The organism is Streptomyces sp. NPDC005402 (genome assembly GCF_040606575.1).
Taxonomy (GTDB): domain Bacteria; phylum Actinomycetota; class Actinomycetes; order Streptomycetales; family Streptomycetaceae; genus Streptomyces.
The window spans coordinates 1-57,671 of sequence record NZ_JBEXFB010000021.1; the positions used below are offsets into that span (position 1 = coordinate 1).

Sequence of the window (57,671 nt, forward strand, 5' to 3'; positions counted from 1 at the left end):
CCTCCAACAACGCGCGCAGGGCAAAAGCGTGTGCGGCAAAGGCGGCCCTGCGCTGCGGAGCGCTCCGCAGCCACGGCGCCTGTCGTTCCCTATGGGGTGGTACGAGCCCGAGCCGTCTCCCCGAGTGGACGGCGCCGGGCGGCTCTGTGCGTTGTCGCCCCTAACTTTCCGCCAGGATGTGGGAGAGCTCCTGGTCCAGGTCGAAGTGGCGGTGCTCCGTGCCCCGGGGCACGGCGGCGTCCGTCCGCTTCAGGAACGACTCCAGGGCCCGCGCCGGGGCCTCGAGCAGTGCCTCGCCCTCCGGGGAGCTCAGGGCGATACAGACGACGCCCTGACCATGACTGCGCGACGGCCAGACTCGGACGTCGCCGGTTCCGGTGGGCCGGTGGAGGCCCTCCGCGAGGAGGTCGCGGGCGAACACCCACTCGACGGTCTCCTCGGCTCCGGTGTGGAAGGTGGCGTGCACGGCGTAGGGGTCGGCCGTGTCGTACCGCAGGCCTGCGGGGACAGGCAGGGAGGACTCGCTCGACACAACGAGGCGCAGGTGCAGCTCGCAGCTGACCGTGGTGTTCATAAGCGCCAGGGCCTTTCGCTCAGTGTGCGCTCGGGGATTCGCACGTCGGCGAAATCGACATGCCACCTACGGTGCCGTTGTAAACCCCTCTGGGTGTTTTGCGTGCCTTTACGTAACTCTTCCGGCCTAGGACCTCTTGGGGAGGTACGACCATTCCGGTGACCGGTTTCTCTCCGGTAGGGTTCGGCTGTATGAATACGGGGAGTGACGAGCCGCGCGAGGTCGCTGTGGCACCTGACGAGCAGACCGGCAAGAAGTCGGACGAAGCGCAGGACGAGCAGGGGCTCGGTTCCAAGGCGCCGGAATTCATCAGGTCGCGGCGGTTGCTGCACCTGAGCTGGCAGGTCCTGATCTTCGTCATCGGCCTGGCGGTCGTGGTGGCCGGCATCATCATGCTGCCGCTGCCCGGGCCCGGCTGGGTCGTGATCTTCGGCGGTATGGCGATCTGGGCGACCGAGTTCGTCTGGGCCCAGCTCGTGCTGCGCTGGACCAAACGCAAGGTGACCGAGGCGGCCCACCGTGCCCTCGATCCCCGGGTGCGTCGACGCAACATCATCCTGACCTCGGTCGGCCTGGTGATCATCGGCGCGATCCTCGGCGTCTACCTCTGGAAGTTCGGCTTCGAGATGCCCTGGAACATCAAGGACCAGTGAGCCGCGCGGGGGGTGCCGAGGCTGTCGCCGCTGGTCACAGGCACTCCCTGACATGGGGTAATGTTCTTCCTGCGTCCGGGCGATTAGCTCAGTGGGAGAGCGCTTCGTTCACACCGAAGAGGTCACTGGTTCGAACCCAGTATCGCCCACCCGGACCGACGGCCCGTCTGCGAAATCGCGGACGGGCCGTCGGCGTGTGCGCGGACCAAAGGGGTGGCCGAGGGATGCCGGCTCCGCCTCGGGTGACGCCTCCGCGGCGGCCCTGCCGTCACCCGCCCTTTTTCGGCCGCCCGTCGATCTCCGGCGACGCCCTGTGTGATGTTCGACCGGTCGATCCCGCGTCTCTCACCTGGGGCGTCGTCAGTTCGCCCGTGCGGCGCACCGGTTGGAGACGCTCCGATCTCTCACCACAGTCACAATAAATTCCTGTCCGAATCATTGACGCACCTCCGGGGTCTCCGTAACTTGTGCCAGCAAGCGCTTACTTGAAACGATTCATGCAGGCGACGACGCTGCGGGGAGGGGCCCGACTGTGGGAACCAACAGGAATGTCGAGAGGCGAACGATCCTGAAGGCGGCCGGGGCTACGGCGGCGACGCTGGGGCTGGCCGCGACGACCGGGTGCGGTGGTGACAGCGGCAGTTCCGGAGACGGAACGGTGACACTGCGTTACGCGTGGTGGGGTGGCGAGCCGCGCACCATCGCCATCAAGAAGACGATCGCGCTCTTCGAGAAGAAGTACCCGAAGATCAAGATCAAGCCTGAATTCACCGACTACGAGGCGTTCTGGGAGAAGTTCCAGACCCAGGCCTCCGGCGGGAATCCGCCGGACGTTTTCCAGAATGCGGTCGGTTTCCTGCGCAAGTACGACAAGCGCGGTGTTCTGCTGGATCTCAAGTCGCAGGCGGACTCCGGGAATCTGAACCTGGACAACTTCCGCAACGGCGTTCTGGCGAACGGTCAGGTCGACGGCAAGCAGATCGCCGTTCCGGTCGGCGCCAACACCATGTCGCTCGTCATCGACCTCAAGGCATTCAAGAAGGCGGGCGTCGAGGCGAAGTTCGGCTGGACCTGGGACGAGTACTTCGCCGCGCTCCAGACGATCCAGGACAAGCTGAAGATCGCCGGAGACACCGGTTACTTCAGCATCATGTACCTCTACGACCTGTATCTGCGTCAGAACGGCAAGGCGTTCTTCACCGACTCCGATCTCGGCTTCACCGAGGACGACCTGACGCAGTGGTGGACGGACGGCTACAAGCGCGTCAAGTCCGGACTGGTCGCCGACCCGAAGAAGATCGAGCAGGTCAAGCCCAAGTCCGGTCTCTCGGCGGGCCTCGCCGCGTCCGAGTTCACCTGGGACAACTTTTCCATCCGCTACGAGGGAGAGGGCGAGTCGGACTACGGACTCGCGCCGATCCCCACCACGGACGGCAAGCAGACCGGCCAGTACCTCGGCTCGCTGATGCTCAGCGCCTTCTCCGGGACCAAGCACCCCAAGGAGGCGGCGCAGTTCATCTCCTTTATGGTCCACGACCCCGAGGTCGGCAAGATCATGGGCTACGACCGCGGCATCCTCGCCACGACCGAGCAGTACGACGCGTTCACGCCCACCGACGCCCAGAACAAGGGTGTCAAGGCGTACGAGGAAGAGGTCGCCAAGGCCGGCGTGCTCGGGAAGATCACCCCGCACCCGTCGGGCGCCGATGTCATCGAGGCGGCGTTCCTGCGGATCGGCGGCGAGGTCTCCCAGGGCAAGACCAAGCCGGCCGACGCCGCCAAGGCGCTGTTCAGCGAGGCCAAGGCCGCGTTCGCGGGCTGAGGGGACGTACCACCATGACGCTCGTCAAGGAAGCGCCCGTGCGCCCGGCGAAGAAGCGGCCCGCCGCTCCCGCCGCCGGGCGGCGCGGGCGGCGCCGCGAGAACCTCGCCGGCTATCTCTTCATGTCGCCTTGGATCGCGGGGTTCCTGGTCCTCACGGCGGGGCCGATGATCGCGTCGCTGTACTACGCGTTCACCCGGTACAACCTGTTCACCCCGCCCGAGTGGGTGGGTTTCGACAACTTCACGACGATGTTCCAGGACCCGCGCTGGCAGAAGTCGGTGGAGGTCACGCTCAAGTACGTCGTCGTGGCCACTCCGCTGAAGCTGCTGCTCGCGCTCGGCGTCGCGCTGCTGCTCGCGCAGAGCCGGCGCGGGCAGGGCCTGTACCGGGCCGCGTTCTACATGCCCTCCCTCATCGGCGCCAGCGTCTCCGTCGGCTTCGTATGGCGGGCGCTGTTCTCCGACGACGCGATCGTGGACCGTACCCAGAAGATCTTCGGCGTCGACGCGGGCGGCTGGATCGGCAACCCGGACTACGTCCTCTACTCCCTGGTGGCGCTGAGCATCTGGCAGTTCGGTGCGCCGATGGTCATCTTCCTGGCCGGTCTCAAGCAGGTCCCCAGGGAGCTGTACGAGGCCGCCGAGATGGACGGGGCCGGCCCCCTCCGGCGGTTCTGGAACATCACGCTGCCGATGATCTCCCCGGTGCTGTTCTTCAACGTGCTGCTGGAGTCGATCCACGCGTTCCAGGTGTTCGGGTCCGCCTATGTGGTCTCCAACACCCAGTGCGGGCCCGCCGACGCCACCCTCGTCTACACCTGTTACCTCTACCAGAAGGGCTTCAAGGAGGCCCAGATGGGCTTCGCCTCCGCGATGGCCTGGTCGCTGGTGGTCGCGGTGGCGCTGGTCACGGCGGTCCTGTTCTGGTCGCAGAAGAAGTGGGTGCACTACGAGGAGGCCGCCAAGTGACCACTGTCACGACCCCTGTTGTCCACACCGCGAGTGAGCGGCGGCGCTTTGGATCGATCGCCTGGCACATCGGCGCGCTCGGCATCCTCGCGGTCATCCTGTACCCGGTGATCTGGGTCCTCGGTGCCTCGTTCAAGCCGAGCAAGGACATCATCGCCAGCATCGACCTGCTGCCCACCAAGCCGGTCTGGGCGAACTTCTCCGGGCTCGCCGACGGCATCTCGGGCATCTCCATCAGCAGCTTCTTTCTGAACTCGCTGACGTACGCGGGCCTCGCCGTGGCCGGTGTCGTGATCTCCAGCTCGCTGACCGCGTACGCCTTCGCCAAGATCCGGTTCGCCGGGCGGAACCTGTTGTTCACGATGATGATCGGCACGCTGCTGCTGCCGTACCACGTGCTGCTCATCCCGCAGTACGTGATGTTCCGCAAGCTGGAACTCGTGGACACGCTGGTGCCGCTCGTGGCCGGCAAGTTCCTGGCGACGGAGGCGTTCTTCGTCTTCCTGATGGTGCAGTTCATGCGTGGGCTGCCGCGCGAGCTGGACGAGGCCGCCAAGCTCGACGGCTGCGGGCACCTGAGGACCTACTGGTCGATCGTGCTGCCGCTGTGCCGCCCCGCCCTCATCACCAGCGCGATCTTCACCTTCATCAACGCGTGGAACGACTTCATGGGGCCGTTGATCTACCTCAACACCCCCGAGAAGTACACCGTCTCGCTCGGCCTGATGATGTTCCGCGACCAGGAGGGCATCTCCAACTACGGCAGCATGATCGCGATGTCGCTGGTGGCTCTGGTGCCGGTGATCGCCTTCTTCATGGCCTTCCAGCGCTACCTCATCGACGGCATGGCCACGTCCGGACTGAAGTGAGGTGGTCAGCATGGCGCAAGCGCGTGTGAAGGCCCGCAGGGCGTCCGTGTTCGGAGGGGAGCGCTTCGCGCTCTTCGCCGAGACACTCCTGACCGGCGTGTGGATCGCGGTCGCCTGTCTCGGGCTTGTCACCTACCCGGCGGCCTTCGCCGCCGGGGCACGGCATCTGCGCCGCCGTACGGGCCATGAGGGCGGCGGCTGGCGGGAGTTCGTCACGGACTTCCGTACGGCCGTGCGCCGCGGATGGCTCGTCGGGGTCGCCGGATGGGTCGCGGCGGCCGCGGTCTGGGTGGACGTCCAGGCCGCGCGGGCCGGGATCCCCGGCGGACCCCTCGTCGGGGCCGTCGGACTGTTCGCGCTGATCGGTCTCGCGGTGGCCGGGCTGCGCGCGGCGGCGGTCTGGGCTCCGGGCGCCTCCTGGCGCGCGCTGCTCGCGGATGCCGTACGCCGGACCCTGCGCGATCCCGCCGGGTCCTTCCTGATCGTCGCCGGCCTGGCTGTCGTCGCCCTGTCCGCGGGGTTCGTCGCACCGCTGGCGGTCCCGGTCCTCGGGGCCGTCGCGGCGGCGGCCGTGGCCGTGGAGGAGCGCTACCGGCGCCGCTGACGGGCGGTGCCCCCGTAACAAGGTCGGCGCCTCGGCGTCGCACCTCTCTCTGTCATGCCCCTGACCAGCCTGTTCCATGGAAAGGAATGGCCATGTCCCCCATCCCCCGCAGGTCCATCCTCAAAGCGGCCGCCGTCGCCGGTGCCGCCGCGCAGTTCAGCTGGGCGCTGGGAACCAAGGACGCGCAGGCCGCGCCCAGAGCCGCCGAGGCCGACGACTCTCCCGTGACCCTGGACTGGCTGGAGGACGGCGGCCTCGGCGCCGCACCCGGCTCCACCGTCGGTGTCCCCTGGCCGAAGGGCACGTATCAGGAGGGCCAGAAGTTCGCGGTCACGGACGCCGACGGCAAGGCCGTGCCGGTGCAGTCCTGGCCGATCGCCTACTGGCCCGACGGCTCGCTCAAGTGGACCGCCCACGCGGTCAGTTCGGGCAACGGCAAGCTGTCGCTGAGCACCGGTGACGCCGCCGTACCCGACAAGAAGGTCACCGTCGACAAGAGCGGCGGCACGATCACCGTCTCCACCGGCGTCATCACCGCCAAGATCGGCAAGTCGGGCGCCACCCTCATCAAGTCGGTCACCCGCGGGTCGACGGAGATCGCCAAGAACGGGCGGCTCGTGCTGATCCGCCAGCCCGAGATCGAGGACGAGGACCAGGGCACGGTCAAGACCGAGCGCTTTGAGGGGGCCATCTCCGAGGTCACCGTCGAGCAGTCGGGTCCGGTCCGCGCGGTCGTCAAGATCGACGGCAAGCACCGCAAGGGCAACCGGAGTTGGCTGCCGTTCTCGATCCGCCTCTACTTCTACGCGGGCGCCGACTCCTTCCGCATGGTGCACACCATCACCTACGACGGCACCCAGGAGCCCGGCAAGGCGAGCGGCGACTTCATCCGCGGCCTCGGCGTCCGCTTCACCGTGCCGATGCGCGACCAGTCCTACGACCGCCACATCCGCATCGGCGGCGAGGGCACCGGTCTGCTGCGGGAGGCCGTCAAGGGCATCACCGGACTGCGCCGCGACCCCGGCATCACCGTGCAGGAGGCCCAGTACGCGGGCAAGAAGCTGCCCGACCCCGCCACCTGGGACCAGCGGGTCACCACCCGGCTCCAGTACATCCCCGAGTGGGGCGACTACACCCTCTCCCAGCTCTCCGCCGACGGCTTCACCCTGCGCAAGCGCACCAAGAAGGGGCACGGCTGGGTCGGCGCCGGCGGTGGTGGGCGGGCCTCCGGGTTCGGGTACGTCGGTGGCGCGAGCGGCGGATTCTCCTTCGGCCTGCGGGACTTCTGGGAGCGGCACCCCTCCCAGCTCGACATCCGCGACGCCCAGACCGACGAGGCCGAGGTCACCCTCTGGCTGTGGTCGCCCGAGGCGCAGCCCATGGACCTGCGCTTCTACCACGACGGCATGGGCCAGGACACCTTCGCCGAGCAGCTCGAAGGCCTCAACATCACCTACGAGGACTACGAGCCGGAGTTCGGCACGCCCTACGGCATCGCCCGCACCTCGGAGCTGCTGTTCTGGGCCAACGAGTCCACGCCGTCACCGGAGGCCCTGGCCGAACAGGTCGAGGCCGTACGGGTGTTGCCGCAGCTCGCCGCCCCGCCCAAGCAGCTCATCAAGGCGAATGTCTTCGGTCCTGGCCTCTACTCCGAGCCCGACCGCTCCACCCCGGCCAAGGCGAAGATCGAGGACCACCTCGACTTCCTCTTCACCTACTACAAGGACCAGGTGGAGCAGCGCCGTTGGTACGGCTTCTGGGACTACGGCGACATCATGCACACCTATGACACCGTCAGGCACCAGTGGCGGTACGACATCGGCGGCTACGCCTGGGACAACTCGGAGCTCTCGCCGGACCTCTGGCTGTGGTTCGCGTACATCCGCAGCGGCCGCGCCGACATCTTCCGGTTCGCCGAGGCGATGACCCGGCACACCGGCGAGGTCGACGTGTACCACCTCGGGCAGTGGGCCGGACTCGGCACCCGGCACGGCGTGCAGCACTACGCCGACAGCGCCAAGCAGCAGCGCATCGCCAACACGACGTATCGCCGCTACTACTACTTCCTCACCGCGGACGAGCGCGTCGGCGACCTCATGCACGCCAACGTCGACTCCGACGAGACGTTCCTCGTGCTCGACCCGCTGCGCAAGGTCCGCACCGACACGTACACGCCCGACCGGCACGCCCTGTCCGTCGGCTTCGGCACGGACTGGAGCGGGCTGGTCTCGGCCTGGCTGACCGAGTGGGAGCGCAAGGGCCCCAAGTGGGAGAAGGCCAAGGCGCGCGTGCTGTCGACCATGGAGGGCATCGCCGCCCAGCCCAACGGGTTCGTACAGGGCAGTGGTCTGTACGACCTCGACACCGGCAAGTTCGCCGTGGCCTCGGCGCCGGTCGTCGGGGTCTCGCACCTGTCCGCCGTCTTCGGGCTCAACGAACTGTGCGCCGAGCTCATCGACCTCGTCGACATGCCGAAGTTCAACGAGGCGTACTTCGACTACTGCCGGTACTTCAACGCGACCAAGGCCGAGCAGGCGGCGCGTTACGGGTCCAACTTCGGCTCGCTGCTGCTGTTCCAGGGGCACTCGCGGCTGGACGCGTACGCGGCCGTGAAGACCGGGGACGCGAAGTTGGCCGCTCGGGCGTGGGACAAGTTCTACAACTCCGACGGGTACAAGGAGTCCGCGCCCTGGAAGACGGAGGCCTTGAGCGGGCCGGTCTCGTTGGTGGCGGGTAGTGAGGCGGCCTGGGTGGCGACCAATGACACCGCGCTGTACGGACTGGCCGCCATCGAGAACCTGGCGCTTCTCGGGGACAAGATGCCGTAACGGTCCGGGGGAACTGCGGGGCCGGCGTGGCCGGTCCCGCAGTTCCCCGCGCCCCCGAGTCAGTTCATCCGACCCAGGTTCTCCCGTATCCGTCGGACGTCCCTGAGGCGCTGTTCGTAGGTCGCTCCCAGGGCCAGCAGCATGAGGCCGGCCAGGGCGGGCGGTACCCAGCGGGGCAGGGCGTCCGCCACCTGGACGAGATACGGGGCGAGTTCGTGCAGGGCATCCAGGATCAGCACACCGCCGCCCAGGAGCAGGGGGGCCTGGAGACGGTGGCCGGCGCCTGCCAGGGTGACCGACAGGGCCGCCATGCCCAGCAGCAGAGGGCGCTCCCAGTGGGGATCGCTCCATGCCGCGACGAGGCTCGGCACGAGGGTGACGGCCAGTCCAGGGGCGTACGCCGTCCAGGACGAGATCCGCGGGTCACGGCGGTGACGCAGGACGCCGACCAGCAGCGCGGGAATCGTCACCGGAAGCGTGTACGCCTCCGGGGTGCCCACGTCCCAGGCCGCGAGGCGGACCCAGGTGGCCGCCAGGAACAGGGCGGCGGCCGCGTACCCGACCGGGCGGCGGTCCGTGCGGATCGCCGTGCCCGCGGTGATGACCCCGCACAGGGCCAGGACCGTGGCGAGCAGGGGGACGTCGGTCGCCGCCAGCGCGATGGCGAGCAGTCCGGCCGCCGCCCCGGCCGCCTCGACCGGCACGATGGCCTTCGGGTCAGCGAGTCGCGGGGCCAGCAGGGCCGCGGCCGCCGGGATCACCAGCACCAGGAGGGCGGTGTGCGCCGGTGACCAGTTGGCGGCGGCACCGGTCGCACCGGCGAGCGCGGTGCCGTAGGCCAGTGCGGTCGGGGCCGTGAACGGGGCGAGGCGCCAGGAGGCCGCTGCGAACAGTGCGACCAGGCCGGACAGCACGATGAGGGTCGCGGTCTGGGACGCGAGGGCGAGCAGAGCAAGGCTCGCGGAGGTCACCAGTGCGAGGACGAGGGCTGTGCGGTGCCGGCGCAGGAACACGGCTGCCGTGAGGGCCCCGATCGTCACGGCGCCTTGGACCAACAGGCCTGCGGTGTAGGAGAGTTCGAGCTCGGCCGGGAGCGTGAGTGCGGTGGCCCCGATCAGGCCCAGGGCCCCGGCCAGGGCCCGCGGACGCCAGGTCGTGTCCCGTACCGCCAGGGCGAGCACGCCCGCGACGGCGGCCAGGACGACCGGCACGGCCTCCGCGTGCGGCGGCCAGGTCATGCCGACGGTCACGGCGGCGCGGGCGTCCGACGGGGCGCCGGTCCAGGCCTGTGAGGCCCAGGCGAGCGGACCCACCACGACGGCACCGACGACCGGCAGGGCCCACAGCAGGGCCAGTGCCTGTACGGCGGCGGAGGCCCAGATGAGACCTCGTCGTACCGCGTCCGGCAGGCGATCGAGGCGGAGTGCCGCCAACAGGGCGATGCCGAAGGCCAGATGGACCGGGACCGTCCACAGCTCGGGCAGTGCGGATCGGGCGGCGCCACCGAGGGCTGCCACCGTCAGCAGCCCGGAGGCGACGGCCAGGCCGAGCCACCGCTTCTGCCAGGCCGCCCCCAGGGCGATCGCCGCCGCGAGGAGAAGGAGCGCCGCCGCACGGGCGGCGGCGCCCGGACCGGAGGCTGTCCAGGTCAGCCAGCCGGCCGCCAGTACGCCCAAGGCGCCCACTCCGTACGCGCCGATCGCGGCGACCACGCGTACGGACCTGGGCGTCACCCGGAGCGCCACAACCGTGTCGAATCCGGCCGTCACCAGGAGCGCGGCCGTGAGGCCGTAGGAGCCAGCGTCGGCCGCGATCGCCCAGAAGAAGAGCGGGAGTTGCGCCGCGACCAGGGCGGCCGGGTGGGGCAGGCGCAGCTCGGAGACGCGTGGCAGGAGACCGTACGCCGCCCAGAGTCCCGCCAGCAGCGCGGAGGAGACCGCCGTGTACGGCGCGCCGGGGCTCTCCTGGAACACGGCCCCGTGCAGCGCGACCGCGTCCAGGACCGTCAGAGCCAGTCCCAGGCCGGCCACCGACTCGGCCGTCGACCGCAGCCCGCGCTTCAGCAGCGGGAGCGGTGCGGCGAGCGCGGCCACCGTGACGGCGCCGAGTACCAGAGCTCGGCCGGTGATCCCCAGGTGTCCCCAGCTGACCAGCGTGAACACCATCGCCGCGACGGTGAGCAGGACACCGCCGAGCAGCAGGAGCACGTTCTGCACGCTCGGTGCGCTCGTGTCGGGGCGAGGGGGCGCGGCGGGCGTCGGACCGGTCGGCTGCGGCGCCGGCCACTTCGGCTGGAGCGCGGCGACCAGCCAGGCCCGACGGGCCAGCAACTGGGTCCGGCGGGCGTCCAGTTGCCACAGCTCGGCGTCGAGGAGCCGGAGTTCCTCGGCCGGGGGCGGGATGTGCGTCATGCCCTGAAGTGTGGGCCGGGTCACGCTTCGCGACATGAGTACCGGTACTCAGAACGTACTCGGATCCGATGCCAGACTCTTCCCATGGACTGGACCCGATACCGCTTCCGCAGCCTGTGGTCCCTGCCCGCGAAGCCCGCCGTCGTCTACGAGGCGCTGGAGCGAGTCGAGGAGTATCCGCGCTGGTGGCCCCAGGTGCGCGAGGTGCGACGGCTCGACGACACCAGCGGCGTGATCACGATCCGTGCCGTGCTGCCGTACGACCTGGTCTTCACCGCGCGCGAGGTGCGGAGCGACCCGGCTGCCGGGGTGCTGGAGATCGCGATGGACGGCGATCTCGACGGCTGGGCGCGCTGGACGGTCACCGCGGACGGCGACGGCAGCCTCGCCCGCTACGACCAGTTCACCGAGGTGAGAAAACCGCTGCTCCGGCGCTTCGCCGTGCCCGGGCGGCCGGTCTTCCTGGCCAACCACCGGTGGATGATGCGCGCCGGACGGCGGGGGCTCGTCGCCCACTTGGAAGCGGTTTGAAGGAACGCCGCGGGGACCTGTATTGTTCAGTGCGTTCCCGGGCGATTAGCTCAGTGGGAGAGCGCTTCGTTCACACCGAAGAGGTCACTGGTTCGAACCCAGTATCGCCCACCCGGAAAAGGCCGGTCTGCACCCGCAGGCCGGTTTTTTGTGTCCAGTGTGTCCAGTTGTGTGTCTTGTGGGGGGCGGCATGAGTGGTGGGGCGGGCAGACGAAGGTCGCGGAAGGCGGTTTCGGTACGACGGCGCAGGGTGCGGTCCCTGATCGTCATGCTCGTCGTCCTGGCCGTGTTCGGTGGGGTCGCCGCTCTCGCGCAGACCCTCGCGAACACGGAGCGGGTCACCTCGATGTGGGTCGGTGCCCAGATACGCGCCGACGGCAGCGCCCGGATCACCGAGGTCATCGACTACGACTTCGGGCACTCCGGCGACTCGCACGGCATCTTCCGGGATGTGCCGGGTTCGCCGTTCGAGGGGGACGACGTGCGCGTCAGTCTGGACGGCCACAAGGTGCCCTGGAAGGACACGTACGGCGACTACTACCGGGATGTGACTGGTGAGGAGCAGATCGCCGACCGGCTCAAGGTGGGCGACCCCGACCGTCTGGTCAGCGGAGTCCACCGCTACCGCATCCAGTACACGCTCCCCGAGGTGGTGAAGAGCGGCAGGCTCGCGTGGGACGCGGTCGGCACCGGCTGGAAGGTCGACCGCTCGCACGTGGAGATCCATGTCGTGGACGCCCACGGGTTCACCGGTCTGCGCTGCCGCCACGGCAGTTGGGACAAGGGGAAGCCCTGCACGGCCGAGCAGAGCGAGCCGGGCCATCTCGTGATCGCGCTCGACAAGCTCAACGGCAGCGAGGGACTCACGCTGTACGCCACGGCGGCGAAGACCAGACTCGCCGACGTGGCGGCACTGCCCGCGGCACCTTCAGGCAAGGCCGTCGGTACGACCCTTCCGCATCCCCTGCGCAACGGCGGCATCTTCCTCGCCGTCGCGCTCGCCTGCGCCGGGCTGACCGTCTGCGCGTTGCGGTTCCTCGGACGCGACCGGGTCGCGGAGGACGGCGGACGCGAGCGGCGCGTCGAGATCGAGCGGCTCGCCCGGGACGTGACCCCGTCCGCGACCCCGCCCGAGGACCTGACACCGGCCCAGGGCGGCATCCTGCTCACCGACAGAGTCGACGGACGGCACAAGGTGGCCTGGCTGCTCACCGCCGCCGCGGACGGCCACCTCTCCATCCAGGGCGACGAACGGCACCCGGTCCTGCGACGGGCCAACTCAGGGGAGCGGATGGACCCGGAGGCCAAGGGCGTCCTGCGCGCGATGTTCTCCGGACGCAGCAGCCTCGCCCTCGGATCGAGTGACCTCTGGTTCAAGCAGGCCTGGGACGATCTCTCGCGGAATCTGGAGCAGTGGCGCACGACGAGTGGCCTGTGGGACATGTCCGCCAAACAGCGTCTGCTCGGGTGGGGGCTGGTGGACGTGGCCGCGCTGGCGCTGGGCTTCGTCCTCGCGATCACCGGCGGCATCCTGAACGGCCACCGGATCGCGGCCGGAACGCCCGTCCTGCTCGCGGGCGCCGTCGTCGCCGGCCTCGGTATCGCCGTCGCGGCCCGGTCCTGGGAGCTGGACCGGCGCACCCCGCGCGGCACCGAACTCTGGCTCCGGGTCGAGGCGTTCCGGCGTTACCTGGCCGACCCGAGCAGCCGTCCCGACGCCCTGCCCGTCGGTGAGCAGGCGGACCGCTACGCGGCCTGGGCGGTGGCCCTGGGCGTCGAGTCCGCCTGGGAACAAGCGGTCAGGGCCTCGACGACGAGGCCGGCCGGGAGGCGGCGCTTCTCGCTCGACGTCACCGACGTCCTGCTCGCCGCGGTAGTGCTGTCCGTCGCGAGTCCGCCCTCCAGCTCAAGCGGATCCAGCAGCTCGGGAAGCGGGGGTTCCACATCCGGGGACGTCGGTGGTGGCGCCGGCGGCGGAGGTGGCGGCTCCTGGTGAGGTCCGGGGCGTCGGTTGCGGCGCCCCGTTCCGTCACGCCGCCGCGGGCAGATCCGGGCGCAGCGGCCATGCCGGGTCCACCGACTCCTCCGAGCCGCTGCGCGCGAACCAGGCCTGCAGGCCCCGCGCCTGGGCCGCGTGCCACACCGCCTGGAGGTTGTGCAGCTCCGGCGGTTCCAGCCGCTCCAGCCGGGCGGCGAAACGGCGCCCGACCGCTCGTACGACATCCAGCGCGGCCTGTGCGTCGGCCGCGGCGTCGTGGGCGCCGTCCAGGGTGATGCCGTAGTGCTCGCACAGGTCGGTGAGGGTGCGGCGGCCCTTGCGGTAGCGGTCCAGGTGCTTGTCGAGGACCCGGGGGTCCAGCACCAGCAGCGGCGAGGAATCCAGCCAGCGGTCCAGCGACGAGGCGCGATGGCGGCGCAACTCCCGGTCCAGGATCGTCAGATCGAACGGCGCGTTCATCACCACCAGCGGACGGCCCGCGGCGGCCTGCTCCGCCAGCGCCTCGGCTATCTCGAACATCACCGGCGCCGGCCAGCGGCCGTTGCGCTGGAGGTGCTCGTCCGTCAGTCCGTGCACCGCCGTCGCCCCGGCGGGCACCGGCACACCCGGATTGACCAGCCACCGGCTCACCCGTGGCCGGGTGCCCGCCGCGTCCTGCACGACGACGGCGGCCGACACGATCCGGTCGGTCTCGACGTCCACGCCGGTGGTCTCGGTGTCGAAAGCGGCCAGGGGCCCTTCGTACCAGCACGTCATACCTACTCAACCCCTCGTTCACCCACGGCAGCTGACGCACCGTCTTCTGCCCCGTTTGGTGATACCCGGGCTGTTTGCGACGTACGCCGGAAGGACACAACAGGAGTGCGGGTCTTTGCAGTTCAGCGGCCCGGCGTGGGATTCATGTGGCCCGTGTGAGGGCATGTCACTTGGCTTGGAAGGCTGTTGGTCATGGCGATAGCGCAGCCCGAGCGGGGCGGGCTGCTGCCCGAACGCACGGGCCCCCTTCGCGGCACGCTCGCCACCACCGCCTGCATGGAGACACTGCAGGTGGGTTATCTGCACGCCGTCGCGGCGGCGGCCGGCTGTTCGTTGTCGCAGCCCTTCCCGGACAACGGCATCGACTGGCACGTCAGCCACGGCTCGCCCGGACACACCGTCGACGACGAGGTCACCATCAAGGTGCAGCTCAAATGCACCTACCAGGTGGCCCCGAACCCGCCCGGCCGCTTCTTCTCCTTCACGCTCGACAACGACCATCTGCGCAAGCTCGCCCGCACACCGGTGTCCGTGCACAAGATCCTGGTGGTCATGCTCGTGCCGAGAACCCAGGACGACTGGCTGCGCGCCGGCCATGATCGCCTGGACCTCAGACACTGCTGCTACTGGGTCGACCTGGCCGGCCACCCCATCACCGGCCGGACCCGGACCACCGTGCGGATCCCCACCAACCGCATCTTCGACGACCGGGCGCTGTGCGAGATCATGACGCGGGTCGGGACGGGAGGCAGACCATGACCCACCGCCCGCTGGAGGAGCCACTGCGCGCGGTACGCCCCCACCCGGAGGCCCACTGGGACCGTTCGCCGACCCCCGCCGAGGTCGACCCCGCCGTCCTGAGCGCCCTGCTCCAACGGCACGGCTGGCAGCGGCGCGGCGGCGCCCCCGGCCGCTACGGCCGCTGGACCCCACCAGGACCGGGTGCGAGCGGAACCAGCCTGCTCGTGCCCGAGAGCCGCGCCTTCCCCGACAGCGAGGACCTCCTCGGTGAGGCCCTCGTCGCCCTGTCCCGCAGCGGCACGCCCTCCGCGCGCGAAGTGCTCGTCGGCCTCGCCGTGCCCAGCGACGAGATCCGCTGGTGGCGGGACGTGCCCACCGGCCCCGCCGACGCCACGGCCTGGACCGTCGAGGAGCAACTGCGCGCCGCCGCCCGCCAGACCCTCCTCGCCGGCGCGCTCGCCACACGCGCGCGTGCCGGCTACTACGGCGCCCGTTACCGCCGTACGGCAGCGACGTCCCTCGACACCGTCCTGGTCGGCTCGGCCGCCGGTGGCCGCCGGCTCACCGCCTTCGTGCCCGTCGGCACCGGCCGCCCGCTCACCGTCCGCCTCCACCAGGCTCTCTACGCCACCCGCGAGGCCATCGACTACCGGCGGGCCACCGGTGGCATGGACGCCTTCGACGGGGCTGTGGAGGCGGGCGCCAGCCGTGAGCTCACCGAGGCGCTGATCGCCCTCGTGCGCGGTACGGAGGGCGCGCGCATCGCCGTCGAGTGGGCGCCCGCGGCCGGGGTTCCCGAAGGGTGCGCGGCGTCCTCGGAGCCCGTGGAGTTCTCACCCGGCGACCTGCCCGTGCTGCGCGAGGCCGGCGCCCGCTTCCTGCGCGAGGAGCCCTCCGTCGCGGTGCGGATCACCGGCACCGTGGTGCGGATGCGCAGGTCGGGGCCGCGCGGGGACGGGTCGGTACGGCTGCGGGTGATCGCCGGCGCCGAGATACCGCACGTCCGGCTGACCCTGGACGAGGAGGCGTACCGGATCGCCGGGCACGCCCACCTCGTCGGGCTCCCGGTCCGGGTGCACGGCAGGCTGGAGAGCCGCGGCGGCTTCCGCAGGCTCACCGGGGCCACGGGCGTGGTGCCCGTGCAGGTGGACGAGGCCGAGCGGGACCGGCTGATGAAGTCCCTCCAGGAGAATCTCGACTTCTTCGAGGAGGCCTGCGAAGAGTCCTACGAGGAATCCCGCGAGGAAGCTTACGAGGAGTCCTGCGAGGGGGACTGATTTCGCGGAGGTGGGTGGCGGGTCGGTACGATCCCCTATTGCGCGCGCTCCCGGTATGGCGCCGCACCCCCTTCAGTCAGGAGAGACCGGTGTCAGACGTCCGTGTGATCATCCAACGCGATTCCGAGCGGGAAGAGCGCGTGGTGACGACGGGCACTACGGCCGCCGAGCTCTTCGCCGGCGAGCGCTCGATCGTCGCCGCGCGCGTGGGAGGCGAGCTCAAGGACCTCGCGTACGTCCTGTCCGAGGGCGACGCGGTCGAAGGCGTCGAGATCTCCTCCGAGGACGGTCTCAACATCCTGCGCCACTCCACCGCGCACGTGATGGCGCAGGCCGTCCAGGAGCTCTTCCCCGAGGCCAAGCTGGGCATCGGCCCGCCGGTCAAGGACGGCTTCTACTACGACTTCGACGTCGAGAAGCCGTTCACGCCCGAGGATCTCAAGGCCATCGAGAAGAAGATGCAGGAGATCCAGAAGCGGGGGCAGAAGTTCTCCCGCCGCGTGGTGACCGACGAGGCGGCCCGTGAGGAGCTCGCTTCCGAGCCGTACAAGCTCGAACTGATCGGTATCAAGGGCTCTGCCTCCTCCGACGACGGCGCGGACGTCGAGGTCGGCTCCGGTGAGCTGACGATCTACGACAACCTCGACGCCAAGACCGGCGACCTGTGCTGGAAGGACCTCTGCCGCGGTCCTCACCTGCCCTCGACCCGTGCGATTCCCGCGTTCAAGCTGATGCGCAACGCGGCCGCCTACTGGCGCGGCAGCGAGAAGAACCCGATGCTCCAGCGCATCTACGGCACCGCGTGGCCCACCAAGGACGAGCTGAAGGCGCACCTCGACTTCCTCGCCGAGGCCGAGAAGCGCGACCACCGCAAGCTGGGCTCCGAGCTCGACCTGTTCTCCATCCCGGAGCAGATCGGCTCCGGTCTCGCCGTCTTCCACCCCAAGGGCGGCATCATCCGCCGGGTCATGGAGGACTACTCGCGCCGCCGGCACGAGGAGGAGGGCTACGAGTTCGTCTACACCCCGCACGCGACGAAGGGGAAGCTCTTCGAGCAGTCCGGGCACCTGGACTGGTACGCCGACGGCATGTACCCGCCCATGCAGCTCGACGAGGGCGTGGACTACTACCTCAAGCCCATGAACTGCCCGATGCACAACCTGATCTTCGACGCGCGCGGCCGCTCGTACCGCGAACTGCCGCTGCGCCTCTTCGAGTTCGGGACCGTGTACCGGTACGAGAAGTCGGGCGTCGTGCACGGCCTCACCCGCGCACGCGGCTTCACGCAGGACGACGCGCACATCTACTGCACCCGTGAGCAGATGTCGGAGGAGCTCGACAAGACGCTCACCTTCGTCCTCGGTCTGCTGCGCGACTACGGCCTGACCGACTTCTACCTGGAGCTGTCCACCAAGGACCCGGAGAAGTTCGTCGGCTCGGACGAGGCCTGGGAAGAGGCCACGGAGACGCTGCGCCAGGTCGCCGAGAAGCAGGGGCTGCCCCTGGTCCCGGACCCGGGCGGCGCCGCCTTCTACGGTCCGAAGATCTCCGTCCAGACCAAGGACGCGATCGGCCGTACCTGGCAGATGTCGACGATCCAGCTGGACTTCAACCTGCCGGAGCGCTTCGAGCTGGAGTACACCTCGCCCGACGGCTCCAAGCAGCGCCCGGTGATGATCCACCGCGCCCTGTTCGGTTCGATCGAGCGGTTCTTCGCGGTGCTCCTGGAGCACTACGCGGGCGCCTTCCCGGCATGGCTGGCCCCGGTCCAGGCGGTCGGCATCCCGATCGGCGACGCGCACGTCGAGTACCTGGAGAAGTTCGCCGCGGCCGCCAAGAAGCAGGGCCTGCGGGTGGAGGTGGACTCCTCCTCGGACCGGATGCAGAAGAAGATCCGCAACGCTCAGAAGCAGAAGGTGCCCTTCATGGTCATCGCGGGCGACGAGGACATGGCGGGCGGCTCGGTCTCCTTCCGCTACCGCGACGGCTCGCAGGAGAACGGCATCCCCTTCGACGAGGCCCTCGCGAAGATCGCGAAGGTCGTGGAGGAGCGGGCGCAGGTCTGATCCTGGTACGGCGGGGCCCTCGGGGAGTTCAGATCCCCGGGGGCCTTTCGTCGTCCTCCCGGGCGAAGGTCTGGAGCAGCCAGGAGGCGAAGGTCCCGGTCACCGCGCCGAGCAGAGCCAGCCCGACGGCCATCACACCGACCGCGATCAGGCGTCCGAGCGGGGTGACCGGTACGACATCGCCGTAGCCGACGGTGGCGAGAGTGGCGCAGGCCCACCAGACGGCGTCCCCGAAGGTACGGATGGTCGAACCGGGCGCCTGATGTTCCTGCTGGTAGACGGCGAGTGCACCGGTGAAGCCCAGCAGCAGGGCCGACAGACCGGCGTACACGATGACACGCGCGTGCAGGGCGAGCCGGGGGCGTCCGTGCCGTCGCTGCACGGTCTCGTACAGCTGCACGACCCTGAGGGGCCGTAGGAGCGGCAGGAGCAGGACCACCGTGTCCAGCACGTGTGTCCGTACGAAGCGCAGCCGCTGCCCGCTGAGGCGCCGGCGCACCGCGTAGTCGACGGCGAACAGCGCCCAGGCGGCCAGCATCACGGCCAGGCAGAGGTCCAGCACGGCTTCCGGGAGACCGTCGCCCAGGACCCGGAGTGCGTAGGCGGCGAGGAAGGCCAGGGAGGCGACGCCGAGGGGGATCTCGGTGCCCTGCTCCCAGCGGGCTTGGCGGAGGGCGCCGTGGGCGGGCTGGGAGTGGTCGGCCAGGTCGGACCCGGGGTCGGCAGTGGTGTGGGGAGGGAGGTGGGTGGTGTCGCGGGCCGGGGTCTCACCGGCGCCGCGGGGTCGGCGACCTGCTGTGCCGTGGGGGCTGGGCTCGGGCCGGTCATCGGTGGGGTTGTGGCTGCCGGGTTCGCCGGTGGTGTGGACCCGGTGATGCCCGGTGTCGTGGCGCTCGGTTTCGCCGCTGCCTCGACTCCGGTGACCGGCCGTGTCCTGGCCCTCGTGATCGTCGCTGCCGCGGGTCTCATGGGCATCGGGGCCGTGGGCCTCCGGCCCGTCGCTGTCAGGGCGCGTGCCGCTGTCGTCGTCCACCCGCCCAGCTTGACCCGGACCGTTTTTCCCACAACCCGCCGACACGGCGCGAACGGGCGAAGTCATATGCTGCACTGCATGACGAGTGAGCCGGAGCAGCAGTCGGGAGTCGGGACGCAGGACGCGTTCCAGCGTCTGTGGACGCCCCACCGGATGGCCTACATCCAGGGCGAGAACAAGCCGACCGGCCCGGGCGCCGACGACGGCTGCCCCTTCTGCTCGATCCCGGCCAAGTCCGACGAGGACGGCCTGATCGTCCGGCGCGGCCGGCTGGTGTACGCGGTGCTCAACCTCTACCCCTACACCGGCGGCCATCTCATGGTCGTGCCCTACCGTCATGTGGCCGACTACACCGACCTCACCGAGCCGGAGACCGCCGAACTGGCAGCGCTGACCAAGCAGGCGATGACGGCCCTGCGGACGGCCTCCGGGGCGCACGGGTTCAACATCGGCATGAACCAGGGGACGGTCGCCGGGGCCGGTATCGCCGCCCACCTCCACCAGCACATCGTCCCGCGCTGGGGCGGCGACACGAACTTCATGCCGGTCGTCGGCCACACGAAGGTGCTGCCGCAGCTGCTGGGCGACACCCGCAAGATGCTGGCGGAGGCCTGGCCGAGCGAGTGACACAGGGGGCCGCCCATGCGCGGCCCCCTCACCCCTACGCGTCGTAGAGGTCCGCCTTGCGCGGCGACACGTCCTGCACCTGCGTGCTCAGGAAGCCCGCCCGCGTGCCGAACTTCTCGGTGTCCACGCCGTTGTCCTGGAGGACCCGGATCGCCGCCGAGTGCACGACCCGCAGTACCGGAGTCGCGGCGCGCAGCGCGTCGTCGGCCATGAAGCGGTGCCGCCACGGCCTGTCCGCCCAGGCGTGCCGCAGACCGAACGGCTCGGGCAGCGCGAGCGAGCCGCCGAGCCAGTTGAGCAGCGGCGGATACCGGGTCAGGGGCGCCCGGGCGGTGAGGCGGACCACCTCGTCCGCGTCGACCAGCGGAAGCTTGATCTTCTTGGTCTCCCAGAACTTGAGCTGCTTGGCGACCTCCTTCTCCTTGGCCGCCGGCTTCGAGGTGAACAGCCCGTGCACCGGCCCCAGGGCGTGCCCGGTGACCTCGATGCGCAGCGTCTCGTGCAGCACGGTCACCGTGATCAGCATGGTGAGGACCAACTGCCCCTCCCACAGCGTCCATTGCACGCCCAGGTAGTGCCGGTCGCCGCCGCCGAACTGCTGCTTGTTGCAGATGTCCTGTATCGCGTGCGTCTTGACCTGGTACGCGTCGACGTCGGTGCCCCCGGGCCGGGACACCTCCTTGGCGCCCTCCGCGATCGGCGTGACGACCCAGTGACGTACGGACGGCTTCGGGAAGCCGCCGGTGTTGATCGTGTTGCGTTCCAGCATGCGCAGCTGGTCGTGGATGGAGCGGATCACGTCCCAGCTGCGGAAGGGGTGGATCTCGCGGGTGGGGTCGGCGGACACCAAATCCTCGGCCAGCTGCCAGCTGCCCCACCGGGTGCCCATCCCGAGTATCCCCTTGGGACCGGCGTAGAAGACCGAGTTGGACTGCTGTTCGGCGCTGAGCGTGGCCAGGGACTGGCGCAACTGCTCGGCCGCGGTCTCGCCGGGGTTGCTCGGCACCGCCTCGGGCACCTTGGCGCCGACACTGCTGCCCGCCAACAGACTGGCCCAGCGCTCCCGCAGATCCCGCGCGGTGCGCTCGCAGATCTGCTTGGCCCAGAACCAGCCGACCACGGGGAGGACGACGCACGCGCGTGCGTACAGCCCCCAGAACCCGCTGAACGGCATCTTGAGGAGGAACAGGACGGCCAGCGCGCCCACCGCGACGAGGAGCGCTGTGGAGATCGCTCCGGCCTGCTTGTCCTCGCGCCTGGCGACGTTGCTGCGCAGCGTGAAGATCAGCAGCCAGACCAGGAGTCCGGGCAGGAACAGCACACCGCACAGCACCATCACGGCGGTCAGCCAGTTGTCCCGGTCCCGGCGGATGTTGTTCGCCGCGAGACAGTGCTCGACCACGACCTGCGGCTCGGCGCCGAAGGACTGGATGAGGGGCTTGCGGCCCGCGCCGAGCATGCGGGTGACCACGGCCGTGGAGAACGCCTCGCCCAGGTTGGGGCGGAAGATCTTCGCCCACCTGCGGCCGCCCTTGACGGCCGACTCGTGCCACTCGTTGTTGGCCTTGAGGATCTCCTCCACCGGATTGTCCCGATAGGCCGCCGAGGCCAGGGCGAACGTCGCCGTCTGCGCCTCGTCCCCCGTGCGCGGCACTTGCGGACCGAAGATGTCCGCGTAGCCGCTGTCAACGGTCATTCCCGCCCCCGATCGCCGCCGGACTCACCCACTGCGGCTTTCCCGACTTCCTTGCTTCGCACACCTGTTGATCAGGTCATCAGCGTATCGGTACACACAAACATCGATCGGCGGACGGCCGAAGCCGCCCGCCGAACCGGAGGGGAGCGTTCCACAAACGTCACCCGCGGGGCTCCGAACGCCACTTGTGCGGTGTTCCTACCCAACTACGAGGCGACACGTGCCTCTTCACGGATCCTCTCGGCGATCTGCGGCGGCATGGGCTCGTGCCGCGCGTAGGAGCGGCTGAAGCGCGCGGTGCCGTGCGACAGGGACCGGAGGTCCACGGCGTACCGCCCGATCTCGATCTCGGGCACCTCGGCCCTGATCAGGGTGCGTGCGCCGTTGGTCTGCTCGGTGCCGAGCACCCGGCCGCGCCGCCCGGACAGGTCACTCATCACGGCGCCCACGTAGTCGTCGCCGACCAGCACGGACACCTCGGCGACCGGCTCCAGCAGATGGATTTTCGCCTCCGTCGCCGCCTCCCTGAGGGCCAGCGCCCCGGCCGTCTGGAACGCGGCGTCCGAGGAGTCCACGGAGTGCGCCTTGCCGTCCAGCAGCGTGACCCGGACGTCGATGAGCTGATGGCCCGTGGCGACTCCCTTGGCCGCCTGCGCCCGTACGCCCTTCTCGACGGACGGGATGAACTGCCGCGGCACCGCGCCGCCGACGACCTTGTCCACGAACTCGATGCCCGAGCCGCCGGGCAGCGGCTCCACCTCGATCTCGCAGATGGCGAACTGCCCGTGCCCGCCGGACTGCTTCACATGCCGCCCGCGCCCCGCCGACCTGTCGGCGAACGTCTCCCGCAGGGACACCCGGTGCGGTACGAGGTCCACCTGGACACCGTAACGGCTGCGCAGCCGCTCCAGGGCCACGTCGGCGTGCGCCTCGCCCAGGCACCACAGGACGACCTGGTGGGTGTCCTGGTTCTGTTCGAGCCGCATGGTCGGGTCCTCGGCGACCAGTCGGGCCAGGCCCTGGGAGAGCTTGTCCTCGTCCGCCTTGCTGTGCGCCTCGATGGCGAGCGGCAGCAGCGGGTCGGGCATCTCCCACGGCTCCATGAGCAGCGGGTCGTCCTTGGCCGAGAGGGTGTCGCCGGTCTCCGCGCGGCTGAGCTTGGCCACACACGCGAGGTCGCCCGCGATGCAGTGGCTCAGCGAGCGCTGCTGTTTCCCGAAGGGCGCGGACAGCGCGCCGATCCGCTCGTCGACGTCGTGGTCCTCGTGCCCGCGGTCGGCCAGTCCGTGCCCGGAGACATGGACCGTCTCGTCCGGACGCAGGGTGCCGGAGAAGACCCGCACCAGCGAGATCCGGCCGACATACGGGTCGGACGCGGTCTTCACGACCTCCGCCACCAGCGGGCCCTCGGTGTCGCACGCCTTGATCTCGCGCGGCTTGCCGTCGATGGTCGTGACGCCCGGCGTGGGGTGCTCGAACGGCGTCGGGAATCCGCCCGTGATCAGCTCCAGCAGCTCGACCGTGCCGAGCCCCTGCCGGGCGCCGTCGGCCGCGGGGGCGGCGGCCAGGACCGGATGGAACACCCCCCGCGCGACGGCCCGCTCCAGGTCCTCCACGAGCGTCTTGAAGTCGATCTCCTCGCCGCCCAGATAGCGGTCCATGAGGGTCTCGTCCTCGCTCTCGGAGATGATCCCCTCGATGAGCCGGTTGCGGGCCTCCTCGATCCCCGGCAGCAGGTCCTCTCCCGGCTCGGACTCCTTGCGCTCCCCGGACGAGTAGTCGAACAGCTTCTGCGACAGCAGTCCGGTCAGCCCGGTCACGGGCGCGTGCCCGTCGGGCCCCTGCGGGCCGCGCAGCGGGAGGTAGAGCGGGAGTACGGCGTCGGGGTCGTCGCCGCCGAAGGCCTCCGCGCAGATCCGCGTCATCTCCTCGAAGTCCGCCCGCGCGGCCTCCAGATGCGTGACGACGATCGCGCGCGGCATCCCGACCGCCGCGCACTCCTCCCACACCATGCGTGTGGACCCGTCCACCCCGTCCGAGGCCGAGACGACGAAAAGGGCCGCGTCCGCGGCTCGCAGACCGGCCCTGAGTTCCCCGACGAAGTCGGCGTATCCGGGGGTGTCCAGAAGGTTGATCTTGTACCCGTCCCATTCGACGGGCACCAGGGAGAGCTGTACCGAGCGTTGCTGCCGGTGCTCGATCTCGTCGTAGTCCGAGACGGTGCCGCCGTCCTCCACGCGGCCCGCCCGGTTGACTGCTCCCGCGGTGAGCGCGAGAGCTTCCACCAATGTCGTCTTGCCCGATCCGGAGTGGCCGACCAGCACCACATTCCGTACGGACGCGGGGTGGTCGGCCGCTGTTGCCCTGCCGGCGGCTCCGGGGTGTGCGTTCGCCTTGTCGCCCATGGCCTTGCCTCCCGTGCACGGTGAGGTCACATTGGGCGCGGACATGCGGACCCGCGTGCGGTGCGGCTCCGGTGACGCCCGCGGTCCTTCGAGCTTTCCACTCCCGTCACGGCGCGTCCATACGAGTGACGCGATCGCGCCGTGACCCCGATGCGGTGAGCCCGTGACACCGGGCTCCGGGTGCCCGGCCGTCGCCCACGCGCGGGCGTGGCTACGATGGGCCAGCCGGTGGCCAGCAGGGGCCGAGCCGGCCACACCGACCGTCGGGAAGGCCATGCTGAACAAGTACGCGCGTGCATTCTTCACGCGTGTTCTCACTCCGTTCGCCTCGTTTCTGATCAGAAGGGGCGTCAGCCCCGACACGGTCACGCTCCTCGGCACCGCCGGAGTGGTCGCGGGCGCGCTGGTCTTCTACCCCATGGGGGAGTTCTTCTGGGGCACGGTCGTGATCACGCTCTTCGTGTTCTCCGACCTCGTCGACGGCAACATGGCCCGCCAGCTCGGCCGCTCCAGCCGCTGGGGCGCCTTCCTGGACTCCACGCTCGACCGGGTCGCCGACAGCGCGGTCTTCGGCGGCTTCGCCCTCTGGTACGCGGGCGGGGGCGACGACATCGCCCTGTGCGCGGTCTCCATCTTCTGCCTGGCCAGCGGCCAGGTGGTGTCGTACACGAAGGCCCGGGGCGAGTCGATCGGGCTCCCGGTCGCGGTCAACGGCCTCGTCGAGCGGGCCGAGCGCCTGGTGATCTCGCTGGTCGCGGCCGGCTTGGCGGGCCTGCACAAGTTCGGCGTGCCCGGCATCCAGTACCTGCTGCCGGTCGCCCTGTGGATCGTCGCCGTCGGCAGCCTGGTCACGCTGATCCAGCGGGTCGTCACGGTCCGCCGGGAGTCGGCTGAGGCCGAGGAGGCCGCGGCGGAGTCGGGTGCGGTCGAGTCGGGCGCCGGCGAGTCGGCCGCCGCCGAGGAGAAGCCCCAGGAGCGGAAGAACTCCCAGGAGCAGGGGAGCGAGGCCGCGAAGTGAGGGCCCAGGAGCGGCTGACGGACTCGCTGTACGGCCTCGGCTGGGGCGTGGTGAAGAAGCTCCCCGAGCCGGTCGCCGTGCGTCTCGGCCGGAGCATCGCCGACCTGGCCTGGAGGCGGCGCGGCAAGGGCGTGCTCCGACTGGAGAGCAACTACGCGCGCGTGGTGCCCGACGCGAGCCCCGAGCGCCTCGCCGAGCTCTCGCGCGCGGGCATGCGGTCGTACCTGCGCTACTGGATGGAGTCCTTCCGGCTGCCGGCCTGGAGCAAGGACCGCATAAAGGCCGGATTCGACCCCAAGGGCCTGCACCACCTCACCGACGGGCTGGCCGCCGGCAAGGGCGTCATCCTCGCCCTGCCGCACATGGCCAACTGGGACCTCGCCGGCGCCTGGGTCACCACCAAGCTGGAGACACCGTTCACCACGGTCGCCGAACGGCTGAAGCCCGAGACGCTCTACGACCGTTTCGTCGCCTACCGCGAGGGTCTCGGCATGGAGGTGCTCCCGCACAGCGGCGGCACCGCCTTCGGCACCCTGGCCCGGCGGCTGCGGGACGGCGGCCTGGTCTGCCTGGTCGCCGAGCGCGACCTGTCGTCGTCCGGAGTCGAGGTGCAGTTCTTCGGCGAGGCGACCCGCATTCCCGCGGGCCCGGCCCTGCTGGCCCAGCAGACGGGCGCGCTGCTGCTGCCGGTGACACTCTGGTACGACGACTCGCCCGTCATGCAGGGAAGGGTGCACCCTCCGGTCGAGGTGCCCGAGACAGGTACCCGGGCCGAAAAGACGTCTGTCATGGCACAGGCGCTGGCCGATGCCTTCGCCACCGGGATCGCCGACCATCCGGAGGACTGGCACATGCTGCAGCGGTTGTGGCTGAAGGACCTCGAACCCCGACCGTCGGACGGGGCCCGCCCGTGAGAATCGGCATCGTCTGCCCGTACTCCTGGGACGTGCCGGGCGGCGTCCAGTTCCACATCCGGGATCTCGCCGAGTACTTCATCCGCCTCGGCCACGAGGTGTCCGTCCTCGCTCCGGCCGACGACGACACCCCGCTGCCCCCGTACGTCGTCTCGGCCGGCCGCGCGGTCCCGGTGCCGTACAACGGCTCGGTGGCCCGGCTGAGCTTCGGCTTCCTGTCCGCGGCACGGGTGCGCCGCTGGTTGCACGACGGCGGGTTCGACGTGGTCCACATCCATGAGCCGTCCTCGCCGTCGCTCGGCCTGCTGACCTGCTGGGCCGCGCAGGGGCCGATCGTCGCAACCTTCCACACCTCGAACCCGCGCTCCCGGGTCATGGTGGCCGCGTACTCGATCCTCCAGGCCGCCCTGGAGAAGATCAGCGCCCGGATCGCCGTCAGCGAGTACGCCCGCCGCACGCTCGTCGAGCACCTGGGCGGCGACGCGGTGGTGATCCCGAACGGCGTGGACGTCGACTTCTTCGCCAAGGCCGAGCCGAAGCCCGAGTGGCAGGGCGACACGATCGGCTTCATGGGGCGCATCGACGAGCCCCGCAAGGGCCTGCCGGTGCTGATGAAAGCCCTGCCGAAGATCCTCGCCGAGCGCCCGGGGACCCGGCTGCTGGTCGCCGGGCGCGGCGACGAGGAGGAGGCCGTGGAGTCGCTTCCCGAGGAGCTGCGCGCGCGGGTGGAGTTCCTCGGCATGGTGAGCGACAAGGACAAGGCCCGCTTCCTGCGCAGCGTCGACCTGTACGTCGCCCCCAACACCGGCGGCGAGAGCTTCGGGATCATCCTCGTCGAGGCCATGTCGGCGGGGGCCCCGGTACTGGCGTCGGATCTGGACGCCTTCGCCCAGGTCCTCGACCACGGCGCGGCGGGCGAACTCTTCGCCAACGAGGACGCGGACGCGCTGGCGGAAGCGGCGGTACGGCTGCTCGGCGACCCGGCGAGGCTCACCGAACTGCGCGAGCGCGGCAGCGCGCACGTCCGCCGGTTCGACTGGTCGACCGTCGGGGCGGACATCCTGTCGGTCTACGAGACGGTGACATCGGGCGCGGCGGCGGTCGCGGCAGCGGACGACGACCGATGGACCGGGTTGCGGGCACGGCTGGGGCTGGCGCGGGACTGACGGCTGACGGCCGCGCCGGTGACCGGGGGCTTGCGGAGAGCTGTCCGGGGTGGGGTCGGATGTGGGAGCGAATCACGGGCACCTGCACGGCCGACACGGAACCGGCTGACTCGCCCGCACTCGGTCCCCGGCGGCGGCACCCACGACGTCGACGTCGGCCCTGCCGCGCTCCGAACCACCGCGCTGCCGGCAGCCTGGTGCCGGTAAGAGCCTTCCCAGGCGCCCTTCGTGTCGGCCGCGGGACCCACCCCCCTGCCTGACCCACCCCGCCTCAACCCGCCCCGATAGCCTTGCTGCCCGTGACTCCCACCCTCATCTGGATCCTCGTCGCCCTCGTCGCGATCGGCCTTTATCTGAGCTGGACCGCGGGCCGTCTCGACCGGCTGCACGCCAGGATCGACGCCACGCGCGCGGGCTTGGACGCGCAGTTGCTCCGCCGGGCCTCCGTGGCCCAGGAGTTGGCCACCTCGGGCGTACTCGACCCGGCCGCGTCGATCGTCCTGTACGAGGCCGCGCACGCCGCCCGGCAGGCCGAGGAGGAGCAGCGGGAGGTCGCCGAGAGCGAGTTGAGCCAGGCGCTGAGGGCCGTGTTCGCGGAGCCGGCCCAGGTGGAGGCCGTTCGCGTGGCGCCCGGGGGAGAGGCGGCGGCCCACGAGCTCACCGAGGCCGTACGCCGGGTGCCCATGGCCCGCCGCTTCCACAACGACGCCGTCGGCGCCGCCCGCCGACTGCGCCAGCACCGCAAGGTCCGCTGGTTCCGCCTGGCCGGCCACGCCCCCTTCCCGATGGCCTTCGAGATGGACGACGAGCCGCCCGCGGCCCTGGTGGACCGGGCCGCGTAGGACGATGGCGGACGCGCGGCGCCGGGTCCTCCTCGCCACGGCTGCGTTCCGTAGGCGCGGGAGGGCCGTCTGCTCCCCGCGCCGGGACGGGCTCTCGTCGAAGAGCTGGAGGAGATCTTCGTCGGTGAGCTGAAGAGGGCAGGCTCCAGTGGCCTGACCTGGCCGCCCCGCCTGCTCGACCGGCTGAAGCGCCGTCGCACTGCACGCCCCCGGCTCCGCGAACCGCGACGACCTGTGTCCCGCGCTTTCTCGACGAGTCCCGTACGACGGAGGCCGACGAGGCGTGGGTGCCGGTTCTCACGCCCGACGGCCCCCGGCGTGCTGACCTGGGAGGACTCCGGCTGACACGATCCCCGGAGAGGCAAAACGATCCACCGGCTCCCCATTGGCCCTTGCTGTGGCCTGGTCCGGTGACGTTTCCTCGGTGCTGCAGTAATCCCTTTCACTTCAGCGAGGTCAACCCGTGTCCAGCACCGAGAACCAGGCTCCCGAGACCGGCACCGCGCGCGTGAAGCGCGGTATGGCGGAGCAGCTCAAGGGCGGCGTGATCATGGACGTCGTCACGCCGGATCAGGCGAAGATCGCCGAGGACGCGGGCGCCGTCGCCGTCATGGCGCTGGAGCGGGTCCCGGCCGACATCCGCAAGGACGGCGGCGTGGCCCGGATGTCCGACCCGGACATGATCGAGGGCATCATCGAGGCCGTCTCGATCCCGGTCATGGCCAAGTCCCGCATCGGCCACTTCGTCGAGGCCCAGGTCCTGCAGTCCCTCGGCGTCGACTACATCGACGAGTCCGAGGTCCTCACCCCGGCCGACGAGGTCAACCACTCCGACAAGTGGTCCTTCACGACCCCCTTCGTCTGCGGTGCCACCAACCTGGGCGAGGCGCTGCGCCGCATCGCCGAGGGCGCGGCCATGATCCGCTCCAAGGGCGAGGCCGGCACCGGCAACGTCGTCGAGGCCGTCCGCCACCTGCGCCAGATCAAGAACGAGATCGCCCGCCTGCGCGGCTACGACAACCACGAGCTGTACGCCGCCGCCAAGGAGCTGCGCGCCCCGTACGAGCTGGTCAAGGAGGTCGCCGAGCTCGGCAAGCTCCCGGTCGTGCTGTTCTCCGCCGGTGGCGTGGCCACCCCCGCCGACGCCGCGCTGATGCGTCAGCTCGGCGCCGAGGGCGTCTTCGTCGGCTCCGGCATCTTCAAGTCCGGCGACCCGGCCAAGCGCGCCGCCGCCATCGTGAAGGCCACCACCTTCTACGACGACCCGAAGATCATCGCGGACGCGTCCCGCAACCTCGGCGAGGCCATGGTCGGCATCAACTGCGACACCCTCCCCGAGACCGAGCGCTACGCCAACCGCGGCTGGTAACCACTCATGAGCACTCCTGTCATAGGCGTCCTGGCACTCCAGGGCGACGTCCGGGAGCACCTCGTCGCCCTGGCCGCGGCCGACGCCGTGGCCAGGCCGGTGCGGCGCCCCGACGAACTCGCCGAGCTGGACGGCCTCGTCATCCCCGGCGGCGAGTCCACCACCATCTCCAAGCTGGCCGTCCTGTTCGGCGTGATGGAGCCCCTCCGCGCGCGCGTGCGGGACGGCATGCCCGTCTACGGCACTTGCGCGGGGCTGATCATGCTGGCCGACAAGATCCTCGACCCGCGCTCGGGCCAGGAGACCATCGGCGGCATCGACATGATCGTGCGCCGCAACGCCTTCGGACGTCAGAACGAGTCCTTCGAGGCGGCGGTCGACGTCAGGGGAGTCCCGGGCGCCCCGGTGGAGGGCGTCTTCATCCGCGCCCCCTGGGTGGAGTCCGTCGGCGCCGAGGCCGAGGTGCTTGCCGAGCACGACGGCCACATCGTCGCGGTCCGCCAGGGCAACGCGCTCGCCACGTCGTTCCACCCGGAACTGACCGGCGACCACCGCGTGCACTCTCTCTTTGTCGACATGGTGCGCGCGTACCGGACGCGGGACTCCTTGTAGGATCTCAGGCGTTGGTTGCAGAGATGGGTTACGCGAAGGAGACAGGCAGATGTCCGGCCACTCTAAATGGGCCACGACGAAGCACAAGAAGGCCGTGATCGACGCCAAGCGCGGCAAGCTCTTCGCGAAGCTGATCAAGAACATCGAGGTCGCGGCGCGCATGGGCGGCGTGGACCTGGACGGCAATCCGACGCTGTACGACGCCGTGCAGAAGGCGAAGAAGTCGTCTGTTCCGAACAAGAACATCGACTCCGCGATCAAGCGTGGCGGCGGTCTCGAGGCCGGCGGCGCCGACTACGAGACGATCATGTACGAGGGCTACGGTCCCAACGGCGTCGCGGTGCTCATCGAGTGCCTGACCGACAACCGCAACCGCGCCGCCTCCGACGTGCGTGTCGCCATGACCCGCAACGGCGGCAACATGGCCGACCCCGGTTCGGTGTCGTACCTCTTCAACCGCAAGGGTGTCGTCATCGTCCCCAAGGGCGAGCTCACCGAGGACGACGTGCTCGGTGCCGTCCTGGACGCGGGCGCCGAGGAGGTCAACGACCTGGGGGAGTCCTTCGAGATCCTCAGCGAGGCCACCGACCTGGTCGCCGTCCGCACCGCACTCCAGGACGCCGGGATCGACTACGACTCCGCCGACGCCAACTTCGTCCCGACCATGCAGGTCGAGCTGGACGAGGAGGGCGCCAGGAAGATCTTCAGGCTCATCGACGCCCTGGAGGACAGCGACGACGTCCAGAACGTCTTCGCCAACTTCGACGTGAGCGACGAGGTCATGGAGAAGGTCGACGCCTGACGCTGCCGCGAACTGAGCGGATCCGGCGGGCCGGTGGGACACACCCCACCGGCCCGCCGCCGTTGTCGGTGGCAGCGGATAGCCTGCTCAAACAGGAGATCGAGAGGGAGGGGGCGCGGTGCGCGTACTCGGGGTGGACCCCGGACTGACGCGGTGCGGTGTCGGTGTGGTCGAAGGCGTTGCCGGCCGGCCGCTCACGATGATCGGCGTCGGGGTCGTACGCACGCCCGCGGACGCCGAGTTGGGGCAGCGGCTCGTCGCCGTGGAGCAGGGCATCGAACAGTGGCTGGACGAGCACCGGCCCGAATTCGTGGCCGTGGAGCGGGTGTTCAGCCAGCACAACGTCCGTACCGTGATGGGCACCGCCCAGGCCAGCGCCGTCGCCATGCTGTGCGCCGCCCGCCGGGGCATCCCCGTCGCCCTGCACACCCCGAGCGAGGTCAAGGCCGCCGTCACCGGCAGCGGGCGCGCCGACAAGGCCCAGGTCGGCGCCATGGTCACCCGCTTGCTGCGGCTCGACGCACCGCCCAAGCCGGCCGACGCCGCCGACGCCCTCGCCCTCGCCATCTGCCACATCTGGCGCGCGCCCGCCCAGAACCGACTCCAGCAGGCCGTCGCCCTGCACGCGGCCACAGCACGGACCACAGCACGGAAAGGCCGTACGGCATGATCGCCTTCGTGAGCGGCACAGTCGCCGCACTCGCTCCCGACACCGCGGTGGTCGAGGTCGGCGGTGTCGGCATGGCGGTGCAATGCACGCCGAACACGCTGTCGACCCTGCGCCTCGGTAAGCCGGCCAAGCTCGCCACCTCCCTCGTCGTGCGCGAGGACTCCCTCACCCTCTACGGCTTCGTCGACGACGACGAGCGCCAGGTGTTCGAACTGCTGCAGACCGCCAGCGGAGTCGGCCCCCGGCTGGCCCAGGCCATGCTGGCCGTGCACGCGCCGGACACGCTGCGCCGAGCGGTGGCCACGGGAGACGAGAAGGCGCTCATCGCCGTGCCCGGCATCGGCAAGAAGGGCGCCCAGAAGCTGCTCCTGGAGCTCAAGGACCGGCTGGGCGAGCCGATCGGCGCCCCCGCGATCGGCGCTCCGGTCACCCAGGGCTGGCGCGACCAGCTGCACGCCGCCCTGATCGGCCTCGGGTACGCCACGCGCGAGGCCGACGAGGCCGTCACCGCAGTGACCCCGCAGGCGGAGGCGGCCGAGGGCACGCCTCAGGTCGGCCAGCTGCTGAAGGCCGCCCTGCAAACCCTGAACCGCGCCCGCTAGGAGACGTCAGTGAACTGGGACGACACCACCGACGAGACCGCCGCCGAGCGGCTCGTCGGTGCGTCCGCCGACCGTGAGGACCAGGCCGTCGAGGCCGCCCTGCGGCCCAAGGACCTGGACGAGTTCATCGGCCAGGAGAAGGTCCGCGAACAGCTCGACCTGGTCCTGCGGGCCGCACGCGCGCGGGGTGCCACCGCCGACCACGTACTGCTCTCCGGCGCCCCCGGCCTCGGCAAGACCACCCTCTCGATGATCATCGCGGCCGAGATGAAGGCCCCGATCCGGATCACCAGCGGCCCCGCCATCCAGCACGCCGGCGACCTCGCGGCGATCCTCTCCTCACTCCAGGAGGGAGAGGTCCTCTTCCTCGACGAGATCCACCGCATGTCGCGGCCCGCCGAGGAGATGCTCTACATGGCGATGGAGGACTTCCGCGTCGACGTCATCGTCGGCAAGGGCCCCGGCGCCACCGCCATCCCGCTGGAGCTGCCCCCCTTCACCCTGGTCGGCGCCACCACGCGCGCGGGCCTGCTGCCGCCCCCGCTGCGCGACCGCTTCGGCTTCACCGCCCACATGGAGTTCTACGAACCCGCCGAGCTGGAGCGCGTCATCCACCGCTCGGCCAACCTGCTCGACGTCGAGATCGGCTCCGACGGCGCCGCCGAGATCGCGGGACGCTCCCGCGGCACGCCCCGTATCGCCAACCGCCTGCTGCGCCGGGTGCGCGACTACGCCCAGGTCAAGGCCGACGGGATCATCACACGCGACATCGCCGCGGCGGCGCTCAAGGTCTACGAGGTCGACGCCCGCGGCCTCGACCGCCTCGACCGGGGAGTCCTGGAGGCCCTGCTCAAGCTCTTCAGCGGCGGCCCGGTCGGCCTGTCCACGCTCGCGGTCGCGGTGGGGGAGGAGCGCGAGACCGTCGAAGAAGTGGCCGAGCCCTTCCTCGTACGGGAGGGTCTGCTCGCCCGCACCCCGCGCGGACGGGTCGCCACTCCCGCCGCATGGGCACATCTCGGCCTCACCCCGCCCCGATCGGCATCCACCGGAAACGGACAACAGGACCTGTTCGGGACGTGATGTCTTTGTGACGGCGAAGCATTGGCCGGGTCCGGAACCCAGGTGCGATGCTGAGCGTTGTTCCCTGCGCGCGGACTCGCTTAGACTCCGCCGATGCCGCCTTTGCCGGCGGCAGACATACCCCCAACCATCAGGCCGCTCACCTCGCGGTCGCGTGAAGGAAGTACCGACCCGTGAGTCTCGTGACCCTCCTCCCGTTCATCGTGCTCATCGGGGCCATGTTCCTGATGACCCGCTCGGCCAAGAAGAAGCAGCAGCAGGCCGCGAGCATGCGGAACGACATGCAGCCCGGCAGCGGCGTCCGCACCATCGGGGGCATGTACGCCACGGTCAAGGAGGTCAACGAGGACACGGTCCTCCTCGACGCCGCTCCCGGCGTCGATCTTCTCTTCGCGAAGAACGCCATCGGTGCCGTCCTGACCGACGACGAGTACAACCGCATCGTCCACGGCATCGAGCACGACCTGAAGTCCGACTCCGACGTCGTCCCCGACGACGCCTCCTCCCTCACCGACACCGAGACCGACGAGTCCGCCGACGAAGCTGCCGCCGCCTCCGACGAGAAGCCCGTCGACCTCGGTAAGAAGGACACGGCCGAGGAGCCCGCCGACGACGCGCCCGCCGAGGCCGCCGAGGCGAAGTCGGACGACGAGCCGAAGAAGACCGACGGCGACACCGACGCGAAGTAGTCGCACTCCGGGGCGCGCCGACCAGCTCGACGCGCCCCGGACCTGCGCGGCTCGCACGGGATCCCGACACCAGTCATGGCCGCCCGCCCGCCGATCCGGCGCGAGAGCGGCCCGAGAGGGAGTACGAGAAGGTGGCAGCACCCAAAAGGGGCCGGAGCGCGAGTGCCCAGAGCAAGCCAGGGCGCACGCTGGCCCTGATCCTGATCGCCATCGTGGCGCTCACCGGTGGAATGTTCCTCTCCGGACACACCACCCCGCGTCTCGGCATCGACCTTGCCGGAGGCACCAGCATCACGCTGGAGGCCAAGGCCGACCAGGGGTCCGCGATCAACAAGGCCAACATGGACACCGCGGTCGACATCATGAACCGCCGTGTCAACGGCCTGGGCGTCTCCGAGGCGGAGGTGCAGACCCAGGGTGATCGCAACATCATCGTGAACATCCCCAAGGGCACCAACTCCAAGGAGGCCCGCGACCAGGTCGGCACCACCGCCAAGCTGTACTTCCGTCCGGTCCTCGCGCAGGAGGCCACCGGCCCCGCCGCGGCCACCTCGCCGAGCCCCTCCGCCAGCGGCTCCTCGAAGGCCTCACCGAGCCCCTCCGCGAGCAAGTCCGGCTCCACGGGCGAGAAGGCGACCTCCTCGTCCTCCCCGTCGGCCTCCACCTCCCCGCAGGGCCGCGCCGTCAGCGACGCGCTGAAGGCCGACGCCACGCCGTCGGCGTCCGCGAGCGCGTCGAGCTCCGCGTCCCCGTCGGCTCCCGCGAGCACCGCTCCCTCCGCCGCCGAGGCCAAGCTCCAGGCCCAGTACACCGCCCTGGACTGCTCCAAGAAGGCGCAGCGCAACACCGCGGGCGACGGCGCCAAGCCGGGCGACACCACCGTGGGCTGCGGCGAGAGCTCCGGCGTCTGGTACAAGTACCTGCTCGGCCCGGCCGCCGTCGACGGCACCGAGGTCAAGAAGGCCCAGGCGGTCTTCGACACGCAGACCGCCGCCGGCTGGCAGGTCACCATGACCTTCAACAGCAAGGGCGCCAAGAAGTTCGCGGACATCACGGGCCAGCTCGCGAAGAACACCCAGCCGCAGAACGAGTTCGGCATCGTCCTCGACGGCGAGGTCGTCTCCAGCCCCTACGTCAGCTCCTCGATCACCGGCGGCAACGCCCAGATCTCCGGCAGCTTCACGCAGGACGAGGCCCAGAACCTCGCCAACATGCTGTCGTACGGCGCCCTCCCGCTCTCCTTCCAGGAGCAGAGCGTGACCACGGTGACCGCGGCGCTCGGCGGTGACCAGCTGCACGCCGGTCTCCTCGCCGGTGCCATCGGCCTCCTCCTGGTCGTCATCTACCTGGTGGCCTACTACCGGGGTCTGTCGCTCGTCGCGATGGCCTCGCTGCTCGTCTCCGGCATCCTCACCTACGTGCTCATGGCGCTGCTCGGCCCGGCCATCGGGTTCGCGCTGAACCTGCCGGCCGTGTGCGGTGCCATCGTCGCGATCGGTATCACCGCGGACTCGTTCATCGTGTACTTCGAACGCATAAGGGACGAGATCCGCGAGGGCCGCTCGCTGCGCCCCGCCGTCGAGCGGGCCTGGCCGCGTGCCCGGCGCACCATCCTGGTCTCCGACTTCGTGTCGTTCCTCGCCGCCGCGGTGCTGTTCATCGTGACGGTCGGCAAGGTGCAGGGCTTCGCGTTCACGCTCGGTCTGACCACCGTGCTCGACGTGGTCGTGGTCTTCTTCTTCACCAAGCCGCTGATGACGCTGCTGGCCCGCCGGACGTTCTTCGCAAGCGGCAGCAAGTGGTCCGGGCTCGACCCGAAGAGCCTGGGTGCCAAGCCGCCGCTGCGCCGCACCCGCCGTCCAGCCGCCCCCGCCCACACGAAGGAGGCGTGAGCATGTCGAAGCTCGGCAACCTCGGCGCCCGACTGCACCGTGGCGAGATCAGCTACGACTTCATCGGTCACCGCAAGCTCTGGTACGGCATCTCGATCCTGATCACCATCACGGCGATCCTGGGTCTCGCGGTCCGTGGCCTCAACATGGGCATCGACTTCCAGGGCGGCGCGGTCTTCACCACCGAGAAGACCAGCTTCTCGGTCTCCCAGGCCGAGGACTTCGCGAAGGAAGCCTCCGGCCACGACGCCGTCGTCCAGAAGCTCGGCAACGGCACGCTGCGCATCCAGATCGCCGGCATGGACACCAAGCAGTCCGACCAGATCAAGACGGACCTGGCCAAGGACTTCAAGGTCGACCCGGAGAGCATCGCCGCCGACCTGGTCGGACCCAGCTGGGGCGACCAGATCGCCAACAAGGCCTGGCAGGGCCTGGCGATCTTCATGGTCCTCGTGGTGATCTATCTGGCGATCGCCTTCGAGTGGCGCATGGCCATCGCGGCGCTCGTCGCCCTGATCCACGACATCACCATCACCGTCGGCATCTACGCCCTCGTCGGCTTCGAGGTCACGCCGGGCACGGTGATCGGTCTGCTGACCATCCTCGGTTACTCGCTCTACGACACGGTGGTCGTCTTCGACTCCCTCAAGGAGCAGACGAAGGACATCACCAAGCAGAACCGCTGGACCTACAGCGACATCGCCAACCGCTCGATCAACGGCACCCTGGTCCGTTCGATCAACACCACGGTGGTCGCGCTGCTTCCGGTGGCGGGCCTGCTGTTCATCGGTGGCGGCTTCCTCGGCGCGGGCACGCTCAACGACATCTCGCTGTCGCTGTTCGTCGGTCTCGCCGCCGGTGCGTACTCCTCGATCTTCATCGCCACGCCGCTCGTCGCCGACCTCAAGGAGCGCGAGCCGGCGATGAAGGCCCTCAAGAAGCGGGTCCTGGCCAAGCGCGCCCAGGGGTCCACCGAGGAGGAGACGGCCGACTCGCGTCCCGTCTCCGACGAGCCGGACGACGACACCGCCCACGCGGTCGTCGGTCCGCGCACCCAGCCCGCGTCCCGGGGCCGGGGCCGTGGCCGTCCGTCGGGGAAGCGCCGATGACGGGCATCGAGGAGCTGCTGCTCAGCCGTATCCGTGACGTGGCCGACTACCCGGAGCCGGGGGTGATGTTCAAGGACATCACCCCGCTCCTGGCGGACCCGGGGGCTTTCACGGCGCTCACCGACGCGCTGGCCGCGGTCGCCGCGAGCACCGGTGCCACGAAGGTCGTCGGCCTGGAGGCCCGGGGCTTCATCCTCGGCGCCCCGGTTGCCGTCCGCGCGGGACTCGGCTTCATCCCCGTGCGCAAGGCGGGCAAGCTCCCCGGGGCGACCCTCAGCCAGGCGTACGACCTGGAGTACGGCTCGGCAAAGATCGAGGTGCACGCGGAGGACCTGTCCGCTGACGACCGCATCCTGATCGTCGACGACGTCCTGGCCACGGGTGGCACCGCCGAGGCGTCCATCGAGCTGATCCGCCGCGCGGGCGCCGAGGTGGCGGGCCTCGCGGTGTTGATGGAGCTGGGCTTCCTGGGCGGGCGGGCCCGTCTGGAGCCCGCCCTGGCGGGAGCCCCGCTGGAAGCGCTGCTGGTGGTCTGACCGACAGCATCCGTGAACCGCGTGACGGCCGTCCCCGGATCTCCGGGGGCGGCCGTTTCCCGCGGGGGAGTGCACGCGCCCCCCGGAATGCGGGCGGCAGGCCCTCGTGTTCCGCAGGTAGACGTCCCTCACATCGGCCTGAAGGGGATCTGGGGGCGCAGGATCGCTACCATGGGTTCTCCGGAGCCTGACCGGGGGATTCGGATCGCGCACGAGGAGTCCTCTTGCCAGACGAGGCCCAGCCACTGACCGCCGCCAAGCCCGAGCCCGCCTCGGCGCCCGCGGCGAAGCCCGCACCGGACGCGAAGAACGCGACGAACGACGCCCGCGGGCCGGTCGAGCACGCCCAGTCCGCGCCCGTCGACAAGCCGGCAGAGTCGGCCCGGCCCAAGCCGGCCCCGGCCGAGAGCCCCGCGCAGTCGGCCCCCGCGGTCCGCCCGAACACGGGCCAGCCCGCCCGCACCGGCTCCTCCAACCGCGTCCGCGCCCGTCTCGCCCGCCTCGGCGTGCAGCGCTCCAACCCGTACAACCCGGTCCTTGAGCCATTGCTGCGGATAGTGCGCAGCAATGACCCGAAGATCGAAACCGCGACCCTGCGCCAGATCGAGCGGGCCTACCAGGTCGCCGAACGCTGGCACCGCGGCCAGAAGCGCAAGAGCGGCGACCCGTACATCACCCATCCCCTCGCGGTGACCACGATCCTCGCCGAGCTCGGCATGGACCCGGCGACCCTGATGGCCGGCCTGCTGCACGACACCGTCGAGGACACCGAGTACGGCCTCGACCAGCTCCGCCGCGACTTCGGCGACTCGGTCGCCCTGCTCGTCGACGGCGTCACCAAGCTGGACAAGGTCAAGTTCGGCGAGGCCGCGCAGGCCGAGACCGTGCGCAAGATGGTCGTGGCCATGGCCAAGGACCCGCGCGTCCTGGTCATCAAGCTCGCCGACCGCCTGCACAACATGCGCACCATGCGCTACCTGAAGCGCGAGAAGCAGGAGAAGAAGGCGCGCGAGACGCTGGAGATCTACGCGCCGCTCGCCCACCGACTCGGCATGAACACCATCAAGTGGGAGCTGGAGGACCTCGCGTTCGCGATCCTCTACCCCAAGATGTACGACGAGATCGTCCGGCTGGTGGCAGAGCGGGCGCCCAAGCGTGACGAGTACCTGGCCATAGTGACCGACGAGGTGCAGTCCGACCTGCGCGCGGCCCGGATCAAGGCCACCGTCACCGGCCGCCCGAAGCACTACTACAGCGTCTACCAGAAGATGATCGTCCGCGGCCGTGACTTCGCGGAGATCTACGACCTGGTCGGCATCCGAGTCCTCGTCGACACCGTCCGCGACTGCTACGCCGCCCTCGGCACCGTGCACGCGCGATGGAACCCGGTCCCCGGCCGGTTCAAGGACTACATCGCGATGCCCAAGTTCAACATGTACCAGTCGCTCCACACCACGGTCATCGGGCCGAACGGCAAGCCGGTCGAACTCCAGATCCGCACGTTCGACATGCACCGCCGCGCCGAGTACGGCATCGCCGCCCACTGGAAGTACAAGCAGGAGGCCGTGGCCGGCACCTCCAAGGTCCGCTCGGACCAGCCGAGGACCACCGGCAAGGACGACCACCTCAACGACATGGCGTGGCTGCGCCAGCTCCTCGACTGGCAGAAGGAGACCGAGGACCCCGGCGAGTTCCTGGAGTCCCTGCGCTTCGACCTCTCCCGCAACGAGGTCTTCGTCTTCACCCCCAAGGGCGACGTCATAGCGCTGCCGGCCGGTGCCACACCGGTGGACTTCTCGTACGCGGTGCACACCGAGGTGGGCCACCGCACCATAGGAGCCCGCGTCAACGGCCGTCTCGTACCACTGGAGTCGACCCTGGACAACGGCGACCTCGTCGAGGTCTTCACGTCCAAGGCGCCCGGGGCCGGACCGTCCCGGGACTGGCTGAACTTCGTGAAGTCGCCGCGGGCCCGCAACAAGATCCGCGCCTGGTTCTCCAAGGAGCGCCGCGACGAGGCGATCGAGCAGGGCAAGGACGCCATCGTCCGCGCGATGCGCAAGCAGAACCTGCCGATCCAGCGCATCCTCACCGGCGACTCCCTCGTCACGCTCGCGCACGAGATGCGGTACTCCGACATCTCCGCGCTGTACGCGGCGATCGGCGAGGGCCATGTCTCCGCGCAGAACATCGTGCAGAAGCTGGTCCAGGCGCTCGGCGGCGAGGAGGCGGCCACCGAGGAGATCGACGAGTCGGTCCCGCCGACCCGAGGCCGCGGCCGCAAGCGGCGCTCCAACGCCGACCCGGGTGTCGTCGTCAAGGGCGTCGAGGACGTGTGGGTCAAGCTGGCCCGCTGCTGCACCCCCGTGCCCGGCGACCCGATCATCGGTTTCGTCACCCGGGGTAGTGGCGTATCGGTTCACCGCAATGACTGCGTCAACGTGGACTCACTGTCCCGGGAGCCCGAGCGCATCCTCGAGGTCGAGTGGGCGCCCACCCAGTCCTCGGTCTTCCTGGTCGCCATCCAGGTCGAGGCCCTGGACCGCTCCCGGCTCCTCTCCGACGTCACCCGCGTCCTGTCCGACCAGCACGTCAACATCCTCTCCGCGGCCGTCCAGACCTCCCGCGACCGCGTCGCCACCTCCCGCTTCACCTTCGAGATGGGCGACCCGAAGCACCTGGGCCACGTCCTGAAGGCGGTCAGGGGCGTGGAGGGCGTGTACGACGTGTACCGCGTGACGTCGGCGCGGAACCGGTCGTAGAGGACATGCGAAAGGGCCCCGGGAAACCGGGGCCCTTTCGTGTGAACGGCCTTGTCAGCCGCCGAACTCCTGAAGGCCCTTGAGGGCCTGGTCCAGGAGCGCCTGGCGGCCCTCCAGCTCACGCTCCAGCTTGTCGGCCCTGGCGTTGTTGCCCTGGGCGCGCGCCTGGTCGATCTGGCCCCTGAGCTTGTCCACGGCGGCCTGGAGCTGGCCGGTCAGACCCGCGGCACGCGCGCGTGCCTCCGGGTTCGTCCGACGCCACTCGGTCTCCTCGGCCTCCTGCAGGGCGCGCTCCACGGCGTGCATCCGGCCCTCGACCTTCGGCCGGGCGTCCCGCGGGACGTGACCGATGGCCTCCCAACGCTCGTTGAGCGTGCGGAAGGCCGCGCGGGCGCTCTTCAGGTCGCCGATCGGCAGGAGCTTCTCGGCCTCCTCGGCCAGCTCCTCCTTCAGCTTGAGGTTCTCGGTCTGCTCGGCGTCCCGCTCGGCGAAGACCGAGCTGCGGGCGGCGAAGAACACGTCCTGGGCGCCGCGGAAGCGGTTCCACAGGTCGTCCTCGTGCTCGCGCTGGGCGCGGCCCGCGGCCTTCCACTCCGCCATCAGCTCGCGGTAGCGCGCGGCCGTGGGACCCCAGTCCGTCGACCCGGACAGCGCCTCGGCCTCGCCGACCAGCCGCTCCTTGGTCTTACGGGCGTCCTCGCGCTGCGCGTCCAGCGACGCGAAGTGGGCCTTGCGGCGCTTGGAGAACGCCGAGCGGGCGTGCGAGAAGCGGTGCCACAGCTCGTCGTCGGACTTGCGGTCCAGACGCGGCAGACCCTTCCAGGTGTCCACCAGGGCGCGCAGCCGCTCACCGGCGGCCCGCCACTGGTCGGACTGGGCCAGCTCCTCCGCCTCGACGACCAGCGCCTCCTTGGCGTGCCGGGCCTCGTCGGACTGCTTCGCGCGCTGCTGCTTGCGCTCCTCGCGACGCTTGTCGACGGTCTCCACGAGCTTGTCCAACCGCACCTTGAGCGCGTCCAGGTCGCCGACCGCGTGATGCGCGTCGACCTGCTCGCGGATGTGGTCGATGGCCGCAGAAGCGTCCTTCGCCGACAGGTCGGTGGTCTTCACCCGCTTCTCGAGGAGGCCGATCTCGACAACCAGGCCCTCGTACTTGCGCTCGAAGTAGGCCAGGGCTTCGTCGGGGGAGCCGGCCTGCCAGGAACCGACGACCTGCTCGCCGTCGGCCGTACGCACGTACACGGTCCCCGTCTCGTCGACGCGGCCCCACGGGTCGCTGCTCACAGCGCCTCCTCCACATGATGCCTGCGGGAGGCTCACTCGCCCCCGGGCATCGTCCACAGTTTCGTCACGGCCAACATAGGCGACCGGCGGGTTGCCTGTCCGCATCCCGCGCGACCGAAATTCCGCACTTGACGGTCAGGATTTGGTGACAGTCGCCTTGTTGATCACGACGGTCGCGTTCGGCGCGCCGTCGCCCGCTCCGGTGCTCTCACCGGCCGCGGCGATCTTCTTCAGCACCTTCATACCGGATTCCGAGATGGTCCCGAACGGGGTGTAGCTCGGGGGCAGCTGGCTGTCCTGGTAGACGAGGAAGAACTGGCTGCCGCCGGTGTGCGCCTGTCCGGTGTTCGCCATCGCGACGGTGCCCGCCGGGTAGACGTTGGACTTGAGGCTCTTGTCCTTCAGATTCTCGTCCGGGATGGTGTATCCCGGCCCGCCGCTGCCGGAGCCCGTCGGGTCGCCGCACTGCAGGACGTAGATGCCGTTGGTGGTGAGCCGGTGGCACTTGGTGTGGTCGAAGAAGCCCTTGTTCGCGAGGAAGTCGAACGAGTTCACGGTGTGCGGAGCCGCCGACGCCTTCAGCGCGATGTCGATCTTGCCGCAGGTTGTCGCCAGGTCAAGGGTGTACTTCGCCGACTTGTCGATGGACATCGCCGGCTCCTTCTTCCAGCTCTGCTTCTCGACCTTGCCGGGGGCCGCCTTCTCGCACGGGTCCGGCGCCTTGCTGGTCGGCGCCGCGCTGGGGCTCGTCTCGGAGCTCGCGTTGGCCTTGTCGTCGTCCTTCATGACCCCGGAGGTGTAGAGCGCGAGGCTGCCCACCAGGATCACGCCGAGCACCGACGCGATCACAGAGTTGCGTACACGGGCCTTGCGGCGCGCGGCCGTGCGCCGCTGCTGCTGCCGCAAGAACTTCTCCCGCGCGAGCTGCCGCTTCCGCTGTTCCTGGGTGACCACGGGGTTCTCTCCTCATGCGTCTCGTACGCCGACCGGTACGCATGCGTCCTATGAACCGACCGCCTGCGTGTGCCCCGTACCGTATATGGGTTCGCTGAGGAAACGGCAGCGCCGGTAGGCTCTGACCACTGGGGCAGCCGCCCGGAAGACCGCCCGTACCGACACAAACCGAGGACGATCGTGCTCATTGCCGGGTTCCCCGCCGGGGCCTGGGGGACGAACTGTTATCTCGTCGCCCCCGCCGCCGGTGAGGAGTGCGTGATCATCGACCCCGGCCACCAGGCCGCCGAAGGCGTCGAGGAAGCGCTGAGGAAGCATCGGCTCAAGCCCGTCGCCGTCGTCCTCACCCACGGCCACATCGACCACGTGGCCTCGGTCGTCCCGGTCTGCGGCGCGCACGACGTGCCGGCCTGGATCCACCCCGAGGACCGGTACATGCTGAACGACCCGTCGATGGGTCTCGGCCGGTCGGTCGGCATGCCGCTGATGGGCGAGATCACCGTGGGCGAGCCGGACGACGTCAGGGTGCTGACCGACGGCGCGAAGCTGGAGCTGGCGGGGCTGGAACTGTCCGTCGCGCACGCGCCCGGCCATACCAAGGGGTCGGTGACCTTCCGGATGCCCGAGACCGCGGAGATCCCGTCCGTGTTCTTCTCAGGGGATCTGCTCTTCGCCGGCTCCATCGGACGCACCGACCTGCCCGGCGGTGACATGGCCGAGATGCTCGACTCGCTGGCCCGTGTGTGCCTGCCGCTCGACGACTCGACCGTGGTGCTGTCCGGCCACGGCCCCCAGACGACCATCGGCCAGGAGCGCGCCACCAACCCGTACCTGCGGGACGTGGCCGCCGGCCAGGGAGCGGGTTCGAACACCCCTCCCCGACGAGGAATGTGACGAGAGACTTCGTGAGCACCTTTCAGGCCCCCAAGGGCACGTACGACCTGATCCCGCCGGACAGCGCCAAGTTCCTGGCCGTCCGCGAGGCGATCGCCGCACCCCTGCGCACCTCCGGCTACGGCTACATCGAGACGCCCGGCTTCGAGAACGTGGAGCTGTTCGCGCGCGGGGTCGGCGAGTCCACCGACATCGTGACCAAGGAGATGTACGCCTTCGAGACCAAGGGCGGCACCAAGCTGGCCCTGCGCCCCGAGGGCACGGCGTCCGTGCTGCGCGCGGCGCTGGAGGCGAACCTGCACAAGCTCGGCAACCTGCCGGTCAAGCTCTGGTACTCCGGCTCGTACTACCGCTACGAGCGCCCGCAGAAGGGCCGCTACCGGCACTTCTCGCAGGTCGGCGCCGAGGCGATCGGCGCGGAGGACCCGGCGCTGGACGCCGAGCTGATCATCCTGGCCGACCAGGCGTACCGTTCGCTGGGCCTCAGGAACTTCCGCATCCTGCTCAACAGCCTGGGCGACAAGGAGTGCCGCCCGGTGTACCGCGAGGCGCTGCAGACCTTCCTGCGGGGTCTCGACCTCGACGAGGAGACCCTGCGCCGCGCGGAGATCAACCCGCTGCGCGTCCTCGACGACAAGCGCGCGGAGGTCCAGAAGCAGCTCGGGGACGCCCCGCTGCTGCGCGACTACCTCTGCGACGCCTGCAAGGCGTACCACGAGGAGGTCCGCGAGCTGATCACCGCGGCGGGCGTGGCCTTCGAGGACGACCCGAAGCTGGTGCGCGGCCTCGACTACTACACCCGTACGACCTTCGAGTTCGTCCACGACGGACTGGGCTCCCAGTCCGCGGTAGGCGGCGGCGGCCGGTACGACGGTCTGTCGGAGATGATCGGCGGCCCGGCGCTCCCGTCCGTCGGCTGGGCCCTCGGCGTCGACCGCACGGTCCTCGCCCTGGAGGCGGAGGGCGTCGAGCTCGAACTCCCCTCCACGACCAGCGTGTTCGCGGTGCCGCTGGGGGAGGAGGCCCGCCGGATCCTGTTCGCCAAGGTCACCGAACTGCGCAAGGTGGGCATCGCGGCGGACTTCTCCTACGGCTCCAAGGGGCTCAAGGGCGCCATGAAGAACGCCAACCGCAGCGGCGCCCGCTACGCGATCGTCGCCGGTGAACGCGACCTCGCCGAGGGCGTCGTACAGCTCAAGGACATGGAGTCCGGGGAGCAGTCGGCGATCGGGGTCAACGAGATCGTGGCGGAGCTGGAGTCCAGGCTCGGCTGACGGGGGTGCGGCAAGGGCGCCGGTCGTGAGACCGGCGCCCTTGCCGTCCGCCGGCTCGGCAGGCACGTCGAGTGCGAGACGGGGCGTGGGGCCGTCGCCCGGGCCCCGGCCCTCACTGATCGAGCAGTCCGTACCGCATCGCGCTGGTCACCGCCGCGGTCCGGTCGTCGACCCCCAACTTGCCGAAGATCCGCAGGAGATGGGTCTTCACCGTCGACTCCCCGATGTACAGACTGCGGCCGATCTCCGCGTTCGTGCAGCCCTCCGCCACCAGGCGCAGCACCGCTGTCTCGCGCTCCGAGAGCCGCGGCCGTTCCGGCCTGGTGCGCAGTTGGTCGACCAGACGGGCGGCGACCGTGGGCGCCAGGACCGTCTCGCCGCGCGCGGCGGCCCGTACGGACTCGGCCAGTTCGGCCCGGGGCAGGTCCTTGAGGAGATAGCCCGCCGCGCCCGCCTCCACGGCCCGCAGGATGTCCCCGTCCGTCTCGTACGTCGTCAGGACGACCACCCGGCAGGGCAGTCCCGCCTCCGTCATCCGCTCGATCGACTCCACGCCCGAGCCGCCCGGCATCCGCAGGTCCATCAGCACGATGTCGGGCCGCAGTGCCGTCGCCAGCGCCTCCGCCTGTGGTCCGCTGGAGGCGTCCGCGATCACCTCCAGGTCCGGCTCCGCCGTCAGCATGGCCCGCAGGCCCTCCCGTACGACGGGGTGGTCGTCGGCCAGGATGATCCGGATCATGAACAGCTCCTCGGGGGCGGTACGGGCAGTCGGACGGTGACCGTGGTGCCGCTGCCGGGCGCGCTGTGCACCTGGACCGTCCCGCCGACCTCGGCGGCGCGGGCGCGGAGCCCGGCCAGACCGTAGCCGTCGCAGACCGCCCCCGGGTCGAAGCCCTGACCGTCGTCCCGTACGAAGAGGGTGAGGTTGTCGTCGGCGTAGGCGAGGTCGATGCCCACCGTCGCCGAACTGCCCGCGTGTTTACGGTAGTTCGTGAGCGCCTCCTGGCACGAGCGCAGGGCGACGACCTCGGGGCCCGCGGGCAGCGGACGGACCGGGCCGGTCACGTCGAGCTTGGCGGAGTGCCGGGTCGCCAGCCGGAACAGGGCGTCCGGCAGCGTCGCGCCGTCCAGGTCGGCGGGGGTGCCGTCGGCGACCAGGGCCCGGGCCTCGGCGAGGTTCAGCCGGGCCGTCTCGTCCATCAGGGCCAGATGACGGCGGGCCTGCGGCACATCGTGGTCGAGCTCGGCCTCGACGGCCTGGACCAGCATCAGCAGGCTGGTGAAGCCCTGCGCGAGGGTGTCGTGGATCTCCCGGGCCATCCGCTCCCGCTCGGCCAGCGCCCCGTGCGCCGCCGACAGCCGCGAGACCTCGTGCCGGCTGGAGTCCAACTCGGCGATCAGGGCCGCCCGTTCCTGGCTCTGCTCGATGATCCGGATGACATAGCTGCCGACGGCCACCGAGAAGACCAGGGTGACGACGGCGAACAGGCCGTTGAAGAAGACGTCCTGATCGCTCGGCCACCACAGCAGCGCCCAGCCCACCACGGGCGCGAGGTTGATCACGGCCACGGCGGTCAGCGCCCACCGCATCCGCAGCGTCATGAAGCACTGCGGGACGAGCGCGAAGGTCATCAGCCGGGTCTCGCCGACCAGGATCGCCGAGGGCAGGAATAGGGCCATCATCGCGCCGAGGTAGATGAGAGCCTCGCGCCCGAGGGGCGGATCCTGCCGGAGCAGGGGCCGCCCGACCCGTACGAAGAGCGGGACCAGCGGCACCAGCAGGGCCGCCGCGGTGACGCGGACCGGCCACCCCGGTTGTGCCGTGCCCAGCACGAACACCAGGGTGGCCAGCCAGATCAACGCGAAGTAGGTGTCCCAGAGCCGGAAGGAGCGGTCCCAGGAGTACGCCCCCATGGCGTCCGCCGGACCGTTCACCCGTCGCGCCGGTTCTTCCACCGGAAGGTCAGCAGACACAGCAGCAATCCTCCGACGCACCATGCCCCCAGCACCAGGGCGGTGCGCCCGAACTCCCAGCCGCCGGCCTGTTCCAGGACCTGCGCCGAGTCCGGCAGGAACACCCCGCGCAGCCCCTGGCACATCCACTTCAGCGGGAACAGCGCGCCGATGTTCAGCATCCAGTCGGGGATCGTGTCGATCGCGATGTACACCCCGGAGATGAACTGCAGGACCAGAAAGGGCAGGACGACCACGGAGCTCGCGCTCTTGCTGGACTTGGGCACCGAACTGATCGCGATGCCGAGCAGCGAGCACGCCGTCAGGCCGAGCACGAAGATCCACGCGAAGGCGAACCACCTGCCGGCGTCCGACGGCAGCGAGACGTCGTACAGCGTGGTGCCGACGAGCAGCAGGATCGCCGTCTCCAGGACGCCGGTGACGAGAACCAGCCAGATCTTGCCGAGGAAGTAGGCGGCCGGCGGCATCGGTGTCCCGCGCAGCCGGCGCAGCACCCTCTCGTCCCGCTCTACCGCGATCGAGACGCCGAGCGACTGGAAGCTCGTCGACATGATGCCGGCGGCCATCATCGCCGGGACGTACAGCTGCGAGGCCTTGATGCCCGCCCCCTCCACGTCGTCGCTGAAGATCGACGCGAACAGGAACAGGAAGACCACCGGGAAGGCGAAGGTGAACACCACCTGGTCGCGCTGGCGGAAGAACTGCCTGATCTCCAGGGCGCCCCGCCGAAGCCCGAGCCCCCAGACGCCGGGCAGCCGCTCCGTGCCGGCGTCGCTCCGGGACCGTACGGCGGTCGTGGTCATCGCGCGTCCTCCTGTCCGGTGAGCCGGAGGTAGACGTCCTCCAGCGTGGGGCGGCTGACCTGGAGCCCCGGGATCTCGCCGTCGAAGCGGCGCATCAGCTCGGCGACCGTCCTGGTCGGGGTCTCGGTGTGCTCCGCGCGCGGGGCGCCGTCCGGCTCGGTCCACTCGACGGTGGTGCCGGAGCCGTACCGTTCCCGCAGAGCGGCGGGCTCGCCCTCGGCGACGACCCTGCCTTGGGAGACCACGGCCAGCCGGTCGGCGAGCGCCTCGGCCTCCTCCAGGTAGTGCGTGGTGAGCAGGATCGTCGTGCCCTCGCCGGACAGCTTGCGGATCAGGTCCCAGAACTGCCGCCGGGCCGCCGGGTCGAAACCCGTCGTGGGCTCGTCCAGGAGCAGCAGCTCGGGGCCGCCGATCACCCCGAGCGCCACGTCGAGACGTCGGCGCTGGCCGCCCGACAGGGCCTTGATCCGGCTGCCCGCCTTCGCCTCCAGACCCACCAGACCGATGACCTCCTCGGGGTCCCGCGGCCGCGGGTAGTAGCGGGCGAAATGCCGGACGGTTTCCGCGACCGTCAACTCGGCGGGCGCGGATTCGTCCTGCCAGACGATTCCCACACGGGATCGCCACGCGCGCGTGCCGTGCGCCGGGTCCGCGCCGAGCACGGACACCTCACCCGCGTCCCGGTCCCGGTTGCCCTGGAGGATCTCCACCGTGGTGCTCTTGCCCGCGCCATTGGGCCCGAGCAGGCCGAAGACCTCGCCCCTGCGGATGCCGAGATCGATCCCGTCGACCGCGGTCACGTCGCCGTACCGCTTGCGCAGTCCTCGAACGTCCACCGCGCGTTCGTTCGCCTGTGTGGTCATGCCCACGAGTCTCGGCCGGAACCGAACGCTCAGGGACGACCGTGCGTACTTCCTTATGTCCACCGAACGGTGGACAAGCCCCTGCGTGCGGCACAATGGCCCTGCCCGAAGAAGGTCCAACTCTCAAGCAGACGGATCGGCGTGATGAGCAAGACCACAGTGAAAAACGTGTCCACGGAGCCCGAGCCCTCGTCGGCGAGCGCCGACGCCGCGCCCCGGGCGGTGGGCGGCAGCCGTGCCTTCGCGCTGCTGCTGGTGATCACCGGTGCCGCCGGACTGCTCGCCGCGTGGGTCATCACGATCGACAAGTTCAAGATCCTCGAGGGAAAGGTCAGCGGCAAGACGTTCACGCCGAGCTGCTCCCTCAACCCGATCGTCTCCTGCGGCAGTGTGATGGAGAGCAAGCAGGCCGCCGCCTTCGGGTTCCCCAACCCGATGCTCGGCCTCGTCTGCTACGGCATCGTCATCTGCGTCGGCGTGAGCCTGCTGACCCGCGCCACCTTCCCGCGCTGGTACTGGCTCACCTTCAACTTCGGCACGCTCTTCGGCGTGGCCTTCGTCACCTGGCTCCAGTTCCAGTCGCTGTACCGGATCAACGCGCTGTGCCTGTGGTGCTCGCTGGCCTGGGTCGCGACGATCACGATGTTCTGGTACGTGACCTCGTTCAACGTCCGCAACGACCTGCTGCCGTCGCCGGGCTGGCTCAAGCGCTTCCTCTCCGAGTTCACCTGGGTCCTGCCGGTCACGCACTGCGGAGTCATCGCCATGCTGATCCTGACCCGCTGGGGCGACAAGCTCTGGGCCTGAGGGCCTTGTCAGTGCCGTGACATAGGGTTTCTGGTGTGGAGCCCGATCTGTTCACCGCCGCGGCGGAAGAGCGCCAGGAGAAGGACCCGGCCGGCAGTCCGCTGGCGGTCCGGATGCGCCCGCGCACCCTCGACGAGGTGGTGGGCCAGCAGCACCTGCTCAAGCCGGGCTCGCCGCTGCGCAGACTGGTCGGCGAGGGCAGCGGCGGTCCCGCCGGACCCTCCTCGGTGATCCTCTGGGGTCCGCCCGGCACGGGCAAGACGACCCTGGCGTACGTCGTCTCCAAGGCCACCAACAAGCGCTTCGTGGAGCTCTCCGCGATCACCGCCGGAGTCAAGGAGGTCCGCGCGGTCATCGACGGCGCCCGCCGCGCCACCGGCGGCTTCGGCAAGGAGACCGTCCTCTTCCTCGACGAGATCCACCGCTTCAGCAAGGCCCAGCAGGACTCCCTGCTCCCCGCGGTCGAGAACCGCTGGGTGACCCTGATCGCGGCGACCACCGAGAACCCGTACTTCTCGATCATCTCCCCGCTGCTGTCCCGGTCCCTGCTGCTGACCCTCGAACCCCTCAGCGACGACGACGTCAGAGGACTGCTGAAGCGGGCGCTGAGCGACGAGCGCGGTCTCAAGGACGCCGTCACCCTCCCCGAGGACACCGAGGACCACCTCCTGCGGATCGCCGGCGGAGACGCCCGCCGCGCCCTGACCGCCCTGGAGGCCGCCGCCGGGGCCGCGCTCGACAAGGGTGAGCCGGAGATCTCCCTCACCACGCTGGAGGAGACGGTCGACCGCGCGGCCGTGAAGTACGACCGCGACGGCGACCAGCACTACGACGTGGCCAGCGCCCTCATCAAGTCCATCAGGGGCTCCGACGTCGACGCGGCCCTGCACTACCTGGCCCGCATGATCGAGGCCGGCGAGGACCCCCGCTTCATCGCCCGCCGCCTGATGATCTCCGCCAGCGAGGACATCGGCCTCGCCGACCCGAACGCCCTGCCCACAGCGGTCGCCGCCGCCCAGGCCGTCGCCATGATCGGCTTCCCCGAGGCCGCGCTGACACTGAGCCACGCCACCATCGCCCTCGCCCTGGCCCCGAAGTCCAACGCCGCGACCATGGCGATCGGCGCCGCCATGGAGGACGTACGCAAGGGACTGGCCGGGCCGGTGCCGCCGCATCTGCGCGACGGGCACTACAAGGGCGCCGCCAAGCTCGGGCACGCACAGGGGTACGTCTACCCGCACGACCTGCCCGAGGGGATCGCCGAGCAGCAGTACGCCCCGGACGCCATCAAGGACCGCGAGTACTACGAACCCACCCGGCACGGCGCCGAGGCCCGGTACGCGGACGCCGTGGAGTGGACCCGCAAGCACCTCGGTCGCAAGCGGTCCTGAGCACCCTGTAGAATCCCTCGAAGTGCTGTGTCCCGTGCAGTCAGAACGGGACGGTCAGCCGGAACCCCCAGTGGGTTCCAGGAGCGTCGCGCACCGTTCGAATGGTGTCGCGGGCAGCCCACCACCGCCCGTCGTACGACGGGAAAGGTCGGTGGGCCACTCGCGTGCTGCACGTATGTGCCCAGACCAGGGGAGCGGCTGCCCACCAGGCCCTTCGCGGACCCGGCGGGTTTCCCCGGCTGCGGATGCGACCTCCCATAACTCTGACGAGCCGAACACAAGAGATGAGAGATTGTGGCGAACCAGCCCCGCCCCAAGGTCAAGAAGTCGCGTGCCCTCGGCATCGCGCTGACCCCGAAGGCCGTCAAGTACTTCGAGGCCCGCCCCTACCCCCCGGGTGAGCACGGCCGTGGCCGCAAGCAGAACTCGGACTACAAGGTCCGTCTGCTCGAGAAGCAGCGTCTGCGTGCGCAGTACGACGTGTCCGAGCGTCAGCTCGTCCGCGCCTACGAGCGTGCCGCCAAGACCCAGGGCAAGACCGGTGAGGCCCTGGTCATCGAGCTCGAGCGTCGTCTCGACGCGCTGGTCCTGCGTTCGGGCATCGCCCGCACGATCTACCAGGCCCGCCAGATGGTCGTCCACGGCCACATCGAGGTCAACGGTCAGAAGGTCGACAAGCCGTCCTTCCGCGTCCGTCCCGACGACGTCGTGATGGTCCGCGAGCGCAGCCGCGAGAAGACCCTCTTCTCGATCGCCCGTGAGGGCGGCTTCGCCCCCGACGGCGAGACCCCGCGCTACCTCCAGGTGAACCTCCGCGCCCTGGCCTTCCGCCTGGACCGTGAGCCGAACCGCAAGGAGATCCCGGTGATCTGCGACGAGCAGCTCGTCGTCGAGTACTACGCCCGCTGATCATCGGCAGGCCGTAGGACCCGCACCACTTCAGCCCGCCGTCTCCCCACCCTCTCGGGTGGGCGAGGCGGCGGGTTGCTGCATGTCGGGGGCCGCTTCACCGTGCCGCTCGGAGTCCCGCGGCGCCGGCAGCCCGTCGAGCGGACGGGCGCGGCCCAGCGCCCGGGACCGCGGCCTCCCGCCCGAGCGCCCGGCCCAGTCGTACACACCCCTCGGACCGCTCGTCGCCCAGCCCTGCCCGCCGGACCGTCGCCTCGCACAGTTCGTGCGGGGCGTTGTAGTAGGCGGCGAACCGCACAGGGGCAGGCCCACCGAGGGCCACAGGGAGGCCGCCGCGCCCTGGAGCACGGCGGCCTCGGCCGCGTCGCCCTGGGCCACCGTGACCAGGGCGAGAAGCTCGATCGACAGCACTGAGCCCCCAGGAGCGTCTCGCGCGGCAGCCGTGTGGTGTGGTTCGTCAGGCCCAGCGCCTCCACGACCGCGTAGTCGACGAACTCAGGGTCGCGTACGGCGGCCAGCTCCACGCGCGACACCCCGTCGGGCGGGGTGCACCGGCCGCCCGCCGCCCGTGCCGCGAGCCGTGACGTGCCGATCCCGCCGGGGCCCCGTCACCGTCACCAGCCGCGAGGAGTCGAGCGCCCGTGCCGGCCCCGAGAGTTCCGCGCGCCAGCCCACGAAGCCGTCGAGCTCCAGCGGGAGATTGCCGTTCATCTCGGTGCCGTCGGGCTGATGACTGCGCGTGGGGCACGGAGCGTACTCAGGCGTATGCACTGCGTACAATCGCCGTGAACAACTCGCCTGCGTGCGCGGGGTGATCCGGTGCGGACCGCCGTCCGGGGCGCGATAGGCTCGGCGGAGACTTTTTCCATAGACAGCACGTATTCAGGGAGCGGGTGCACACAGTGTCCGGTGGAGAGGTTGCCGGGATCCTGGTGGCCGTCTTCTGGGCGATCCTGGTCTCCTTCCTCGCCGTCGCGCTGGCGAGGCTGGCCCAGACGCTCAAGGCGACCACCAAGCTCGTGGCGGACGTGACCGACCAGGCCGTCCCGCTGCTGGCCGAGGCCTCCACCGCGGTGCGCTCCGCGCAGACCCAGATCGAGCGGGTCGACGCGATCGCCTCCGACGTCCAGGAGGTCACGTCGAACGCCTCCGCGCTGTCCACGACCGTCGCCTCCACCTTCGGCGGCCCCCTGGTCAAGGTCGCGGCCTTCGGCTACGGCGTGCGCCGGGCCCTCGGTGGCCGCAAGGATGATGTGCCCGTGAAGGCCTCCCGGCGTACCGTGATCGTGGGTCGGGCGGTTTCCCGGGGCCGTGGGAAGAGGGACTGAGGTTCAGGATGTTCCGCCGCACTTTCTGGTTCAGCTCGGGCGTGGCCGCCGGTGTCTGGGCCACCACCAAGGTCAACCGCAAGCTGAAGCAGCTGACCCCCGAGAACCTCGCCGTCGCGGCGGCCAACAAGGCGATCGAGACGGGCGCCCGCCTCAAGGACCGCGCGGTCGGCTTCGCGCTCGAGGTCCGCGACAACATGGCCCAGCGGGAGGCCGAGCTGACGGACGCGCTCGGCATTCGTGAGAGTCCCGAACTGCCCGCACCCAGGCGCATCGCCGCCATCGAGAACACGACGTACACCACGAACTCGCACAACCGGAATGAGGACCACTGATGGAGTCGGCCGAGATTCGCCGCCGCTGGCTGAGCTTCTACGAGGAGCGCGGGCACACCGTCGTCCCTTCGGCGTCGCTCATCGCGGACGACCCGACTCTGCTCCTGGTCCCCGCCGGCATGGTCCCCTTCAAGCCGTACTTCCTCGGTGAGGTCAAGCCGCCGTGGGCGCGCGCGACCAGTGTGCAGAAGTGCGTGCGCACGCCTGACATCGAAGAGGTCGGCAAGACCACCCGGCACGGCACGTTCTTCCAGATGTGCGGCAACTTCTCCTTTGGCGACTACTTCAAGGAAGGCGCCATCAAGTACGCCTGGGAGCTGCTCACCAGCCCCCAGGACAAGGGTGGTTACGGCCTGGAGCCGGAGAAGCTCTGGATCACCGTCTACAAGGACGACGACGAGGCCGAGCGCATCTGGCACGAGGTCGTCGGCGTGCCGAAGGAGCGCATCCAGCGCCTCGGCATGAAGGACAACTACTGGTCCATGGGCGTCCCCGGACCCTGCGGCCCCTGTTCCGAGATCAACTACGACCGCGGCCCCGAGTTCGGCGTCGAGGGCGGCCCCGCCGTCAACGACGAGCGGTACGTGGAGATCTGGAACCTCGTCTTCATGCAGTACGAGCGCGGTGAGGGCATCGGCAAGGACAACTTCGAGATCCTCGGCGAGCTCCCGAGCAAGAACATCGACACCGGCCTCGGACTCGAGCGCCTGGCGATGATCCTGCAGGGCGTGCAGAACATGTACGAGATCGACACCTCCATGGCCGTCATCAACAAGGCCACCGAGCTGACCGGTGTGGCCTACGGCGACGCCCACGCCTCGGACGTCTCCCTGCGCGTGGTCACCGACCACATGCGCACGTCCGTGATGCTCATCGGAGACGGTGTCACCCCCGGCAACGAGGGCCGCGGTTACGTCCTGCGCCGCATCATGCGCCGGGCCATCCGCAACATGCGCCTGCTCGGTGCCACCGGTCCGGTCGTGCTCGACCTGATCGACACCGTGATCGCCATGATGGGCCAGCAGTACCCCGAGCTCGTCACCGACCGCGAGCGCATCGAGAAGGTCGCCGTCGCCGAGGAGAACGCCTTCCTCAAGGCCCTCAAGGGCGGCACGAACATCCTCGACACCGCCGTCACCGAGACCAAGGCCTCCGGTGGCACGGTCCTCGCCGGCGACAAGGCGTTCCTGCTCCACGACACCTGGGGCTTCCCCATCGACCTCACCCTGGAGATGGCCGCCGAGCAGGGCCTGTCCGTGGACGAGGACGGCTTCCGCCGCCTGATGAAGGAGCAGCGGGAGCGCGCCAAGGCCGACGCCCAGGCCAAGAAGACCGGCCACGCCGGCGCCGGTGCCTACCGTGAGATCGCCGACAAGGTCGGCGAGACCGACTTCATCGGCTACAGCGACACCGAGGGCGAGTCCACCGTCGTCGGCATCCTGGTCGACGGCGCCTCCTCCCCGGCCGCCACCGAGGGCGACGAGGTCGAGATCGTCCTGGACCGCACCCCGTTCTACGCCGAGGGCGGCGGCCAGATCGGCGACACCGGAAAGATCAAGGTCGACTCCGGTGCCGTCATCGAGATCCGCGACTGCCAGAAGCCGGTCCCGGGCGTCTACGTCCACAAGGGCGTCGTCCAGTTCGGCGAGGTGACCGTCGGGGCCAAGGCCCACGCCTCCATCGACAACCGCCGTCGTACGGCCATCGCCCGCGCCCACTCGGCCACCCACCTCACCCACCAGGCGCTGCGGGACGCGCTCGGCCCGACGGCCGCCCAGGCCGGTTCCGAGAACCAGCCCGGCCGCTTCCGCTTCGACTTCGGTTCCCCGTCCGCCGTTCCGACGGCCGTGATGACGGACGTCGAGCAGAAGATCAACGAGGTGCTCGCCCGCGACCTCGACGTCCGCGCCGACGTCATGGGCATCGACGAGGCCAAGAAGCAGGGCGCCATCGCCGAGTTCGGTGAGAAGTACGGCGAGCGGGTCCGCGTCGTGACCATCGGCGACTTCTCCAAGGAGCTGTGCGGCGGCACCCATGTGCACAACACCTCGCAGCTCGGCCTGGTCAAGCTGCTCGGGGAGTCGTCCATCGGCTCGGGTGTGCGCCGTATCGAGGCGCTCGTCGGTGTCGACGCCTACAACTTCCTGGCCCGTGAGCACACCGTCGTCGCCCAGCTCCAGGAGCTGGTCAAGGGCCGCCCCGAGGAGCTTCCGGAGAAGGTCTCCGCCATGCTCGGCAAACTGAAGGACGCCGAGAAGGAGATCGAGAAGTTCCGCGCGGAGAAGGTGCTCCAGGCCGCCGCCGGTCTCGCCGAGTCCGCCAAGGACGTCCGCGGGATCGCCGTCGTCACCGGTCAGGTCCCGGACGGCACCACCCCCGACGACCTGCGCAAGCTGGTCCTCGACGTGCGCGGCCGTATCCAGGGCGGGCGGGCCGCCGTGGTCGCCCTCTTCACCGTCAACAACGGCAAGCCGCTGACGGTCATCGCCACCAACGAGCCCGCCCGCGAGCGCGGTCTCAAGGCCGGTGACCTGGTCCGCACGGCCGCCAAGACCCTCGGCGGCGGCGGTGGCGGCAAGCCGGACGTCGCCCAGGGCGGCGGCCAGAACCCGGCCGCGATCGGTGCGGCCGTGGACGCCGTGGAGCGCACGGTCGGGGAGACGGCCAAGTAATGCGCCGAGGCCGCAGGCTCGCGATCGACGTCGGGGACGCCCGTATCGGGGTCGCCTCGTGCGACCCCGACGGGATCCTCGCCACCCCGGTGGAGACGGTCCCGGGCCGGGACGTCCCGGCGGCCCAGCGCCGGCTGAAGCAGCTGGTCGAGGAGTACGAACCGATCGAGGTCGTCGTCGGTCTGCCTCGCTCCCTCAAGGGGGGCGAGGGCCCGGCCGCCGTGAAGGTCCGCGGCTTCGTCCAGGAGCTCGCCCGGGGGATCGCACCCGTTCCGGTCAGGCTCGTCGACGAGCGGATGACCACTGTGACGGCCAGCCAGGGACTGCGCGCATCCGGAGTGAAATCCAAAAAGGGCAGATCGGTCATCGACCAGGCAGCAGCCGTGATCATTCTTCAGCAGGCCCTGGAATCCGAACGGGTGTCAGGTAAAGCACCCGGCGAGGGCGTCGAAGTGGTCACCTGATCGCGATACGGTAACGTTCCGCGCGATGCGGCGACATTCGAACAGTCACCGCACAGAAAGAGGCGGAGCGGTAGCCGAATCGTGGAAGCAGGAGACCGCCGCCTCGCGGCTCTAGGGGATCGATGACTGAGTATGGCCGGGGCGAAGGCTCCGAACCGTGGAATCCCGAGGACCCGTTGTACGGGGACGGTGGATGGGAAGGACAGCAGGCCCACGCGGGTCAGCAGTCCCCCTACGGCGGCCAGCCGCAGCACTATCCGCAGCAGCCGCAGCAGTCGCAGTACGACAACGGTGGCTGGGGCGACGGCCAGCAGGCCGCCTATGGTCAGGCGCAGCAGCAGTACCCGCAGCACAACGGCCAGTACGACCAGCAGCAGTACAACGGCCAGTACGACCAGCACCAGCAGCACAACGGCCAGTACGACCAGCAGCAGTACGGTCAGCAGCAGTACGACCAGCAGGCCTATCAGGACCAGCCGCAGCAGTCGTACGACAACAACGGCTGGGCGACGAACACCCAGGCGCAGGTCCCGTACCCCGCCGACCCGTCGGATCCCTATGGCCAGCAGGCAGTCGCGTACGGCGCTGAGCAGCAGGACCACTACGGCAGCCCGGACGCCTACCCGCCGCCGGAGCCGCCGAACCGTCGGCGCGCCGAACCGGAGCCGCGGACCGACTGGGATCCGGGCCCCGACCAGGGCGAACACGCCTTCTTCACGGGCGATGACGACGACCAGGACGACTCGGACGACCCGCAGGGCGGCCGTGGCGACCGGCGGGGCCGGGGCGGCAAAGGGGCCAAGAAGCGCAAGAGCGGCTGCGCCTGTCTGGTGGTCCTGCTGGTGTTCGGCGGAGGTATCGGTGGCGTCGGGTACTTCGGCTACCAGTTCTACCAAAATCGTTTCGGCGCGGCCCCGGACTATGCCGGGGACGGCACGGGGCAGACGGTCACGGTCCAGGTCCCCAAGGGTGCGGGCGGCTACGCGATCGGACGACTGCTGAAGGACGCGGGTGTCGTCAAGAGCGTCGACGCGTTCGTGTCCGCTCAGGAACAGAACCCCAAGGGGAAGTCGATCCAGGCCGGCGCCTATCTCCTGAAGAAGGAGATGTCCGGCCAGAGCGCCGTGCTGATGATGCTGGACCCGAAGAGCCAGAACAATGTCCAGGTGAATCCGGGGCAGCGGAATCTGGCCGTCTACAAGTTGATCGACCAGAAACTTGATCTTGCTTCCGGGAGCACCAGGAAGATCGCCGAGAAGAAATACAAGAGCCTCGGGCTGCCGAGCTGGGCGAACGACAACGAGGACATCAAGGACCCGCTGGAGGGCTTCCTCTATCCGGGCACCTATCCTGCGGCCAAGGGCATGAAGCCCGAATCGGTGCTGAAGGCGATGGTCACCCAGGCCGCCGAGAAGTACGGCGCCTACGGCCTGGAGGCGAAGGCCAAGGCGCTCAAGCTGGACAGTCCACTGCAGGTCATCACGGTCGCCAGCCTCGTCCAGGCCGAGGGCAAGACCGAGGATGACTACCGCAAGATGGCGGAGGTGGTCTACAACCGCCTCAACCTCGCGAACCCCGAGACCTACGGCCTGCTCCAGTTCGACTCGACCTTCAATTACCTGAAGAACGAGAGCAACATCCACATCACCGAGTCGGAGATCAAGAGCAACAAGAACCCGTACAACACGTACACGAACAAGGGTCTGCCGCCCGGCCCGATCGACAATCCGGGCGACGTCGCGCTGAAGGCGGCGCTGAATCCGACCCGTCAGGGCTGGTACTACTTCGTCGCC

At 70.0% G+C, this 57,671-nt stretch carries 50 protein-coding genes and 2 tRNA genes (1 of these 52 running past the window's edge); 39 read left to right on the forward strand and 13 right to left on the reverse strand.

Going from position 1 to position 57,671, the window contains the following annotated elements; genetic code table 11:
• Window positions 1-160 precede the first annotated feature (160 nt).
• Window positions 161-574: an SsgA family sporulation/cell division regulator gene (locus ABZT02_RS33080; protein WP_356024127.1), complete on the reverse strand. Its 414-nt coding sequence runs from the start codon at window positions 572-574 to the stop codon at window positions 161-163.
• 191 nt (window positions 575-765) lie between these two features.
• On the opposite strand from ABZT02_RS33080, the gene ABZT02_RS33085 reads away from it, so the two are divergent.
• The 7 genes from ABZT02_RS33085 (at window position 766) to ABZT02_RS33115 (ending at window position 8,321) form a co-directional block, all read left to right on the forward strand.
• Complete coding sequence (locus tag ABZT02_RS33085) at window positions 766-1,227, forward strand: TIGR02611 family protein (protein WP_356024130.1); 462 nt, start codon at window positions 766-768, stop codon at window positions 1,225-1,227.
• A gap of 77 nt (window positions 1,228-1,304) precedes the next feature.
• A tRNA-Val gene (locus ABZT02_RS33090) sits at window positions 1,305-1,376 on the forward strand.
• 383 nt (window positions 1,377-1,759) lie between these two features.
• Window positions 1,760-3,049, forward strand: coding sequence for an extracellular solute-binding protein (locus ABZT02_RS33095; RefSeq protein ID WP_356024132.1), 1,290 nt, complete (start codon window positions 1,760-1,762; stop codon window positions 3,047-3,049).
• A 14-nt stretch (window positions 3,050-3,063) separates the two neighbouring features.
• Window positions 3,064-4,020, forward strand: coding sequence for a sugar ABC transporter permease (locus tag ABZT02_RS33100; protein WP_356024134.1), 957 nt, complete (start codon window positions 3,064-3,066; stop codon window positions 4,018-4,020).
• A complete protein-coding gene (locus ABZT02_RS33105; RefSeq protein WP_356024136.1) occupies window positions 4,017-4,889 on the forward strand; it encodes a carbohydrate ABC transporter permease in 873 nt (290 codons plus the stop codon). The genes ABZT02_RS33100 and ABZT02_RS33105 overlap by 4 nt, the downstream gene beginning before the upstream one ends.
• 10 nt (window positions 4,890-4,899) lie before the next feature.
• A complete protein-coding gene (locus ABZT02_RS33110; protein WP_356024139.1) occupies window positions 4,900-5,493 on the forward strand; it encodes a hypothetical protein in 594 nt (197 codons plus the stop codon).
• Window positions 5,494-5,585: 92 nt separating this feature from the next.
• Window positions 5,586-8,321, forward strand: a complete 2,736-nt coding sequence (locus tag ABZT02_RS33115) for a Tat pathway signal sequence domain protein (protein ID WP_356024141.1) — start codon at window positions 5,586-5,588, stop codon at window positions 8,319-8,321.
• 59 nt (window positions 8,322-8,380) lie between these two features.
• Here ABZT02_RS33115 and ABZT02_RS33120 read toward each other — a convergent pair whose 3' ends face one another.
• On the reverse strand, window positions 8,381-10,732 hold the full coding sequence (locus ABZT02_RS33120) for a hypothetical protein (RefSeq protein ID WP_356024143.1): 2,352 nt from the start codon (window positions 10,730-10,732) through the stop codon (window positions 8,381-8,383).
• An 84-nt stretch (window positions 10,733-10,816) separates the two neighbouring features.
• On the opposite strand from ABZT02_RS33120, the gene ABZT02_RS33125 reads away from it, so the two are divergent.
• The 3 genes from ABZT02_RS33125 to ABZT02_RS33135 all read left to right on the forward strand — a co-directional run bounded on the left by ABZT02_RS33125 (window position 10,817) and on the right by ABZT02_RS33135 (window position 13,259).
• Complete coding sequence (locus ABZT02_RS33125; RefSeq protein WP_356024146.1) at window positions 10,817-11,263, forward strand: SRPBCC family protein; 447 nt, start codon at window positions 10,817-10,819, stop codon at window positions 11,261-11,263.
• 39 nt (window positions 11,264-11,302) lie between these two features.
• Window positions 11,303-11,374, forward strand: a tRNA-Val gene (locus ABZT02_RS33130).
• Window positions 11,375-11,513: 139 nt separating this feature from the next.
• Window positions 11,514-13,259: a DUF2207 domain-containing protein gene (locus ABZT02_RS33135; RefSeq protein ID WP_356024148.1), complete on the forward strand. Its 1,746-nt coding sequence runs from the start codon at window positions 11,514-11,516 to the stop codon at window positions 13,257-13,259.
• 33 nt (window positions 13,260-13,292) lie between these two features.
• On the opposite strand, the gene ABZT02_RS33140 is transcribed toward ABZT02_RS33135, so the two are convergent.
• Window positions 13,293-14,018 carry a 3'-5' exonuclease gene (locus ABZT02_RS33140; RefSeq protein WP_356024151.1) on the reverse strand — a complete coding sequence of 242 codons (726 nt, stop codon included), beginning with the start codon at window positions 14,016-14,018 and terminating at the stop codon, window positions 13,293-13,295.
• A gap of 192 nt (window positions 14,019-14,210) precedes the next feature.
• On the opposite strand from ABZT02_RS33140, the gene ABZT02_RS33145 reads away from it, so the two are divergent.
• From ABZT02_RS33145 to thrS, 3 genes are all read left to right on the forward strand, one after another.
• Window positions 14,211-14,777 (forward strand): DUF4365 domain-containing protein, encoded by a 567-nt coding sequence (locus ABZT02_RS33145; protein WP_356024153.1) that lies wholly within the window; start codon window positions 14,211-14,213, stop codon window positions 14,775-14,777.
• Entirely contained in the window at window positions 14,774-16,036 is a 1,263-nt protein-coding gene (locus tag ABZT02_RS33150; RefSeq protein WP_356024155.1) for a hypothetical protein, read from the forward strand. The genes ABZT02_RS33145 and ABZT02_RS33150 overlap by 4 nt, the downstream gene beginning before the upstream one ends.
• Before the next feature lie 89 nt (window positions 16,037-16,125).
• On the forward strand, window positions 16,126-18,102 hold the full coding sequence (gene thrS / locus ABZT02_RS33155; protein ID WP_356024158.1) for a threonine--tRNA ligase: 1,977 nt from the start codon (window positions 16,126-16,128) through the stop codon (window positions 18,100-18,102).
• Between the two features lie 28 nt (window positions 18,103-18,130).
• Here thrS and ABZT02_RS33160 read toward each other — a convergent pair whose 3' ends face one another.
• Window positions 18,131-18,808 carry a potassium channel family protein gene (locus ABZT02_RS33160; protein WP_356024465.1) on the reverse strand — a complete coding sequence of 226 codons (678 nt, stop codon included), beginning with the start codon at window positions 18,806-18,808 and terminating at the stop codon, window positions 18,131-18,133.
• Between the two features lie 393 nt (window positions 18,809-19,201).
• Between ABZT02_RS33160 and ABZT02_RS33165 the strand changes: the two genes are divergently transcribed.
• The gene (locus ABZT02_RS33165; RefSeq protein ID WP_057614191.1) at window positions 19,202-19,762 is read left to right on the forward strand and encodes an HIT domain-containing protein; all 561 of its coding nucleotides are present in this window, start codon (window positions 19,202-19,204) and stop codon (window positions 19,760-19,762) included.
• 34 nt (window positions 19,763-19,796) lie between these two features.
• Here ABZT02_RS33165 and ABZT02_RS33170 read toward each other — a convergent pair whose 3' ends face one another.
• Both ABZT02_RS33170 and ABZT02_RS33175 read right to left on the reverse strand, forming a co-directional pair.
• Entirely contained in the window at window positions 19,797-21,458 is a 1,662-nt protein-coding gene (locus tag ABZT02_RS33170) for a hypothetical protein (RefSeq protein ID WP_356024160.1), read from the reverse strand.
• A gap of 206 nt (window positions 21,459-21,664) precedes the next feature.
• Window positions 21,665-23,863: an elongation factor G-like protein EF-G2 gene (locus ABZT02_RS33175; protein WP_356024162.1), complete on the reverse strand. Its 2,199-nt coding sequence runs from the start codon at window positions 23,861-23,863 to the stop codon at window positions 21,665-21,667.
• Window positions 23,864-24,137: 274 nt separating this feature from the next.
• Here ABZT02_RS33175 and pgsA point away from each other — a divergent pair, with 274 nt between their 5' ends.
• The 15 genes from pgsA to ABZT02_RS33250 all read left to right on the forward strand — a co-directional run bounded on the left by pgsA (window position 24,138) and on the right by ABZT02_RS33250 (window position 39,926).
• Complete coding sequence (gene pgsA / locus ABZT02_RS33180) at window positions 24,138-24,881, forward strand: phosphatidylinositol phosphate synthase (RefSeq protein ID WP_356024164.1); 744 nt, start codon at window positions 24,138-24,140, stop codon at window positions 24,879-24,881.
• A complete protein-coding gene (locus tag ABZT02_RS33185; protein WP_356024167.1) occupies window positions 24,878-25,795 on the forward strand; it encodes a phosphatidylinositol mannoside acyltransferase in 918 nt (305 codons plus the stop codon). The genes pgsA and ABZT02_RS33185 overlap by 4 nt, the downstream gene beginning before the upstream one ends.
• On the forward strand, window positions 25,792-26,961 hold the full coding sequence (locus ABZT02_RS33190; protein ID WP_356024170.1) for a glycosyltransferase family 4 protein: 1,170 nt from the start codon (window positions 25,792-25,794) through the stop codon (window positions 26,959-26,961). The genes ABZT02_RS33185 and ABZT02_RS33190 overlap by 4 nt, the downstream gene beginning before the upstream one ends.
• A 299-nt stretch (window positions 26,962-27,260) precedes the next feature.
• A complete protein-coding gene (locus ABZT02_RS33195) occupies window positions 27,261-27,803 on the forward strand; it encodes a hypothetical protein (RefSeq protein WP_356024172.1) in 543 nt (180 codons plus the stop codon).
• A gap of 463 nt (window positions 27,804-28,266) precedes the next feature.
• Complete coding sequence (gene pdxS, locus ABZT02_RS33200; protein WP_356024175.1) at window positions 28,267-29,172, forward strand: pyridoxal 5'-phosphate synthase lyase subunit PdxS; 906 nt, start codon at window positions 28,267-28,269, stop codon at window positions 29,170-29,172.
• Between the two features lie 6 nt (window positions 29,173-29,178).
• Window positions 29,179-29,784 carry a pyridoxal 5'-phosphate synthase glutaminase subunit PdxT gene (gene pdxT, locus ABZT02_RS33205; RefSeq protein ID WP_356024179.1) on the forward strand — a complete coding sequence of 202 codons (606 nt, stop codon included), beginning with the start codon at window positions 29,179-29,181 and terminating at the stop codon, window positions 29,782-29,784.
• Between the two features lie 49 nt (window positions 29,785-29,833).
• The gene (locus ABZT02_RS33210) at window positions 29,834-30,586 is read left to right on the forward strand and encodes a YebC/PmpR family DNA-binding transcriptional regulator (protein WP_020117485.1); all 753 of its coding nucleotides are present in this window, start codon (window positions 29,834-29,836) and stop codon (window positions 30,584-30,586) included.
• A 118-nt stretch (window positions 30,587-30,704) separates the two neighbouring features.
• Complete coding sequence (gene ruvC, locus ABZT02_RS33215) at window positions 30,705-31,256, forward strand: crossover junction endodeoxyribonuclease RuvC (protein ID WP_329290143.1); 552 nt, start codon at window positions 30,705-30,707, stop codon at window positions 31,254-31,256.
• A complete protein-coding gene (gene ruvA / locus ABZT02_RS33220; protein WP_356024183.1) occupies window positions 31,253-31,858 on the forward strand; it encodes a Holliday junction branch migration protein RuvA in 606 nt (201 codons plus the stop codon). The genes ruvC and ruvA overlap by 4 nt, the downstream gene beginning before the upstream one ends.
• A gap of 9 nt (window positions 31,859-31,867) precedes the next feature.
• Window positions 31,868-32,938: a Holliday junction branch migration DNA helicase RuvB gene (gene ruvB, locus ABZT02_RS33225; RefSeq protein WP_356024185.1), complete on the forward strand. Its 1,071-nt coding sequence runs from the start codon at window positions 31,868-31,870 to the stop codon at window positions 32,936-32,938.
• Between the two features lie 173 nt (window positions 32,939-33,111).
• Entirely contained in the window at window positions 33,112-33,627 is a 516-nt protein-coding gene (gene yajC / locus ABZT02_RS33230) for a preprotein translocase subunit YajC (protein WP_356024188.1), read from the forward strand.
• Window positions 33,628-33,758: 131 nt separating this feature from the next.
• The gene (gene secD, locus ABZT02_RS33235) at window positions 33,759-35,519 is read left to right on the forward strand and encodes a protein translocase subunit SecD (protein WP_356024190.1); all 1,761 of its coding nucleotides are present in this window, start codon (window positions 33,759-33,761) and stop codon (window positions 35,517-35,519) included.
• A 2-nt stretch (window positions 35,520-35,521) separates the two neighbouring features.
• On the forward strand, window positions 35,522-36,628 hold the full coding sequence (gene secF / locus ABZT02_RS33240; RefSeq protein ID WP_356024193.1) for a protein translocase subunit SecF: 1,107 nt from the start codon (window positions 35,522-35,524) through the stop codon (window positions 36,626-36,628).
• Entirely contained in the window at window positions 36,625-37,164 is a 540-nt protein-coding gene (locus ABZT02_RS33245) for an adenine phosphoribosyltransferase (RefSeq protein ID WP_356024196.1), read from the forward strand. The genes secF and ABZT02_RS33245 overlap by 4 nt, the downstream gene beginning before the upstream one ends.
• 224 nt (window positions 37,165-37,388) lie before the next feature.
• On the forward strand, window positions 37,389-39,926 hold the full coding sequence (locus ABZT02_RS33250; RefSeq protein ID WP_356024198.1) for a bifunctional (p)ppGpp synthetase/guanosine-3',5'-bis(diphosphate) 3'-pyrophosphohydrolase: 2,538 nt from the start codon (window positions 37,389-37,391) through the stop codon (window positions 39,924-39,926).
• A gap of 54 nt (window positions 39,927-39,980) precedes the next feature.
• On the opposite strand, the gene ABZT02_RS33255 is transcribed toward ABZT02_RS33250, so the two are convergent.
• Both ABZT02_RS33255 and ABZT02_RS33260 read right to left on the reverse strand, forming a co-directional pair.
• Window positions 39,981-41,210, reverse strand: coding sequence for a DUF349 domain-containing protein (locus tag ABZT02_RS33255; RefSeq protein WP_356024200.1), 1,230 nt, complete (start codon window positions 41,208-41,210; stop codon window positions 39,981-39,983).
• A 135-nt stretch (window positions 41,211-41,345) separates the two neighbouring features.
• A complete protein-coding gene (locus tag ABZT02_RS33260; RefSeq protein WP_356024202.1) occupies window positions 41,346-42,164 on the reverse strand; it encodes a peptidylprolyl isomerase in 819 nt (272 codons plus the stop codon).
• A gap of 180 nt (window positions 42,165-42,344) precedes the next feature.
• Between ABZT02_RS33260 and ABZT02_RS33265 the strand changes: the two genes are divergently transcribed.
• Window positions 42,345-43,058 (forward strand): MBL fold metallo-hydrolase, encoded by a 714-nt coding sequence (locus tag ABZT02_RS33265; RefSeq protein WP_356024205.1) that lies wholly within the window; start codon window positions 42,345-42,347, stop codon window positions 43,056-43,058.
• 11 nt (window positions 43,059-43,069) lie between these two features.
• A complete protein-coding gene (gene hisS, locus ABZT02_RS33270) occupies window positions 43,070-44,332 on the forward strand; it encodes a histidine--tRNA ligase (protein WP_356024207.1) in 1,263 nt (420 codons plus the stop codon).
• Between the two features lie 112 nt (window positions 44,333-44,444).
• On the opposite strand, the gene ABZT02_RS33275 is transcribed toward hisS, so the two are convergent.
• The 4 genes from ABZT02_RS33275 to ABZT02_RS33290 are packed head-to-tail and all read right to left on the reverse strand — an operon-like array spanning window position 44,445 to window position 47,972.
• A complete protein-coding gene (locus tag ABZT02_RS33275) occupies window positions 44,445-45,071 on the reverse strand; it encodes a response regulator transcription factor (protein WP_356024210.1) in 627 nt (208 codons plus the stop codon).
• Window positions 45,068-46,246, reverse strand: coding sequence for a sensor histidine kinase (locus ABZT02_RS33280; protein WP_356024467.1), 1,179 nt, complete (start codon window positions 46,244-46,246; stop codon window positions 45,068-45,070). Before ABZT02_RS33280 ends, ABZT02_RS33275 begins: the two co-directional genes overlap by 4 nt.
• Before the next feature lie 17 nt (window positions 46,247-46,263).
• Window positions 46,264-47,109 (reverse strand): ABC transporter permease, encoded by an 846-nt coding sequence (locus ABZT02_RS33285; protein ID WP_356024212.1) that lies wholly within the window; start codon window positions 47,107-47,109, stop codon window positions 46,264-46,266.
• Window positions 47,106-47,972: an ABC transporter ATP-binding protein gene (locus ABZT02_RS33290; protein WP_356024214.1), complete on the reverse strand. Its 867-nt coding sequence runs from the start codon at window positions 47,970-47,972 to the stop codon at window positions 47,106-47,108. The genes ABZT02_RS33285 and ABZT02_RS33290 overlap by 4 nt, the downstream gene beginning before the upstream one ends.
• Before the next feature lie 144 nt (window positions 47,973-48,116).
• Between ABZT02_RS33290 and ABZT02_RS33295 the strand changes: the two genes are divergently transcribed.
• The 3 genes from ABZT02_RS33295 (at window position 48,117) to rpsD (ending at window position 51,079) form a co-directional block, all read left to right on the forward strand.
• A complete protein-coding gene (locus ABZT02_RS33295) occupies window positions 48,117-48,779 on the forward strand; it encodes a vitamin K epoxide reductase family protein (protein WP_356024216.1) in 663 nt (220 codons plus the stop codon).
• A 35-nt stretch (window positions 48,780-48,814) separates the two neighbouring features.
• Window positions 48,815-50,170, forward strand: coding sequence for a replication-associated recombination protein A (locus tag ABZT02_RS33300; RefSeq protein ID WP_356024219.1), 1,356 nt, complete (start codon window positions 48,815-48,817; stop codon window positions 50,168-50,170).
• 294 nt (window positions 50,171-50,464) lie between these two features.
• Window positions 50,465-51,079, forward strand: a complete 615-nt coding sequence (rpsD, locus tag ABZT02_RS33305; protein WP_037714931.1) for a 30S ribosomal protein S4 — start codon at window positions 50,465-50,467, stop codon at window positions 51,077-51,079.
• Between the two features lie 30 nt (window positions 51,080-51,109).
• Here the strand turns inward: rpsD and ABZT02_RS33310 are convergent, their stop codons facing one another.
• Complete coding sequence (locus ABZT02_RS33310) at window positions 51,110-51,490, reverse strand: hypothetical protein (protein ID WP_356024222.1); 381 nt, start codon at window positions 51,488-51,490, stop codon at window positions 51,110-51,112.
• A 482-nt stretch (window positions 51,491-51,972) separates the two neighbouring features.
• On the opposite strand from ABZT02_RS33310, the gene ABZT02_RS33315 reads away from it, so the two are divergent.
• The 5 genes from ABZT02_RS33315 to mltG all read left to right on the forward strand — a co-directional run.
• On the forward strand, window positions 51,973-52,407 hold the full coding sequence (locus tag ABZT02_RS33315; protein WP_355753907.1) for a DUF948 domain-containing protein: 435 nt from the start codon (window positions 51,973-51,975) through the stop codon (window positions 52,405-52,407).
• A gap of 8 nt (window positions 52,408-52,415) precedes the next feature.
• Entirely contained in the window at window positions 52,416-52,742 is a 327-nt protein-coding gene (locus tag ABZT02_RS33320; protein WP_356024225.1) for a hypothetical protein, read from the forward strand.
• The gene (alaS, locus tag ABZT02_RS33325; RefSeq protein ID WP_356024227.1) at window positions 52,742-55,414 is read left to right on the forward strand and encodes an alanine--tRNA ligase; all 2,673 of its coding nucleotides are present in this window, start codon (window positions 52,742-52,744) and stop codon (window positions 55,412-55,414) included. Before ABZT02_RS33320 ends, alaS begins: the two co-directional genes overlap by 1 nt.
• Window positions 55,414-55,878 (forward strand): Holliday junction resolvase RuvX, encoded by a 465-nt coding sequence (gene ruvX, locus ABZT02_RS33330; protein ID WP_356024229.1) that lies wholly within the window; start codon window positions 55,414-55,416, stop codon window positions 55,876-55,878. Before alaS ends, ruvX begins: the two co-directional genes overlap by 1 nt.
• 122 nt (window positions 55,879-56,000) lie before the next feature.
• Window positions 56,001-57,671, forward strand: partial view of an endolytic transglycosylase MltG gene (gene mltG / locus ABZT02_RS33335; RefSeq protein WP_356024235.1) — the 5' portion only. The gene runs 90 nt beyond the window's last position; the window shows 1,671 of its 1,761 coding nt (coding positions 1-1,671); it begins with the start codon at window positions 56,001-56,003; the stop codon falls past the right edge of the window.

Coding starts and splice junctions, on each gene's coding strand:
- ABZT02_RS33080 (WP_356024127.1), bottom strand. CDS start 574: ATGAACACCACGGTCAGCTGCGAGCTGCACCTGCGCCTCGTTGTGTCG.
- ABZT02_RS33085 (WP_356024130.1), top strand. CDS start 766: ATGAATACGGGGAGTGACGAGCCGCGCGAGGTCGCTGTGGCACCTGAC.
- ABZT02_RS33100 (WP_356024134.1), top strand. CDS start 3,064: ATGACGCTCGTCAAGGAAGCGCCCGTGCGCCCGGCGAAGAAGCGGCCC.
- ABZT02_RS33110 (WP_356024139.1), top strand. CDS start 4,900: ATGGCGCAAGCGCGTGTGAAGGCCCGCAGGGCGTCCGTGTTCGGAGGG.
- ABZT02_RS33115 (WP_356024141.1), top strand. CDS start 5,586: ATGTCCCCCATCCCCCGCAGGTCCATCCTCAAAGCGGCCGCCGTCGCC.
- ABZT02_RS33120 (WP_356024143.1), bottom strand. CDS start 10,732: ATGACGCACATCCCGCCCCCGGCCGAGGAACTCCGGCTCCTCGACGCC.
- ABZT02_RS33125 (WP_356024146.1), top strand. CDS start 10,817: ATGGACTGGACCCGATACCGCTTCCGCAGCCTGTGGTCCCTGCCCGCG.
- ABZT02_RS33140 (WP_356024151.1), bottom strand. CDS start 14,018: ATGACGTGCTGGTACGAAGGGCCCCTGGCCGCTTTCGACACCGAGACC.
- ABZT02_RS33145 (WP_356024153.1), top strand. CDS start 14,211: ATGGCGATAGCGCAGCCCGAGCGGGGCGGGCTGCTGCCCGAACGCACG.
- ABZT02_RS33150 (WP_356024155.1), top strand. CDS start 14,774: ATGACCCACCGCCCGCTGGAGGAGCCACTGCGCGCGGTACGCCCCCAC.
- ABZT02_RS33165 (WP_057614191.1), top strand. CDS start 19,202: ATGCTGCACTGCATGACGAGTGAGCCGGAGCAGCAGTCGGGAGTCGGG.
- ABZT02_RS33170 (WP_356024160.1), bottom strand. CDS start 21,458: ATGACCGTTGACAGCGGCTACGCGGACATCTTCGGTCCGCAAGTGCCG.
- ABZT02_RS33175 (WP_356024162.1), bottom strand. CDS start 23,863: ATGGGCGACAAGGCGAACGCACACCCCGGAGCCGCCGGCAGGGCAACA.
- pgsA (WP_356024164.1), top strand. CDS start 24,138: ATGCTGAACAAGTACGCGCGTGCATTCTTCACGCGTGTTCTCACTCCG.
- pdxT (WP_356024179.1), top strand. CDS start 29,179: ATGAGCACTCCTGTCATAGGCGTCCTGGCACTCCAGGGCGACGTCCGG.
- ABZT02_RS33210 (WP_020117485.1), top strand. CDS start 29,834: ATGTCCGGCCACTCTAAATGGGCCACGACGAAGCACAAGAAGGCCGTG.
- ruvA (WP_356024183.1), top strand. CDS start 31,253: ATGATCGCCTTCGTGAGCGGCACAGTCGCCGCACTCGCTCCCGACACC.
- secF (WP_356024193.1), top strand. CDS start 35,522: ATGTCGAAGCTCGGCAACCTCGGCGCCCGACTGCACCGTGGCGAGATC.
- ABZT02_RS33245 (WP_356024196.1), top strand. CDS start 36,625: ATGACGGGCATCGAGGAGCTGCTGCTCAGCCGTATCCGTGACGTGGCC.
- ABZT02_RS33275 (WP_356024210.1), bottom strand. CDS start 45,071: ATGATCCGGATCATCCTGGCCGACGACCACCCCGTCGTACGGGAGGGC.
- ABZT02_RS33280 (WP_356024467.1), bottom strand. CDS start 46,246: ATGGGGGCGTACTCCTGGGACCGCTCCTTCCGGCTCTGGGACACCTAC.
- ABZT02_RS33285 (WP_356024212.1), bottom strand. CDS start 47,109: ATGACCACGACCGCCGTACGGTCCCGGAGCGACGCCGGCACGGAGCGG.
- ABZT02_RS33290 (WP_356024214.1), bottom strand. CDS start 47,972: ATGACCACACAGGCGAACGAACGCGCGGTGGACGTTCGAGGACTGCGC.
- ABZT02_RS33295 (WP_356024216.1), top strand. CDS start 48,117: ATGAGCAAGACCACAGTGAAAAACGTGTCCACGGAGCCCGAGCCCTCG.
- ABZT02_RS33320 (WP_356024225.1), top strand. CDS start 52,416: ATGTTCCGCCGCACTTTCTGGTTCAGCTCGGGCGTGGCCGCCGGTGTC.
- alaS (WP_356024227.1), top strand. CDS start 52,742: ATGGAGTCGGCCGAGATTCGCCGCCGCTGGCTGAGCTTCTACGAGGAG.
- ruvX (WP_356024229.1), top strand. CDS start 55,414: ATGCGCCGAGGCCGCAGGCTCGCGATCGACGTCGGGGACGCCCGTATC.